This is a genomic window from Streptomyces sp. NPDC048606 (assembly GCF_040650855.1).
Lineage (GTDB): Bacteria > Actinomycetota > Actinomycetes > Streptomycetales > Streptomycetaceae > Streptomyces.
In genome coordinates this window covers 113,831-171,501 of the sequence record NZ_JBEZIB010000003.1, presented here as the reverse complement: position 1 = coordinate 171,501, position 57,671 = coordinate 113,831, and the positions used below count along the sequence as shown (strand labels likewise).

The following is a 57,671-nucleotide window of genomic DNA, read 5'->3' as shown; positions in this document are numbered from 1 at the left end:
GCCCGCTCGGTCTCGTCCTGGGCCAGGTCGGGGTGGGCCCGACGGACCAGCTCCCGGTACAGCCGGCGGACCTCCTCCGTGGGCCGCACGCGCTCCGGCGGGCGCACGGACCGCTCGGTGAGCATCGCGGCCGCGTCGTCGGAGATCCCGTCCGAGTCCAGCCAGTCGTGGAACAACTCGTCCACCCCGGGCATCGGCATGACCAACGAACGCGCCTCGCGCGCCCGCCACAGATCCTCCGGATCCCCGCTGCGGGCCGCCCGCGCCTCCGCGATCAGCGCGTCCAGCTCGTCGAGCCGCGAGTACATCGGGCCCAGCTTCTGGTGATGCAGCCGGGAGAAGTTCTCGACCTCCACCCGGAAGGTCTCCACCGCGATCTCGAACTCGATCAGCGCCTGTTCGGCGGCCCGCACGGCACGGTCGAGCCGTGCCTCGGGACGCTCGTCACCGGACGCGGCGGGCTCTTCGGGGACGGTCTGTTCGCTCTGCTCGCTCACCCGGCCAGCCTACGGCCCGCCCGGTGCACCGTGTTTCACGTGAAACATCGGGCACCTCCGCACAGACCCCCACGACCCGCCACGCCCCTCACGACCCCCCACGAGCACGGCGGCCGCGAACCGGCCGCCGTGCCCCCGCCGCGGCGGCTCAGACGCCCTCCTCCGCCGCGATCCGGCCGCTGCGGATCGCCGCCACCAGGTCCGCGTGGTCGGCCTCGCTCCGGTCGGCGTAGGCCACGGCGAACGTCGCGACGGCCTCGTCCAGCTCCTCGTTCTTCCCGCAGTACCCGGCCAGCAGCCGCGGGTCGGCGCTGTGCGCGTGCGCCCGCGCCAGCAGGGCGCCCGTCATGCGGCCGTAGTCGTCGATCTGCTCGACGGCGAGCGCCGCCGGATCGACGCTGCCCTTGCGGTTGCGGAACTGGCGCACCTGGAAGGGCCTGCCCTCGACCGTGGTCCAGCCCAGCAGGATGTCGGAGACCACCTGCATCCGCTTCTGCCCGGCCACCACCCGACGGCCCTCGTGCTCCTCGACGGGCGCGTGGAAGCCCAGACCGGGCAGGTGGGGCAGCAGGACGGAAGGCCGTGCCTCCTTCACCTGGAGGACCAGCGGCTCGCCCCGGTGGTCCAGCAGCAGCACCACGTACGAGCGGGTGCCGACGCTTCCGGTGCCGACCACCCGGAAGGCCACGTCGTGGATGGCGTACCGGGCCAGCAGCGGCAGCCGGTCCCCCGGCAGGGTCTTCAGGTACGGGCCCAGCGAGGCCGCCACGGCCGCCGCCTCCCCGTCCCCGACCCGGCGCAACACCGGCAGGGCGTCCACGAAGCGGCGCCCGCCGTCCTCGCCCGCCTCCGTCGACTTCGCCGCGAACCGGGCGGAGGTGTTGTTGCGGGCCTTCGCGGACACCCGTTCCAGGGTGCCCAGCAGGTCCCGGGCGTCGGTGTGGGAGACCAGCTCCTCGTCGGCGATGGCGTTCCACGCGTCCAGCGCGGGCAGCCTGGCCAGCAGTCGCATCGTCCGCCGGTAGGCGCCGGCGGCGTCCCGGGCGGCGGCCCGACAGGTGTCCTCGTCGGCGCCCGCCACCCGGCCGGCCAGCACCAGCGAGGTCGCCAGCCGCTTCAGGTCCCACTCCCACGGACCGAACACGGTCTCGTCGAAGTCGTTGAGGTCGATGACGAGACGGCCGCGCGCGTCCCCGTACAGGCCGAAGTTGGCGGCGTGGGCGTCGCCGCAGATCTGGGCGCCCACCCCGGTCACCGGGCCACCCGACAGGTCGTGCGCCATCAGGCCGGCCGCCCCGCGCAGGAACGCGAAGGGGTTCGCCGCCATCCGGCCGACCCGGATCGGGGTCAGCCCGTCGACCCGGCCGACGTTGGAGTCCTCCACCGCGCGCACCGCGTCGGGGCGTCCGGCGGGGGCCTCGAACCAGGCGTGCGCGGCGCGCGGCACGCGCATCCGCAGGGCCTTGCCGGCCTCCTTGGCCGAGCCGGGCACCGCCCGGGGCGCGAAGCCCTCGACGCCCGGTATCCGCACCCCGTCGAGGTCCGCGAGGATCCCCGCGACGTCCGCGGCCGTGTCGCGGCCCCGCGCGTCCGGGGACCCGTCGGAGCCCTCGCCCGTCGAGGAGGCCCGCTCCACGGCCGCCGCCACCACACCCGCGACCGCGTCCGCGAGGACCCGCCGGGCCGTGCCCGCCGGCCGGTCGGCCGTCTCGTCCGCGCCCTGCCTCGGTACCGTCACCATCTGCGCCGCCCCCGCACGTGTCGTGCCCCGACCGGCCGCCGCGGCCGGTCAACTCCGGCCGACCGTACCTAGAGCCCGGCGTCCCTGGCCAGCAGGGCCGCCTGGACCCGGTTCTCGCACTCCAGCTTCGCGAGGATCCGGCTGACGTACGTCTTCACCGTCGCCTCGCTCATGTGCAGCCGGCGGCCCGCGTCCGCGTTGGACAGGCCCTCGCCGAGCAGGGCCAGCACGCCCCGCTCCCGCTCGCTCAGGGCCGCCACCCGGCGCCGGGCCTGCTCGCCGCGCCCGACGGCCCGACCGGTCGCCAGCTGGTCCACCACGTGCCGGGTCGCCGCGGGCGACAGGTAGGCGTCGCCGGCCGCGGCCGCCCGGACCGCGCCGATCAACTCGCCGGGCGCCGAGTCCTTCAGCAGGAAGCCCGCGCCGCCCTCGCTCAGCGCCCGCAGCACGTTCTCCCGCTCCCCGAAGGTGGTCAGGATCAGCGCCCGCGCCCCCGGCGCCACGCGACCCAGCTCGCCCAGGGCCGTCAGCCCGTCCATGACCGGCATCTGGATGTCCAGCAGGACCACGTCCGGGGCGTGCGAGCGCACCAGCTCCACCGCCTCCCGGCCGTCGGCCCCCTCCGCGACGACCTCGATGTCCGGAGCCGAGGTCAGGATCATCCTGATCCCGGCCCGGATCAGCGGCTCGTCGTCAGCGATCACGACTCTGATCACCTTGGCTGTCACCCGCGCTCCTACTGCTTGACCTCGTATGCCTGCTTCTCGACGAGCTTGCCGTCCTTGAAGCAGAACCGGAAAACGGCGTCGGTGGTCAACTCGTCGGTGCTCTCGGTCGACAGCAGCGCCAGACAGTCCGCCCCCTCGGGACGCGGCGGACCCTTGCGGTCCAGACCCGTGGTCAGCATGCTCTCGCCGTCCGGCAGCCGCTCGCGGACCGCTCGTTCCGACTGGCCCACGTGGACCTCGTCGAACGTCTCCCGACTGATCATGGAGTCGCTCGCCGAGCCGACGATCAAGGCGATCCCGGCCCCCATCACGATGATCAGCAGCACCAGCGCGGCGACGGCGATCCCGCACCCCATCGCCACGCCCCCGGGGCGGCTGCGCAGGGGGGCGGACAGCTCGCGGTCGACCGCCGCCCAGTCCGTGGGCACCGTCGCGCGGGCCTGGGGCCGCTGCCCGAAGTCGTCGACCGGCTGCTCGGCCGCGCCGGCCGGCTCCGTCCCGTACGGCAGGACGCCGGCCACCCGGAAGCCACCGCCCTCGACGGCCCCCGCGTGCACCATGCCGCCGACCAGCCGGGCCCGCTCCCGCAGCCCCGTCAGTCCCTGCCCGCCCGAGACCACCTCGCCCGCTCCGGGGCCGGCCGCCGGGCCGTTGGCGATCTCGACGACCAGCGCGTCGTCCTCGTAGCGCAGTTCCACGGTGATCGCCGAGCCCGGCGCGTGCTTGTAGGCGTTCGTCAGCCCCTCCTGCGCGATCCGGAACGCCGCGTGGTCGCAGGCGGCGACCAGCGGCCGGGGCCGGCCCGTCGTGGTGAGCCGTACGTCGGTCCCCGCCGTCCGCGACGCCTCCACGATGCCCGCGATCCCGGCCACGCCCCGCGCGGCCTGGTGCGCCTCCTCCACGGGCACCGGCGGCGCCTCCACGCCGTCGCGCAGGATCCCGACGACCTCGCGCAGTTCGTGCATGGCCTCCACCGAGGCCTGCCGCAGCACCCCGACCACCTCCCGCTGCCGCTCGGTCAGCTGCGGGTCCACCTCCAGCGCCCCGGTGTGCACCGAGATCAGCGCGAGGCGGTGGCCGAGGCTGTCGTGCATGTCCTGCGCGATCCGTTGCCGCTCCCGCAGTCGGGCCTGACCCGCCACCATGTTCCGCTCGCGCAGCAGTTGCTCGTTGCGCTCGGTCATCGCGCTCAGCAGGGTCCGGCGCTGCGACCAGTAGCGGGCCGCCAGGCCGGGCATGGCGGTGGCCGCGAGGAACATCAGCGTGGAGAAGACGACGACCAGCAGGGGCCGCATCTGCGACCACTGGTCGAACAGCATCAGGCCGACCTCGGCGACGAAGGCCAGCACGAAGGCGCCCAGCGCCCGGCCGACCCCGACGATCCGGCGGCCCGCCGACCAGCCGAGGACGATCGTCACGAGGAACACACCGGGCAGGAAGGCGCTCGCCGCCCCGCCCAGCACCAACGTGGCCGCCGGCAGCCGGCGCCGCAGCAGGACGAGCGTCACCACGGACACGGCCCCGAGGGCCATCTTCACGCCGGAGGAGTCGCTCAGTTCGTCGACGCCCAGCCCCAGCAGGGCCAGTACGGCCGCGATCGTCAGGTCCCCGACCAGGGCGCCCCGGGACCATTCCTCGGGCCCCTTCAGCCACTCCCAGCCCGCGCGCAACCTCGACTTGGCATCCACCCGACCGACCCTAGACATCCCCGGGCGCACCCGTCCGCTCTCTTTCGTCGCGTCCCTCGCGACGAAAGTCGCCCGGGAGGGAGACCGGACGGGACACCGCACGGGACACCGGACCGGACACCGCACGCGATGCCGGACGGGACCCGCCCGGGGCCCGTCGCCGATCCCGAACGCCCCCGGAAAACCAGGAAGCCCCGATCCGTTCCCGGATCGGGGCTTCCTCGATGTGGGCGAGGGGGGATTTGAACCCCCACGTCCCGAAGGACACTGGCACCTGAAGCCAGCGCGTCTGCCGTTCCGCCACTCGCCCGAGCAGCTCTCCAGTGGATCTTCCCTTTCGGGCCGTTCCCCTGGCGACGTCGAAACAGTAGCACGTCAGACGGGGTGGATTGAAATCCCTTTCGGGCCCCTCGCGGACCGGGTCCCGACTGTCCCTCCCGCGCTCCGCTCCGCGTGCGGGACACTGTGTCCGGAGCACCCCTACGATCCCTTGTGAGCACCAACACTCCTGTGCACGGGACCGAAGGGGAACCAGCCGAATCCGCCACGCGTGGATACGATCAGTAAGCAGTACAGGGCGACAACGACGGAGGAGGTGCCCCATGGGAGTTCTGAAGCGGTTCGAGCAGCGACTCGAAGGTCTGGTGAACGGCACCTTCGCCAAGGTGTTCAAGTCCGAGGTCCAGCCGGTGGAGATCGCCGGAGCCCTCCAGCGGGAGTGCGACAACAACGCCACCATCTGGAACCGCGAGCGGACGGTCGTCCCCAACGACTTCATCGTGGAGCTCAGCACCGGCGACTACGAGCGGCTGAGTCCCTACTCCGGCCAGCTCGGCGACGAGCTCGCGGGCCTCGTCCGCGACTACGCCAAGCAGCAGCGCTACAGCTTCATGGGCCCCATCAAGGTCCACCTGGAGAAGGCCGACGACCTCGACACCGGTCTCTACCGGGTCCGCAGTCGCACCCTGGCCTCCAGCACCTCCCAGGAGCAGCCGGCGTCCTCCCAGGGCCGGCAGCAACAGCAGGGGGGCTACGGGTACCCGCCCGTCGGCGCCCCGCCCATGCCGCAGGGCCCGCCCCCGGGTGCGCCCGGCGCCGGCGCGCCCGCGGCCCCCGGCGGCTCGGGCACCACGCGCCGCTGGATCGAGATCAACGGCACCCGCCACCAGATCTCGCGCCCCACCCTCGTACTCGGCCGGAGCACCGAGGCCGACGTGCGGATCGACGACCCCGGCGTCTCGCGCCGGCACTGTGAGATCCGGACCGGAACACCCCCGACGATCCAGGATCTCGGGTCCACCAACGGCATCGTGGTGGACGGACAACACACCACGCGCGCTACGCTCCGCGACGGCTCGCGGATCGTCGTGGGCAGCACCACCATCATTTACCGGCAAGCCGAAGGGTGAAGCGGGGGCAATGTCAGAGCTGACCCTGACGGTCATGCGGTTGGGTTTCCTGGCCGTTCTGTGGCTGTTCGTCATCGTGGCCGTTCAGGTCATCCGCAGCGACCTCTTCGGTACGCGCGTCACACAACGCGGCTCGCGCCGCGGCGGCGCGACCGGAGCTCCGCAGCAGAGCGGCCGCCAGGCCGCTCCGCCCCAGCAGCGCCAGCGCCGCGGTGCGCCGACCAAGCTCGTCGTGTCCGAGGGCACCCTCACCGGCACGACCGTGGCCCTCGCCGGCCAGACGATCACGCTGGGCCGGGCCCACGACTCCACGATCGTGCTGGACGACGACTACGCCTCCAGCCGGCATGCCAGGATCTACCCCGACCGTGACGGCCAGTGGATCGTCGAGGATCTCGGGTCCACCAACGGCACGTATCTCGACCGGACCCGGCTGACCACTCCGACGCCCATTCCGCCGGGCGCCCCGATCCGCATCGGCAAGACCGTCATCGAGCTGCGGAAGTAGTACGAGAATGAGCGAGCGGAGCGAGCGCGCGGCGGCGATCCGTCCCACCGAGGACACGGACACCCGCGCGCTCCCGACCGGAGGGTGGGCAGTGTGGCTCGAGACCGGTTGTACCCGGAGCCGACCGGCGAGGTGCGCATGAGTCTGTCCCTGCGATTCGCCGCCGGATCTCACAAGGGCATGATCCGCGAGGGGAACGAGGACTCCGGCTACGCCGGCCCGCGCCTCCTCGCCATCGCCGACGGCATGGGCGGCCAGGCCGCGGGCGAGGTCGCCAGCTCCGAGGTGATCTCCACCCTGGTGCAGCTCGACGACGACGTCCCGGGCTCCGACATCCTCACCTCGCTCGCCACGGCCGTGCAGCGCGCCAACGACCAGCTGCGCGTCATGGTCGAGGAGGACCCCCAGCTCGAAGGCATGGGCACGACCCTGACCGCCCTGCTGTGGACCGGTCAGCGCCTCGGCCTCGTGCACGTCGGCGACTCGCGCGCCTACCTCCTGCGCGACGGCGTCCTCACGCAGATCACCCAGGACCACACCTGGGTACAGCGCCTCGTCGACGAGGGCCGCATCACCGAAGAGGAAGCCACCACCCACCCGCAGCGCTCCCTGCTGATGCGCGCGCTGGGCAGCGGGGACATCGTCGAGCCCGACCTGTCCATCCGCGAGGTCCGTGCCGGCGACCGCTACCTGATCTGCTCCGACGGACTGTCCGGCGTCGTCTCCCACCAGACCCTGGAGGAGACCCTCGCCGACTACCACGGCCCCAGCGCCACGGTGCAGTCGCTCATCCAGCTCGCGCTGCGCGGGGGCGGTCCCGACAACATCACCTGCATCGTCGCGGACGTCCTCGACACCGACAGCGGCGACACCCTCGCCGCGCAGGTCAGCGACACCCCGGTGGTCGTCGGCGCGGTCGCCGAGAACCAGCACCAGCTGTTCGACGGCGGCAACGCCATGCAGACCCCGGCCGGCCGCGCCTCCGGGCTCGGCCGCCAGGCCCCGCCGCCCGCGGGCTCCTTCGGGCCCCCCGGAAGCGGCGAGAACCCCGGCTACGGCTACCCCGACCAGCCCGGGACCCCCGGCACGTACGGCTCCTTCGGCGAGGCCGAGAGCGGCTACGAGCCCGACGCGGAGTACGACGACACGTACGACCACCCGCGCAAGCGCCGCGGCAAAGGGCGCAAGTGGACCACGCGCACCCTGATCCTGCTGCTCGTCGCCGGTGTCGTCGGCGGCGGGCTCTACGCGGCGCACCGCTGGACGCAGACCCAGTACTACCTCGGGGTCAAGGGTGACCACGTCGCGCTGTACCGCGGCATCAGTCAGAACCTGGCCTGGATCCATCTGTCCGAGGTCGAGGCGGATCACCCCGAAATCGAACTGAAGTACCTGCCGTCCTTCAAGCGGAAGCAGGTCGAGGCCAACATCAGCGAAAGCAGCCTCGACGGCGCCCTCAAGAAGCTCGAGGAGCTCGGCACCCAGGTCTCCGCCTGTCGGCAGGACGAGGCCCGCCGCGCCGCCGAAGCGCAGAACAACCAGACGCCCGGCCCCGTCCTGACTCCGGCGGAACAAGCCGTCGTCGGCCAGTGCGAAAAGCAGTAGAGAGAAGCGGGCGCAGGGGGCCCGCCACATCATGAGCGTAGTCACCAACACGACCACCATCGGCGCCATCGAGGCGCCGAGCCGGCGGAACACCGAGCTCCTGCTGCTCGCCTTCGCCGTGGTCATCCCGATCTTCGCCTACGCCAACGTGGGCCTGTCGATCCACGGCGAGCTGCCCCCCGGCATGCTCACCTACGGACTCGGCCTCGGCGTGCTCGCCGGCATCGCCCACTTCGTCGTGCGCCGCTACGCCAAGTACGCCGACCCGCTGCTGCTGCCGATCGCCACCCTGCTCAACGGCCTGGGCCTGGTCCTGATCTGGCGCCTGGACCAGTCCGAGCGGTTGCAGAAGCTCGCCAAGCGCAGCTTCGGCGCCTTCTCGGAGTCCGCGCCGCGCCAGATGCTGTACACGGCGCTGGCCATCGCGCTGTTCGCCGTGGTGCTGCTGGTCCTCAAGGACCACCGCGTGCTCCAGCGGTTCACGTACATCTCCATGGCCGGGGCCCTGGTCCTGCTGATCCTCCCCGTGATCCCGGGTCTGGGCGCGGACGTGTTCGGCGCGAAGATCTGGATCAGCGTCGGCGGGTTCTCCATCCAGCCCGGCGAGTTCGCCAAGATCGTCATCGCGGTCTTCTTCGCGGGCTACCTCATGGTCAAGCGCGATGCCCTGGCCCTGGCCAGCCGCCGCTTCATGGGCCTCTACCTGCCGCGCGGCCGCGACCTCGGCCCGATCCTGATGATCTGGGCGATGAGCCTGCTCGTCCTCGTCTTCGAGAACGACCTCGGCACCTCGCTGCTGTTCTTCGGCATGTTCGTGATCATGCTGTACGTGGCCACCGAGCGGACCAGCTGGATCGTCATCGGCCTGCTCATGTCGGTCGGCGGCGCCGTGGTCGTCGCCTCCTTCGCCAGCCACGTCCAGGCCCGCGTGAACGCCTGGCTCGACCCCTTCGGCTGCTACACGAAGTCCGGCGCCTGCGAGCAGGTCGGCCAGTCGATCATGAGCTTCGGCTCCGGCGGCGTCCTCGGCACCGGTTGGGGCCAGGGCAACTCCGACCTCATCGGCTTCGCCGCCAACTCCGACTTCATCTTCTCCACCGTCGGCGAGGAACTCGGCCTCACCGGCGTCATGGCCTTCCTGCTCCTCTACGGCCTGATCATCGAGCGCGGCGTCCGCACCGCCCTCGCCGCGCGCGACCCCTTCGGCAAGCTGTTCGCCATCGGGCTCTCCGGCGCCTTCGCCCTGCAGATCTTCGTGGTCGCCGGCGGAGTCATGGGCCTCATCCCCCTCACCGGCATGACCATGCCCTTCCTCGCCTCCGGCGGTTCCTCCGTCCTCGCGAACTGGGTCCTCATCGCCATCCTCATCCGGATCAGCGACACCGCACGCCGACCTGCCCCGGCCCCCGCCCCGTCCCCCGACTCCGAGATGACCCAGGTGGTCCGCCCGTCATGAACAAGCCCCTGCGCCGCATCTCGCTGTTCTGCGGGCTGCTCGTCCTCGCCCTGCTGGTCCGCACGAACTGGCTCCAGTACGTCCAGGCCGAGGAACTGAGCACCCGCAAGGAGAACCGCCGGGTCCTGATCGCCCAGTACGCCACCGAGCGCGGCAACATCATCGTCGAGGGCCAGCCCATCACCGGCTCCGCCGAGACCGACGGCAGCGACTTCAAGTTCAAGCGGACCTACACCGACGGGCCCCTGTGGGCGCCCGTCACCGGCTACGCCTCGCAGGTCTTCGGCTCCACCCAGCTGGAGAACATCGACGACGGCATCCTCACCGGCAACGACGACCGGCTGTTCTTCGACCGCACCATCGGCATGTTCACCGGGGAGAAGAAGCAGGGCGGCAACGTCATCACCACCCTGAACGCCGCCGCCCAGAAGGCGGCCTTCACCGGTCTCGGCAACCGCAAGGGCGCCGTCGCCGCCATCGACCCGCGCACCGGCGCGATCCTGGCCCTGGCGAGCACCCCGTCCTACGACCCCTCCAGCTTCGCCGGCTTCTCCGACGCCGACGGCAAGGCCTGGGCCGACCTGAACGCCAGCCCGGACAAGAACCTGGTCAACCGCGCCCTGCGCGAGACCTACCCGCCCGGCTCCACCTTCAAGGTGGTCACCGCCGCCGCGGCGCTGGAGAACGGCGTCGTCAGCGACATCAACGCGCCGACCGACACCCCCGAGCCGTACATCCTGCCGGGCACCCGCACGCCGATGGTCAACCACGCGAGCGGCTGCGAGAAGGCCACCCTCAACTTCGCCCTCCAGGTCTCCTGCAACTCCGTCTTCGCGAGCCTCGGCGACAAGGTCACCCGCGACAAGATGGTGCAGACCGCCGAGAAGTTCGGCTTCAACAACACCGTCGACACCCCGGTGCGCGCCTTCGCCAGCGTCTACGACAAGACGATGAGCCGGGACGGCAACGCGCAGAGCTCCATCGGCCAGTTCAACACCGCCGCCACCCCGCTCCAGATGGCCATGGTCTCCGCGGCCATCGCCAACGACGGCAAGCTGATGAAGCCGTACATGGTCGACGAGCTGACCGCGCCGAACCTCGACGTGATCGAGAAGCACGAGCCGCAGGAGATGAGCCGCCCGCTCTCCGCCGCGAACGCCCAGAAGCTCCAGCAGATGATGGTCAACGTCGTCGAGAAGGGCACCGGCGGCAACGCCAAGATCAAGGACTTCGTCGTCGGCGGCAAGACGGGCACCGCCCAGCACGGCGAGAAGAACGCCAAGCGCCCCTACGCCTGGTTCATCTCCTACGCGGAGACCCCGGACGGAACCAGCCCGGTCGCCGTGGCCGTCGTCATCGAGGACAGCGGCGCGGACCGTGAGGACATCAGCGGCGGCGGCCTCGCGGCGCCCGTCGCGAAGTCCGTCATGGAAGCCGTTCTGAAGAGCAAGAAGTGAGAAGCCGAGGCGGGAACCGAGCGCTCGGTACCGGTCCGATATCAGCCTGTGGTCACGAACCGATCACCGTCGATCGGCCGGTAGCCTTTGCGCGAACAGCACACCGCCGGACCACACACGGGTGCGGTCGGGACTGACGGAGAGGGCTGCAACGTTATGGAAGAGCCGCGTCGCCTCGGCGGCCGGTACGAGCTGAGCCACGTGCTCGGCCGTGGTGGCATGGCCGAGGTGTACCTCGGTCACGACACCCGGCTCGGCCGTACCGTAGCCGTCAAGACCCTGCGGGCCGACCTCGCCCGCGACCCGTCCTTCCAGGCCCGGTTCCGCCGCGAGGCCCAGTCGGCCGCGTCGCTCAACCACCCGGCGATCGTCGCGGTGTACGACACCGGCGAGGACTACGTCGACAACATCTCCATCCCGTACATCGTGATGGAGTACGTCGACGGCTCGACCCTGCGTGAGCTGCTGCACTCGGGCCGCAAGCTGCTGCCCGAGCGCACCCTGGAGATGTGCATCGGCATCCTCCAGGCCCTGGAGTACTCGCACCGCGCCGGCATCGTCCACCGTGACATCAAGCCCGCCAACGTGATGCTCACCCGGACCGGCCAGGTCAAGGTCATGGACTTCGGCATCGCCCGCGCCATGGGCGACTCCGGCATGACGATGACCCAGACGGCGGCCGTCATCGGCACCGCCCAGTACCTCTCCCCGGAGCAGGCCAAGGGCGAGCAGGTCGACGCGCGCTCCGACCTCTACTCCGCGGGCTGCCTGCTGTACGAGCTGCTCTGCGTGCGCCCGCCGTTCGTCGGGGACTCCCCGGTGGCCGTCGCGTACCAGCACGTCCGCGAGGAGCCCCAGCCGCCGTCGAACTTCGACCCCGAGATCACGCCGACGATGGACGCCATCGTCCTCAAGGCGCTGGTCAAGGACCCCGACTACCGCTACCAGTCCGCGGACGAGATGCGGGCCGACATCGAGGCCTGCCTGGAGGGCCAGCCGGTCGCGGCCGCCGCCTCCATGGGCGCCGCCGGCTACGGCTACCCCGACCAGGGCGGCTACGGACACCAGGGCTACGACCAGCCCACCACCGCCCTGCGGTCCCCCGACGCCGGCCAGACCTCGATGCTCCCGCCGATGCCGCCCGGCGGCGACGGCGGTTACGGCTACGGGGACCAGGGCCACGGCGGGGGCTACGACCAGGGCCACGGGCGGGGCCGGCAGAAGAAGAGCCGCGCCTCGACGGTGCTGCTGGTCCTCGCCGGCGTCCTCGTACTGGTCGGCGCGATCCTGATCGGTCGCACCCTCTTCGACAAGACCCCCGACAACCGGCCGAACGCGCCCAGACTCGTCGGACAGACGCTGGAGGCGGCGCAGGAGACCGGCAAGAGGGTCAACCTGAAGGTGACGAAGGTCGCGGACGAGCCCTGCGCGGACCAGCCCAAGGGGCGGATCTGCTCGCAGACCCCCGAACCGGACACCAAGGTCGACGAGAACTCCACGATCGAGGTCAAGGTCTCCACGGGCGCTCCCAAGGCGGCGGTGCCCGACGTGATGCGGCTGAAGTTCGACTCCGCCGAGGCCGAGCTCAAGAACAAGAAGTTCCAGGTCGAGAAGAAGCTCGTCGAGTCCGCCGACGCGACCCCGGGCACGGTCATCGACCAGAACCCGCGCAGCGGCACCGAGGCCGAGCAGGGCTCGACCGTCGTCGTCAGCGTGGCCAAGGAGCCCGCCAAGGGCGTCGTGCCGGAGCTCAGCGGCAAGACCAAGGAACAGGCCGTCAAGCTCCTCCAGGAAGCCAAGCTGAAGCTGGGCAGCACCACCGAGGTGGACCAGCCCGGGGCGGCGCCGAAGACGATCGTGTCCCAGCAGTACCCGGCGGGCACGGAGCTCGCCAAGGACACGGCGGTCAACGTCAACATCGCCAAGGCCTCGGCCGCGCCGACGGCGGTTCCGCTGCTGGCCGGCCGGACCGTCGCCCAGGCCAAGGACGACCTCAAGCGGGTCAACCTGAACTTCGGCGCGGTCCTGTCGGGCCCGACCGACGACAGCGCCGTCGTCGTCGCCTCCGACCCCGGGGTCGGCACCCCGCTGGCGGCGGGCACGGTCGTCAACGTCACCACGCAGCCGGGCTCCGGTGGCCAGCAGGGTGGTCAGCAGGGCGGCCAGCAGGGTGGCGGCAACGACGGGGGCGGCTGGTTCGGCGGCCTCACCGGCGGTCGCCGCTGATCCGGCGGCCCGCCCGCCCCACGGCGTCGTCACGTTTCACGTGAAACAGGCCCGGTCCCCGAGAGGGGGCCGGGCCTGTTCCGTGGGGCCTGAGGGGCCGCGGGGAGCCGCTGGGGGCTCGGGGGGATCCGCGGGGGCTTCCGGTGCTCCGCGGGGGCTCCGAGGATCCCCGGGAGGCTCCGGGGTCCGCCTCAGCGCAGCTCCGCCGGCGGGGTGCGCTTGTCGTCCACCTTCTCCGTGCGCACCAGCTCGCCCCACACGATGTAGCGGAACTTCGAGGTGTAGACCGGCGTGCAGGTCGTCAGGGTGATGTAGCGCCCCGGAGCGGTCTTGCCCGACTCCTTCGGGACGGGGTTGATGACGTCCACGTTGTACTTCGAGGTCTGGCGCAGCTCCGCGAAGACCTTGTAGACGTACCAGGTGTCGCGGGTCTCGAAGACGATCGCGTCGCCGTTCTTCACCTTGTCGATGTTGTGGAACTTCGCGCCGTGCCCGTCGCGGTGCGCGGCCAGGGCGAAGTTGCCCTGGGCGTCCGAGGGGAGGGCCGACTTCACCGGCTCCGTGTAGTACCCGGCCACGCCGTCGTTGAGGACGTCCGGCGCGGTGCCCCGCTTGACCAGCACCTCGCCGTTCTTCATCGCCGGTACGTGGAGGAACCCGATGCCGTCCTTGGTGTCGAGCGCGCCGGGCTGGGCGGGGGCGCTCGCGGCGGGGGAGGGGCTCAGCCATCGCTGGCGGACCTCGTCGCCCCGCGCGGAGGCCTGCCGGTCGGCGAGGACGTTCGTCCACCACAGGGAGTAGGCCACGAACAGGCCGAGGACCAGGCCCACCGTGATCAGCAGCTCCCCCAGCAGGCTCAGGAAGCCGGCGATCACGCTGCGATCGGCGGGCGGCGGTGCGGAGCGGCGGCGGGCACGGGACACTGCGGATTCGTCCTTACGGGCTGTTCAACGCGGGCGGAGCGCCCTGACTGCGGGGGCGTTCCTCGATCATCCTGCCCCATACGATCATCCGGTAGGTGCTCGTGAACTCGGGAGTGCAGGTCGTGAGCGTGATGTAGCGGCCGGGCCCGGTGAATCCGGAACCCTCCGGCACCGGCTTGATCACCGCGACGTTCGCCGGGGAGGTCTGCGGCAGCACCGAGGTCATCTCGTACGTGTAGAAGGCGTCCCGGGTCTCGACGACGATCGGGTCTCCGGGCACCAGCCGGTTGATGTACCGGAACGGCTCCCCGTGGGTGTTGCGGTGTCCGGCCACCGCGAAGTTGCCCTGCTTGTCGGCCGGCATGGCGGTCTTGAGCGCGCCCTCGCCGTAGTGGCCGACCATCCCCCGGTCGAGCACCTTGGGCTTGCTGATGCCCTCGGCGACGGGCACCTTCACGTCCAGCTTGGGGATGTGGAGGATCGCGAAGCCCTGTCCCGGCTCGAAGGCGGCGACCGGCGGTGCGGCGGCCGCGTCCGGGCTCCGTTCCCAGGTCTGCCTGAGGGAGCCCGCCGCCCCGTCCGCGGTCCGCTCGGCGAGCAGGTTGGTGTACCAGAGCTGGTAGGTGACGAACAGCAGCATCACCAGGCCGACGGTGATGAACAGCTCCCCGAGCGCCCGGCTCAGCACCACCACCGGGCCGCCGGAGCGCGGACGGCCGCGCCGACGGCCCCGGCCGCCGCGCCTGCGCGTCCGCGCGTGGGAGCGCTTCGCGGCGGCCTGCGCCGCCTTGCGCCGCGCGGCCCGCCCCTCGGTGGGCGCGGACGGCGCGACCGTCGTCACGCGACGGCCTTGCCCACCACCGGGGCCAGTCCCACCGACCGCTCGACGGCCCCCGCGTCACCGCAGCGCACGAGCCAGTTCGCGAGCATCCGGTGGCCCCATTCGGTGAGCACCGACTCGGGGTGGAACTGCACGCCCTCGACGTCGTGCTCCCGGTGGCGCAGGCCCATGATGATCCCGTCCTCGGTCCGCGCGGTGACCTCCAGCGCGTCCGGCAGGCTCCCGGGTTCGGCCGCGAGGGAGTGGTAGCGGGTGGCGGTGAAGGGCGAGGGCAGGCCGGCGAAGACCCCGAGGCCCTCGTGGACCACCGGCGAGGTCTTGCCGTGGAGCAGCTCGGGGGCCCGGTCCACGACGCCGCCGTAGGCCACCGCCATCGACTGCATGCCGAGGCAGACCCCGAAGACGGGGACTCCCGTCTTCGCGCAGTGGCGGACCATGTCGACGCAGACGCCCGCCTCCTCCGGCGTGCCGGGTCCCGGCGAGAGCAGGACGCCGTCGAAGCCGTCCTGGGCGTGGGCGAGTTCGACCTCGTCGTTGCGCAGCACCTCGCATTCGGCGCCGAGCTGGTAGAGGTACTGGACCAGATTGAAGACAAAGCTGTCGTAGTTGTCGACAACCAGAATGCGCGCGCTCACGGAGTGGCTCCCGATCCCTCGTCCACCGTCACGTCGTTGAAGGGGAGGAGCGGCTCGGCCCACGGGAAGACGTACTGGAACAGCACGAACACCACCGCCAGGACCAGTACGAGAGAGATCAGCGCGCGTACCCACGCGTTTCCCGGCAGGTGCCGCCAGATCCAGCCGTACATTGCGTCCGTTTCCCTCTTCGTCCACGATCGTTCCTCGCACCGCGGGGGGCGGTACCGCAACAGCCTAAAGGCAGCGGCCTCGCGGGGTGGGTCACCTGGGCAATCCCTCCGTCCGGCCCGGTTCGGCGGGTCGGGTTCCGGTCAGTTCGGCCCAGACGACCAGGCGGTGGCTGTGGCCCCATTCGGGATCGCAGGTGGTCAGCGTCAGGTACTTGCCGGGGGTGGTGAAGGGGGACCGGCGGGGTACCGGGTCGACCACCCCGACCTCGGTGGGCAGGGTGCGCAGCGGCTCGGCCCGGACGGTGTACGTGTACCAGTCGGTGGCGTCGCGGACGATCACGGTGTCCCCGGGACGCAGCCGGGGGATGTCCTTGAAGGGGTCCCCGTACGTGCGCCGGTGGCCGGCGACGGCGAAGTTCCCGTTGCCCCCGGGGCCGGCGGTGCCCGGGTAGTGGCCGAGGCCCTTCTTCAGGAGTTCGGGGTCGGTGCCCTCCAGGACGGGTTTGCTCCAGTCCGCCCCGAAGCGCGGGACGTACATCTCGGCGAAGGGCCGGCCGGCGGGCGGGGGCGCGGGGGCCGGGGCGGTCGCGGTGTCGGGGGCCGCGGTGGGGGCCGCCGCGGGGGCCCCCGCGGCCCAGCGGTCGCGCAGCCGGTCCCGCTCGTCCTCCATGGCCCGGTCGGCCTTCACGCCGGTCCACAGCAGCACGTAGGCCACGAACAGCACGATGAGCGTCCCCGCCGTCAGGCAGACCTCGCTGAGCGTGCGCACCACCAGGCGCAGTACGACGTCAGGACGCGGCGGGCTCCAGCGGCTTCGCATAGTGGAGGTCCACTGTGCCGGAGTAGCCGGGGAGTGTCAGCCTCTTGTGCTCGTCGACTTTCCAGCCGAGTCCGTAGGCGTTGACGTACAGCTGGTAGTTCTGGAGGGCGGGCGAGGCGTCGAGGGCCTTGCGCAGCGCGCCCGGGTCGCCGACCGCCGAGACCGTGTAGGGGGGCGAGTAGACGCGGCCCTGGAGGATCAGGGTGTTGCCCACGCAGCGCACGGCGCTGGTGGAGATCAGCCGCTGGCCCATGACCTCGATGCCCTGGGCTCCGCCCTGCCACAGGGCGTTCACGACGGCCTGGAGGTCCTGCTGGTGGATCACCAGGTCGTTGGGCTGCGGTTCGGGCACGCCGGGGACGCGGGCCGTGGCGTTCGGCGGGGCGTCGTTGAGGGTGACGGTCAGGCCCTTGCCGGAGAGTTCCTCGGTGCCGGAGGCTGTACGCAGGGCGGCCAGACGGGCGTCCTCGGCCTTGGTGCTGCGGTCGTCGCGGTCGGCGAGGGCGTCCACCTGCCGGCGCAGGACCGCGGCGCTCTTCTCCAGCTCGGCGTTGTCGGCGCTGCGCTCGTGGATGAGGTCGGACAGCTTCAGGAGCGAGGCGTCCGTCCGGATGTTCGTACCCTTGGAGGTGTTGAAGCTGGTGACGAAGATGAGGCCCGCGAGGGCGAACACGGCGGCCGTCAGCAACCGGACCGGCCTGGCCCGGCGACGGGGACCCGCGGAGGAGTCGTCGGAATTGCTCAACGTACCCTTCTCCTTCAACGCCACAGGTCCACTACGCTAACGGACGCCCGGGGCAGGCAAGGTCCCCCAGCGCATCGACAGGAGAGCCCCTCGTGCCGAAGTCACGTATCCGCAAGAAGGACGACTACACGCCGCCGCCGGCGAAGCAGCCTCAGTCGATCAGGCTGACGAGCCGCAGCTGGGTCGCCCCGGTCATGCTCGCCTTCTTCCTCATCGGTCTGGCGTGGATCGTCGTCTTCTACGTGACCGACACCCAGCTGCCCGTCGAGGCGCTGGGCAACTGGAACATCGTCGTCGGTTTCGGGTTCATCGCGGCCGGCTTCGGCGTCTCCACACAGTGGAAGTAGTGCCTCCACAGCAGCGGCGCAAGCTCTCCCCAGGAGTTATCCACAGCGTCATCCACACCTGAGGAAAAGACAGAAGATCTGTGGATAACTCTGTGGAGAGTTGACGCCGGTGTGATCAGGTGAGTTCGGCCGTCCGCACCAGGATCACCGCCGCCGCCAGCAGGAACACCACCACACAGGTACCCACCTGGACCAGTGTGCGCTTCCTGCCGGCGGTCTGCGCGAAGAAGCCCAGTGCGATGAGGGCGCCCGTCACCAGACCACCGATGTGGGCCTGCCAGGACACCGACCAGCTGCCGCCGAAGGGCACGAAGGTCACCAGCAGCATCAGCCCCAGCGTGACCAGGACGGGCCGCATCTCCCAGCGCATCCGGCGGGCCAGGACCACGGTGGCGCCCAGCAGCCCGCAGATGGCGCCCGAGGCGCCGAGCGTCGGGGTGTTCGGCGCGGTCAGCAGGTAGACGAGGGCGCTGCCGCCCAGGCCCGACAGCAGGTAGAGGGCCAGGTAGCGGGCGCGGCCGAGGGCCGCCTCCAGCGGGCCGCCGATCACCCACAGGGCCAGCATGTTGCCGAAGATGTGCCACCACTCGACGTGCAGGAACACCGAGGTCAGCAGCCGGTGGTACTGGCCGGTGGACACGCCCTCGACGGGCGCCCCGTAGTACTGGACGTAGCGGCCGAGCAGCTCCAGCTGCACCGCCAGCCCCGGCATCGCGTACGCCGCGAGGAACACGGCGACGTTCAGCCCGATCAGGATCTTGGTGACGAGCTGAGGGTCGGCCGAGACGAGGCCGCCCGCGAGCGTGCGCGGGGCGTTGGCGCTCGCGGCGTGCCCGGTTCCCGAGCCCTCCCGGACGCACTCGGGGCACTGGAAGCCCACCGAGGCGCTGATCATGCACTCCGGGCAGATCGGCCGCTCACAGCGCGTACAGCGGATTCCCGTGTCGCGGTCCGGGTGGCGGTAGCAGCCCGGCAGACGGTCGGTGTCCATCGGTCCCCTCGTTCGACGGCGCGGTGCGGGGCGCACGCCCCGCCGGTCCGGTGCGTAACCAGGACGGATACGTAACCAGGACGGACGGGCGGGGCACAAAGGTTCCCCGCGTCAGCGCCGCTCGACGGAGACCGACTGGATGATCACGTCCTCCAGGGGCCGCTCGGTGCGCGGGTTGGTCGAGGCGGAGGCGATCTCGTTGACGACGGTCCGGCTCGCGAGCGAGGTGACCTCGCCGAAGATCGTGTGCTTGCGGGTCAGCCAGGCGGTGGGGGCGACGGTGATGAAGAACTGGGAGCCGTTGGTGCCCGGGCCGGCGTTGGCCATGGCGAGCAGGTAGGGCTTGGTGAAGGCCAGGTCGGGGTGGAACTCGTCGGCGAAGGCGTAGCCGGGGCCGCCGGTGCCGTTGCCGAGGGGGTCGCCGCCCTGGATCATGAAGCCGCTGATGACGCGGTGGAAGACGGTGCCGTCGTAGAGCGGGGCCGTGGTCTTCTGGCCGTCCGTGGGACGCGTCCACTCGCGGGCGCCGGTGGCCAGCTCCACGAAGTTGCGGACGGTCTTCGGGGCGAAGTTCTCCAGCAGCTCGATCTCGATGTCGCCGTGGTTGGTCTTCAGGGTGGCGTAGAGCTTCTCGGCCACGGGTCTGCCTTCCATAGTCATCACTGTCGGTCCAGATCCTCCCACGCAGGGCGGTACCGCACGGAAATCGTCCACTCTTCTGCCCTGTCACGCATGCCGGGCGGCGCTATGGCAGGCATGATCCGACAAAGGGTGGAAAGGTGAACTGTGTCCGCCACCGAGGAGGAGGATCCTGTGACCCGCAAGGACAGCGTGCGCCTGGCCGCCGAGAGCGCCCGGGACACCGTGAGGCACGCGGCGGAAGTGGTGGCGCCCTACGCGGAGACCGCCAAGGACGCCGCGACGCACTACGCGCACGAGGCGAACGAGCTGCTGGCGCCCAAGATCTCGCACATGGCCGAGGAGGCGTCCCGGCAGGCCCGCACGGCCTACGACGCCCACCTCCATCCCCGGATGAGGGCGGCCCGTACGCACGTCCCGCCGAACGTGGACCGCGCCGCGACCCAGGCCTACCGCAAGACCTGCGCCGCCGCGCGGCACGCCGCCGACTACACGCAGCCGCGCATCGAGAGCGCCATCGCCGCGGCGACCCCGGTCGCCGAGGAGGCCGCGTCCCGGTCGACGGCGGCCCTGGCGGCGCTGCGCGGCCAGGTGTCGGCGAAGGAGGTGCACCGACTGGTGCGCCGCCACGAGCGGCGGGCCCGCGCGGGCCGCGTGCTCAAGGGCGCGGCCCTGGTCGGACTCCTGGCGGGGGCCGCCTTCGCGGCGTGGAAGTGGTGGGACCAGCAGTCGAACCCGGACTGGCTGGTCGAGCCCCCGGCCGCGACCGAGCCGTCGTCGCGCGAGTCGCAGCCGGCGAGCTTCGACGACGAACTGGCGGAGAAGGAGCGCGAGCAGTCCGCCGAGGACAAGAAGCTCTGACGTCCGTCCGACGGTAGAAGCCCTTCGAGGTGAGCGGCGCGAAACGGTGAGGGCCCGGATCCACGGCATCGTGTGGATCCGGGCCCTCACCGTCTCTACCGGGGCACCGCCTCTGCTCGGGGCCCCTACTGGGGCAGGGTCAGCACCATGCCCGGACGGATCAGGTCGGGGTTGGATCCGACGACGCCCCGGTTCATGGCGTACAGCTCCCGCCAGCGGCCCTCGTTGCCCAGCTCGCGGCGGGCGATCGCCGACAGCGAGTCCCCGGACCTGACCGTGTACGTACGCTTCTTGGCGGCCGCGGCCGGCTTCGGCGTCGGCGTCGGCCTCGGGGTCGGCGGCACCGGGACGGCCTTGTGCGCGGCCGACGAGGGCGTCGGCGTCGCGGCCCCCGGCGCCCGCCCCGCCACGGGCCTGTCCTGGGGCTTCGGGGGGACCGGCGCCGCCTTCGGGGGGACCGGCGCCGGCTTCGGCGGGGCGGTCGCCGCCATCCGCTCCGCGGCGGCCTTCGTGGCCGCGGCGGCGTCGACGTACTTTCCGCCGATGTCCACGGGCGCGTTCGGCGCGGCGGGCGCCGCCCGGCCCTGCTGCTCGACCTGCTCAGCAGCCTTCTCGGCGGCCTCGTGTTCCTTCTTCTTCTCGGACTTCAGGAAATCGAAGAGTCCCATGTCAGTACGCCTCCGGCGTGATGTCGCCCCCGCACTGGTGTGCCTCCTCCACTGTCGTCCACCCACCCCCACCCGTCCCCACGACACGGCCGAACGGGGGACGTTCCGAGGGGTAAACCCCGACTCCGGGTGACCCTCACCACACGGCCGGCGGACGGATTTCAGCCACCGAAGAGTACAATCTCCAGCGATCCTCGGAGGGGGGCAGTTCCTCGTGAATTGCCTCGACGATGTGACGGGTCTGCCGCAACGCTTCGTCCAGGTCCGGCGAATTGAAGAAGAGCACGACGTCGAACCCGCCGACCACGGGGGAGGCGGTGGTGTGCTGCAAATTCTCTCCGACGTCGACCCTCGATGTCATTTCCCGGATGCGCCGGACCGCGTCGTGCAGGTTCCGCACGTCACCCTCCAGTTTCAGCAGGGTTGCATACACGGCGATATCCCTCGTGATTCTCGCGGGCGGGTCAAGGACGGGGCGATATGACTGGATCTCTGGGCGCCAAGGGGACTTCGGACTCCTCGCTCGCCTGCCTCGGCATCGGCGAACGGGCCGAGGCGGTGTACCGGGCCATGATCAGGAACCACCAGTCGGGTGTCGCCGACCTGGCCGGAGAACTCGGCATGACCGAAATGGAGGTCCGGGAGGGCCTCGACGAGCTCGCCGGATCCGCTCTGGTCCGCCCCTCCTGGGAGGAGCCGGGAACGATCGTCCCGGTCAAGCCCAGCGTCGCCCTCGCCGGTCTGATCTCCACCCAGCAGAAGGAAATCCTGGAACGCCAGCAGCGGCTCGAAGAAGGCCGCGCCGCCATGGCCGACCTCGTCGCGGAATTCGCCGAATTCGACCGGACCCAGGGCGGGAACGGCGGCAGCATCGAGTACCTGCACGGCATGGATTCGGTGCGGAACTATCTGGAGGAGATTTCCGAAGAGGCCTCTTCGGAAGTCCTCGCGCTGATCCCCAAGGCCTCGCTCACGGCCGACAGCATGACCGCCAGCAAAGCCCTCGACGAGAAACTCGCGAAGCGCGGAGTCGACATCCGCACCGTTTATCTCGACAGCGTCCGGAACCATCCCGCGACCCGCCGCTACGCGGCCTGGCTCAATTCGTGTGGCGGCGAGGTGCGCACCCATCCGGTCCTGCCGATGCGCACCATCCTGGTCGACCGGCGCACCGCCGTCCTCCCCCTCGACCCCGACAACTCGGGCAAGGGCGCGCTGGTGGTCCGCGAGCCGAGCGTGGTGGTGGCCCTGCTCGCCCTCTTCGCGAAGATCTGGGACGCGGCCCGCCCGCTCGGCACCGCCGAGGTCCCCGACGACCTCGGCCTCAGCCCCCAGGAACGGGAACTGCTGCGCCTGCTGGCCTCCGGCATGACCGACGAGGCCGCGGGCAAGCAACTGGCCATCTCCGTGCGCAGCGTCCGGCGGCTGATGTCCGACATCATGACCCGCCTGGACGCCCGCAGCCGGTTCGAGGCGGGCGTCCGGGCCACCGAGCGGGGCTGGCTGTGACGGCGGCTCACCGCGCGATCCGGGCCACCGCCGGGCGGGCCAGCTCCAGGTAGTCGGCCACCGCCAGCTCCACCGACATGTCGAGCCGTCCGGTGTTGAAGTACACCGTCGGCCGCCCGGTCAGCTCCTCGTCCACGAGGACCTCCAGCCCGGCGGCCTCCGGGCCCAGCGCGAAGGGGACGATGGAGCCGCTGACGCAGCCTGTCAACCGCTCCGCCACCTCCCGCACCGCGAACGAGGCCTCGGTGCCGCCCATCAGCTCGGCGACGGCGGCCAGGTCCACCCTGCGGTCGCCCGGCACGACGGCGAGCACGTAGCGCCGGCTCCGCTTGCCGAGGGCCACCCGCAGCACGATCGACTTGGCGGCCCGGTCCAGGGGGTGGCCGCGCAGCGCGCTCGCCACGTCCGTCCGCCCCTCCGGCGGGTGCGCGATGAACCGGTGCCGCGCGCCGGCGGCGCGGAACAGCGCCGCCAGCGTCCGGTGCACGTCCACGGAACCCACCGGGGCGCTCGTACGCTCCACCGCCGCGGGGACCGGCCGGGTCAGGGTCGCCGGCCCGGCCGGGGCCGTCACCGCGCGCTCCGGCTCAGGACACCGGCCGCGCTCGCCCGCGCCAGCGACAGGGCGTCGCCCAGCTTCTCGACGTGCCGGCCGCCCGCGCTGGCCAGGGCCCCCTTGCCGCCCGCGCCGCCGCCGATCGCGGCGGCCGCCTCGGCCAGCACCTCGCGGGCCTCGATGCCCTGCTCGCGCAGCCGGCTGCCCACCGCGGACGCCAGCAGGGCCTTGCCCTCGTGCGGGGTGCCCAGCACGACCACCCCGACGCCCGAGGCCAGCCGCTGGGCCACGGTGGAGGCCAGTCGGCGCAGCTCCTGCGCGTCCACCCCGTCGACCCGGGTGGCCACCAGCATGCCGCCCGGCATCGCCTCGGCCTTCTCCGCGAGCGTGCCGGCCAGCGCCGCCAGCTCGGCGCTGCGCATCCGTTCCACGTCGGCCTGGGCGTTCGCCAGCAGGTCCAGCCGCTTGCGCAGGGCCTCGGCGGCGTCCTCGGGACGGGCCCCGAGCAGCCCCGACAGCTCCCGCAGCAGGGTGCGCTCGCGGTCGGCGGACAGCAGCGCCTCGTGCCCCGTCCAGGCCTCGATGCGGCGCAGGTTGGAGCCCACGGAGGACTCGCCCGCGATGCGCAGCCCGCCGACCTGCGAGCCGTGCGTCACGTGGGTGCCGCCGCACAGCTCGCGCGAGAAGTCGCCGATGTCGACGATGCGGACCGTTTCCTCGTACTTCTCCCCGAACAGGGCCAGCGCGCCCGCCTGTTCGGCCTCCGCCCGGTCGGCGTACCAGACCCGCACCTCGGGGTCGGCCAGCAGCCGCTCGTTGACGCGGGCCTCCAGCTCGCCCAACTGCCCGGCCGACAGGGCGGAGAAGTGCACGAAGTCGAAGCGCAGCCGGCCGTCGTCGACCAGCGAACCGTGCTGCGCGGCGTGGTTGCCGAGGAGTTCGCGGACGACGGCGTGCAGCACGTGCGTGGCGGAGTGCGAGCGGGCCACCGCGGCCCGGCGGCGGGCGTCGACGACCGCCTCGGCCGCCTCCCCGGCGCGGATCTCCCCCTCGGTCACCCGGGCGGTGTGGACGTGGAAGCCGGGCAGCCCCCGCCGGGTGTCGGTGATCTCCAGGACCGCGCCGCCCGCCGTGCGCAGCACGCCGGTGTCGCCGACCTGGCCGCCGCCCTCGGCGTAGAACGGGGTGGCCGCCAGGACCAGTTCGACCTGCCGGCCCGCGCCCGCGGCGGCCACCGGCTCGCCCTCGTCGAGGAGGGCCAGGACGGTGGACTCGGCGCTGAGCCGCTCGTAGCCGAGGAAGTCGGTGCGCCCGTGCCGGGCCACCAGGTCGCGGTACGCCTCCTGGCGGCGCAGGGCGGCGGCCGTCTTGGCCTTGCCGCCGCTCTTGGCGCGCTGCTGCTGGGCGGTGAGGAGGGCGGCGAAGCGGTCCTCGTCGACGTCCAGGCCGGCGTCGTGCGCGGCCTCCAGCGTCAGCTCGACGGGGAAGCCGAAGGTGTCGTGGAGCTCGAAGGCGGTCTCGCCCGAGAGGGTTCCCGCGTCCTGCTCCTTGGCACGGCGCACGGCGGCGTCCAGCAGCTTGGCGCCCTGGCGCAGGGTGCGGCCGAAGGACTCCTCCTCGGCGTGGGTGACCTGCTCGATCAGGTGGGCGTGCTCGACCAGTTCGGGCCAGGCGGTGCCGAGGTTCGCGATCACGCTGCCGGTGACGGCCGGCAGCAGCGGGCCCTCGACGCCCAGCAGGCGTCCGTGGCGCACGGCACGGCGCATCAGGCGGCGCAGGATGTAGCCGCGGCCCTCGTTGGAGGGCATGACGCCGTCGGCGATGAGGAAGGCCATCGCCCGGGCGTGCTCGGTGACCACCTGGAAGGAGACCTTCTCGGCGCCGCTGCCCGGGTAGCCGCGGCCCGCGAGTTCCTGCACGGTGTGCAGGGTGGGGGCCAGCAGGTCGGTCTGGCAGACGTTCTCGACGTCCTGGAGGATCACCGCGAGGCGTTCCAGGCCCATGCCGGTGTCGATGCCCTTCATCGGCAGTTCGCCGAGGATGGGGTAGTCGGTCTTGCCCTCGCCCTCGCCGCGCCCGAACTGCATGAAGACCAGGTTCCAGATCTCCATGTACCGCTCGTCGTTGACGGCCGGGCCGCCCTCGGGGCCGAAGGCCGGGCCGCGGTCGTAGTACAGCTCGGAGTTGGGGCCGCAGGGACCGGGCACGCCCATGGACCAGAAGTTGTCCTCCTTGCCCAGCCGCTGGACGCGCTCCGCGGGGATGCCCACCCGCTCCCACATGCGGATCGACTCGTCGTCGTCGAGGTAGACCGTCGCCCACAGCCGCTCGGGGTCGAGGCCGTAGCCCTTGGTCACCAGCTCGTAGGCGTAGGCGATGGTCTCGGACTTGAAGTAGTCGCCGAAGGAGAAGTTGCCGAGCATCTCGAAGAAGGTGCCGTGGCGGGCGGTGCGGCCCACGTTCTCGATGTCGGAGGTGCGGGCGCACTTCTGCACCGAGACGGCGCGCGGGAAGGGCGGCGGGGTCTCGCCCAGGTAGTAGGGCTTGAACTGGTTCATGCCCGCGTTGGCGAGCAGGAGCGTCGGGTCGTCGGGGACCAGCGGGCTGGAGCGGACGTGCTCGTGGCCGCGGTCGGTGAAGAAGTCGATGAAGGTGGAACGGATCTGCTGGGACTGCACGGGATCACCTCGGTACGGAACTGCGGAAGCGTGGGGGCGGGGCGGGGCGGAGCGGGGCGGCAGGCGCGGCGGGCCGTGGCTCCGGGGGTCTCGGGGGCGCCCCCGTCAGACCAGGCAGGGGATCGACGACACGGACGTGACCCCGAAGGCCGGTTCGCGCACCAGGGCCGGGGTGCCGGCCCGCAGCCCCGGGTGGCGTGCGTCCAGGGCCCGGAACAGGGCCTCGACCTCCATCCGGGCCAGGGCCGCGCCGAGGCAGAAGTGGCCGCCCCGGCCGAAGGCCACGTGCCGGCCCCCGGTCCGCCGCACGTCGAAGCGGTCGGGGTCCTCGAAGACCTCCGGGTCCCGGTCGGCCGCCGCCAGGACCAGCACGACCCGCTGCCCCTTCGCGATGCGGTGACCGGCGTACGCGAAGTCCCGCAGGGCGGTGCGGGGCGCGAAGTGGAACGGCGAGGAGTGGCGCAGGGCCTCCTCCACGGCCGCCGCGTACGGGACCTCGCCCGTGCGCAGCGCCCGGTGCTGTTCCGGGTCGGCCAGCAGCTCGGCCATCCCGACGGCGGCGGCGGTGGCCACCGGTTCGGCGCCGCCCGTCAGCAGCTGCGCGAAGAGGGCCGTGACCTCGCGGTCGTCCAGGGAGCCGTCCGCGTACAGGCCGCCGAGCAGGGCGGCCATCGGGCCGGAGCCGCGGGGCAGCACCGTGCCGGTCACGTAGGCGGTCAGCTCGCGGACGGCCCGGCCGGCGGCCAGCGCGGTCCCCTTGTCCAGCACCGGCATGCTCAGGTAGCCGATCAGGGCGTCCGACCAGCGCAGGACGTCCTCGCGTTCGGCGTCCTCGATGCCGAGGAAGGCGCAGATGGCGGTGAGCGCGTACGGGCGCGCCACCTGCCGGAAGAGGTCGCCCTCGCCGGGTTCCAGGCGGGCGGCGGCCTCCTCGGCCGCCACCCGGACGGTGTCGGTGAACGGGGCGAGGCTGCGCGGGGTGAACGCCCGCTGGAGCGCCTTGCGGGCCTTCAGCTGGTAGGGCGGGTCGGCGAAGACCAGCCACTTGCCGAGGAACTCCTCGACGGGCGCGAACGCCGCCCGCATGTCCCCGGTCATCGCGGCGAGCATCTCGGTCTTGTCGCGGGCCCCCAGGGCGCTCTCCATCAGCAGCGCCTCGACGTCCGCGTGCCGGGTGACGTACCAGCTGCGGGTCGGCTCGTTCCAGTGGACGGGCTCGTGGGCGCGCAGCCGGGCGAAGAAGGCGGCCGGGTCGAGGGCCACCTCGGCGGAGAGGATCTCCCGGGGGTCGAAGGCCGGCGCGACGGGGAGGGCCGGCGCGGTCGTGGTCGTGGTCGTGGTCGTGGTCATCTAGGGCACCTCCTGGGTGGTGTCGGGCCCGGCGATCTCGTCGGCGGTCCGGGTGATCGCGTCGCCCAGCGCGCGCAGGGCGCCCTCGTCGAGGACGGCCGGGTCGGCGGTCAGGTCGAGGTACAGGCGCCCGTCGGGGTGGGCGGGGTCGACGGTCTCGGCGGTGAGGTCGAAGGGGCTGGAGCGCGGGATGAGTCGGGCGGGGGCGAAGGCGGTGCCGTCCAGGAGCAGGGAGCGCGAGGCGCAGCGCGGCCAGTCCGAGAAGAGGGTCCGCACCAGGGGGCCGGGGGCGGCCGTGGCGCAGGCCTCGCGGATCTCCGCGTAGCCGAGCCGCTGGTGGCGCAGGGCGAAGGCGGCGGAGCCGAGGACGCGGCGGAAGTCGGCCACCGCCCCGGCCGGGCCCGCGTCCGCGCCGGTCCGGATCCGTACGGGGACCAACCCCGCCCGGGGTCCGATCGGCGGGGCGGCCCCGTCGCCGGGCCGGGCGGGCACGGGCAGGCCCACGCAGAAGTCCCGCCGGCCGGTGAAGCGGGCCAGGGCGAGCCCGTACACCGCGAGCAGGGCGAGCGCGGGCGTGGCGGTGGGGTCCCCGGAGCGGGCCAGGAGCCGGTCGAGCACCGGCCGGGCCAGGGGCAGCCGCCGCTGTACGGGGCCGACCCCCGGCGGGGCCACGGGCCAGGTCAGCGCCCCGACGCCGGCCAGGTGCGCGGCCCACGCGGCGCGCAGGGCCGCGTCCCCGTCGGGGTCGGGCGCGCCTGCCGCGGCCGTCCCCGACGGGGCCGGGCCGGCGGCGCCGGGATCGGCCTCGGCGTCGTAGAGGCGTTCCAGTTCGGCCTCCAGCGCGGGCACCGAGGGGCCGTCGACGGCCGAGCGGTGCACCTGGACGACGAGCAGCGCGCCCCGCGTCCAGCGGTACAGCTCGGCCCGCAGCAGCGGTCCGCCGTCGAGGTCGAAGGGGCGCCCGGAGCGGGACTCGGCGGCGCTCAGCGCGTGGTCGACGGCGTCCCAGCCCTCGCCGGGGGTGGCGTGCACGGCGACGCCCTCCGGTTCCCGTCCGCCCCGCAGCGCGGGGTGCCGCTCGGCGAGTCCGGCCAGGGCGGCGGCGAGCCGGTCCGGGTCGACGCGGTCGGCGCCGGTGGCGAGGTAGCCGAGGGTGACGACGTCATCGGGCTCGGTGCCCGTGAACCACCGCAGCTCTGCGGGGAGTTGGCTGGAGGACAGCATGGCGACTCCTCTGGTCGACTCGTGGATGCGCAGCTCAGACACGTCCGGCTCCCGCCGCTTGCGGCGCGGCGTCCGCGTCCGCGCCGGGCACGTCCGCCCCGGCGGATCCCGCCGCGGCACGAGCCGACGCGCGGGCACCGGCATCGGACCCGTCGCGGGACGGTTCCGCGGCCGGCGCGGGAACCTGACCGGCACCGGAAACCGACGCGGAGACGGGCCCGGAGACCGGCTCCGCGACCCGCTCCGCGACCGGCTCGGCGACCTCCGCGCGGCGCAGGAGGGGGGTCGCGGCCAGCAGGATCGGCGGGATCAGGGCGCACACCACCGCCAGACCCACGACGAAGGCCGGACCCGAGCCGCCCGCCACGAGCACGCCCGCGGCCAGCGGACCCGTCACGAAGCCCACCGAAGTGGCCGACCCGTAGGCGGCGTTGAAGCGTCCGCGCAGTTCCGGCGCGGCCAGGGAGTTCACCAGCGACGGCATGCCGGCCGCGTACAGGGTCTCGGCGACGGCGAACAGCGCCATCGCGGCGATCAGCACGCCGAGCTGCGCGCCCCGGCCGTCCACGGCCACCGCGCACAGCACCAGCGCCCAGTTCAGGGCCCACGCGAGCGCCGCCACGGCCACGGTCCGGGTGTGCCGCCAGCGCTTGATCAGCTCGTGCAGCGCCAGCTGCGCCCCGATGACGCCCGCCGTGTTCACCGCGAACAGCACGGCGAGTCCGCCGGAGTCCACGTCGGTGCTGGTCAGCACCACGGCGGGCAGGCCCGCCTCCAGCTGGCCGTAGGAGGCGAAGTAGAGCGCGGTGCCCAGCCCCATCACCAGCAGGAACGGCCCGTTCGACAGCACCCTGCGGTATCCGGCCGCGCCTCCGGCCCCGCGCCCGCCGCCGGAGGCGGTCGGTTCGGCCGCGTCCAGGCCGCGCAGCAGGAACATCGCGACGGCGATCCCCAGGTAGCTGAGCGCGTCCGCCCCGTAGAGCAGGCGGAAGGACAGCGGGTGCGAGACGGTCGCCAGCGTGCCGCCCAGCAGGCCGCCGATGCCCATGGCCGCGTTGGCCAGGGTGAAGCTGGACCCGAAGACCACCGGGTGGGACTCCGCCGGGACCGAGCCGGCCAGCAGCGTGTTCCACGCGGACGAGCCTCCCAGGCCCAGGCCCCACACCGCCGCGGCGAGCAGGAAGTGCCAGGCCTCGGAGGCGAAGGCGTAACCGGCGACGCCGACCGCGCTCAGCAGCATGTGCGCGGCGGCGGCCCGCCGGGCGCCGATCCGGTCGGCGAGCCGGCCGGCGTGGAGCCCGCCCAGGATGACGGCGACGGAGGTCACCGACACGGCGTGCATGGCGGTGGTCAGCCCGAGCCCGTTGATCTGGTGGATGTAGACGACGAGGAACGGCAGGACCAGGCCCGAGCCGACGTTGTTGGCCGCGCCGAGCGCGAGCAGCGTCTTGGCCGGGCGCGGCAGGGCGCGCAGATCCTTCAGCAGGGACACGACGGACCCTCCTTCCGCGGGGTGGTGGCGGCGACGGGTCCGACCGCGGCGGTGAGCGTCCGCACGACGGGCCGGCCCTCGTGGGCCTCCACGCGCGCGCTCGCGCCCAGCGGGACGGTGAGCATCGGGTCGGTGTGCCCGAAGGGCAGGTCCAGCACGATCGGCACGTCCGACGGGAAGGCGTCGAGCAGGATCCGGTGCAGCGCCTCGGTGTGCTCGGCGCCGTACGGGCCCCCCGGGGTCCGGCCGACGAGCACGGCGGCGGCCCGCCCCGCGATGCCGAGGTGGCGCAACTGCGTCAGGCTGCGCTGGAACGCCGGTACGGCCGCGCCGTCCGCGGTGCCCTCCAGGCACAGCACGAGCGGCCCGTCCGGGGGGCGCAGCCAACGGGTCCCGGCGAGGAAGCCGAGGGTGGGGACGTTGCCGCCGAACAGGACGCCTTCGGCGGTGCCGGGGCGCAGGACGTACGGGGCTCCCGGGAAGCGGGGCCGCTCCTGCTCGTCCGCGCCCGCCCAGTCCCCGCCGGGCTGGGTCCACCAGTCGGGCAGCGGCCAGGCCGCGCCCGGGGCGGACGCGCCGGACAGGGTGCTCCGCAGGTGGCCGGTGGTCTCGGCGTGGGGGCGCGGCCATTCGCCGAACTGCGGCAGCAGCGCGGGCCCGTAGAAGACGGTGGTGCCGGTGAGGGCCTGGCAGCCGAGCAGCAGCGCGGTGTTGTCGCTGTAGCCGACGAGGATCTTCGGCGGCAGCGTGGCGAGCGGGTCGAGGTGTTCGAGGAGGTCGTTGGAGTTGTTGCCGCCGATGGTGGTGAACACGGCGCCGACCTCGGGGTCCGCGTAGAGCTCCAGGAGCGCGCGGGCCCGCTCGCGGCCGGTTCCGGCGATGGAGCCGGCGTAGCGGCCCTCGGGGGCGAAGCGGACGGTGCAGTCCAGTTCGGCCTCCAGCGCGGCGACGGCCCGGCGGGTGCGCTCCGGGAAGCGGCCGGCGGCGTAGGCGCTGGTGGCGACGACCCCGACGACGGAGCCGGGTGCCAGGCGGGGCGGGAGCGCGCCGGCGGGCGATCCCGGGGCGGTGCTCACGCCGCCCCGAACAGGTAGCGCAGGGCGTTGCCCGCGAGCAGGGCCCGCGCGTCGGCGCCGCTCAGTCCGAGCGAGCCGAGGATGCGGCGCACGGCCTCGGAGGTGCCGGCGCCCAGCACCCGGCCGTCGTCCCAGGGCTGGAGGTGCCAGGGCGTGTCCAGGGAGAACATCAGGCGGGGGCCGCACTCGGCGATCAGGGCGGCGAGGCGCATGTCGGAGTCGATCGGTCCGGGGTCGCCGACGGTCCGCTCGCAGACGGCCTCCCAGGGCCCGAGATCGGCGTGGACCCCGGGCTGTTCCAGTACGTCGACCAGGCCCGGGTTGTTGAAGCCGAGGTGCGCGAGGCTGATCCGGGCGCCCGCCCGCACGGCGGCGGGCACGGCGTGTTCGCGGATCTCGGCGAGGTCGCCGAGGCGGCCCTCGGGCGAGCAGTGCAGGACGGTCGGCACGTCCCAGCGGGCGGCCAGGTCCAGGTAGCCGCGCGCGACGTACTCGGAGATCGGGGTCTCGGCGGCCGGCGGGTGCCACTTGAGGGCGAACACCTCGTCGAGGCGGCCCTCGTAGTCCGCGGCGAAGTCGTCGGCGTCCCGGAAGGGGTCGGCCATCAGGGCGGTCATGGGCAGGCCGGCGGCCGGCGGGTTGTCCTTGCGGAAACGGGCGCAGTCGTCGAGGAGTTCGAGGTTGCGGTGGCGGATGACGCGGCCGCACGTGTCGGGGTCGACGGGCGTCCCCTCCGGCTTGAAGCGCCGGTAGTACGGCATGGGCAGCACCAGGGCGCCGACGACCGACGGCGGCTCGGGCAGCAGGTCCCGGCCGAGGGAGGTCAGCAGTTCCATCAGCTCCTCGACCGACTGGCGGTAGGTGTGCTGGGACTCCTCGCTGTGGAAGATCAGTTCGGCGCCGGTGTGCTCGTGGGCGCTGATCAGCGCGGTCCGGGCGCCCTCGGGGGCCGTGGCCGCCGCGGTGAGCAGGGCGCGCACCCGGTCGCGTACGCCCTCGCCCACCACCGGTACCTCGGCGGCGGGCGGCTCGTCGGCGGCCGGCGCCGGCAGGTCGCCGGGGATCAGGCCGAAGACGACGTGGTCGACGCGCCCGTCGTGGGTGGTGCCCGCGCCGCGCAGCACGCCCTCCCGGGTGAAGCCGGACTTCAGGGCCACCCGCTGGGAGGCGGTGTTCCCGGTGGCGGCCAGCAGGGTGATCCGGCGCACCGGGGTCTCGGTCAGGGCCCACCGCGCGACGGCGCGGACGGCCTCGGGGGCGAAGCCGCGACCGCGCGCCCCGGGGACGGTCCAGTAGCCGATCTCGGTGGTCAGTTCGGTCCAGTTCGTGGACTTCAGGCCGAAGCAGCCGACCAGTTCGCCGGTCCGCGCGTCCTCGGCGGCGAACTGGATGCCGTCGCCGCCGGTCAGGGACGCCGGGGCGCCCTCGGTGCACCACCAGCGGGCGTGCGCCTCGGTGTAGGGGCGCGGCAGCGGCAGCCAGCGCTGGGTGGTGGCGTCGTCGCAGGCCGCCCGGACGGCGGGGACGTCGCGCTCGGCGAAGGGACGCAGCACGAGGCGCTCGGTGGTGAGGACCTGTTCGGTGAAACGATTCATCTCTCTGTCTCCTGGCGTCACTTCTCGCCGCGGAACTTGCGTCCCAGCAGCACCGACGAGCCGGTCGGGCGGGCGCAGTGCGCGCAGGGGCGGGCGGGAGCGGCGGCCGCGTCGCACACGGCACCGTTCTCACCGGTGGGCCGGCCGATCACGTCGAGGGCCTGGTGTCCGAGCGCCGCGCGGACGCAGTCGTCCGCCGCGCACAGCGGGACCCGGGCCGCGCCCGGCAGCGCCGCCGCCGCCCGCGACGACGGGAACCCGTCGAGGTCGGCGATCCGGGCCCGGTGCTCCGCGGCCCGGTCCCACACCAGGCGCTCCCCGAGCTCGCGCAGCCGTACGTCGACCAGCGCGGCCACCCCGTCGGGCCGGACGGACTCGCCCTGCCCGGCGTCGCGGCCCAGCAGCAGCTCCCCGCCCCGCTCGGGCCCCTCCACCGTGAGCAGGAGCGGCGCCCCGTGGCTGCGCGCCCGCCCGACCCTGGCCCGGTAGCCCCGGTGGTCGTCGAAGACCCGCGCCCGGATCCCGGCCCCCTCCAGCAGGGCGGCCAGCTCGGCGGCCCGCCCGGCGCCCTCGGTGACGGCGGGTACGACGGCCACCTGCACGGGAGCGATCGAGGGGTGGTACACCGGCCGGTCCGGCTCGGAGTGCGCGTGCACCAGCAGCGCCAGCACGAGGCGGGCGGAGAAACCGAAGTTGAGCATCGACAGCGCGACCCCGTCGGCGTCGCGCACGCCGAAGGTCTCGCTGAAGCGGGTGCCGAGCTCGTAGACGGAGGTGAGCGTGGTCGAGGTGCCGTCGGGCAGCAGCGTGACCAGCTCGTGGCGGCGATCGGCGTAGGCACCGGCCGCGCCGGGCTCCTTGAGGCGTTCGACGGCGACCGTGGGCAGCCCGAACGAGGCCGCGACGGCGCCCGGCCCGTGCAGCATGAACGCCACCTCGGCGTCCCCGTCGCCGGTGAAGGCGGCCTGCGCCTCGAAGAACGGCCACACGAACCGCTCCATCCACAGCGGCCGCATTCCGTGGCCCTCGTGGCGGCCGACCGTGCGCACCGAGGTGACCCGGAAGGGGGCCCGGCGGCCCTCGCGCAGCCAGGCGGCCATCACGGTGGAGATCTGCGCCTCGATGGTGGAGGCGAGGGCGACGGGCTCGTCCCGCCCGTCGGGGTCGCGCAGCAGGTAGACGCGGTCCAGGAAGCTCTTGATCGAGCCGGCCTGGAGTTCCAGGGAGGCCAACGGCACCGCCGAGGGCAGCCCCAGTTCCCCGTACCCGCCGGAGGCGAAGTGGGCGCGGAAGGCGTCGAGGACGTTCGAGCAGAGCGCGTGGCCGTGCGGGAGCCAGCCGCTGGCCCCGGAGACCGGGTACTTGGCGTTGATGATGTGGGAACGCTGGAGTGCGGCGGCGTCCCCGGCCCAGGCGGTGCTCACCGGGCGTCCTCCGTCCCGCGCAGCAGCGCGAACTGGGCGATGTGGAAGAAGGAGACGGCCAGCGGCCGGAGCCGGTTGTCCGCGTCCATGTAGCAGGCGCCGTAGCGCTTGGCGGCCTCGGCGGGCAGCTCCTGGAGCGAGGCGGTGACCCGCCCCTCGTGCCGCCAGACCGACGCCCCGTCACCCTGGAGCGCCCAGGGTTCGGCGGCCGGCTCGGCGGGGACGTCCAGCTCCCGCAGCAGGTCGGTGATCAACGGGACGAGGTCCACGGGGCGTTCCTCGGGCTGCGCCAGCAGTCCGTCCGCGCACACGAGGTCCTCCGCGTCGGGGCCCGCGCCCGCCACGGGGGCGACGGCGGGGCCGCCCGTCCAGTAGCCCACCGGCAGTTCCCGCCAGCTGAAGCGCTGCTTGGCGATGAGCGGCAGCCCGCGCAGGCACAGACCCGCCGTCGGGTACCAGCCCTTGGGGCGTTCGGAGTCGTGGGTGGTCAGCGCGGTACGGCGCAGGTCGGGCCGCAGCAGGGCCTCCACGGGCGACACCAGCACCGGGGGCACCAGCACCGGCAGGTGGGTCCGCCGTACGGCCACCGCCTCCAGCCGGCGTTCGACGAGCCGCTGCGATTCCCGCAACCGCTCCAGCGCCGCGCCTTCGAGGATGTAGTGGCCCGCGGGGGCGTACTCACGCCGGACCAGCGCGGTCTCGGCCGTCGCCGTGGGGGCGCCGGTGTGCAAGGGCATGGTGTGTCCAGTGGGTCGGATGTGGCGAGGGTGGAAGCCGCAGAAGCCGCAGAAGCCGGAGGACCCGGAGAAGCCGGGCAGGCAGAGCGGGCAGCGCAGGCCGAACAGGCGGCGCGGGCAGCGCGGGCAGCGCGGGCGGCGCGGGCGGGGAAGGAGCCGGTGACGGCTCGCCGGGCCCCGGGGGACGGGACCCGGCGATGAGCGTCACGGGGTCACGGTGACCCCGTTCAGGCGCGGCGCCAGCTGGAGCTCGCGGATGTCCTTCTGCTGGAGCACCCACATCAGCCAGCGCTCGATGCCGAGACCGAAACCGGAGGTGTGCTGCGGGGTCGCGTCCTTCATGCGGACGTACCAGTCGTAGTCCTCCTCCGGCACCTGGTGGTGGGCCAGCGCCTTGCGGGCCTGCTCGCCGTCCACGTGGCGCTCGCCGCAGCCGACCGTCTCGCCGATGCCGAACAGCAGGTCGCCGTTGAGGGCGGTACGGCCCTCGGCGTCCCCGTAGGCCTGGTAGAAGGGCACCGACAGGTGGTCGTAGTGCGTGACCCACAGGATGGGGCTGATCTCCGCCATCAGGCGGCGCTCGCCGTGGCGGGTCAGGGTGCGCCAGCCGCCGTGGTCCTCGACCGCGTCCGCGTCGTCGCCCAGGTGCGCCACGGCCTCCTCGAAGGTGATGCGCGGGAAGGAGCCCAGCGCGGCCATCTGCTCCAGGTGCTCCGTCGTGCCCGCGATGGCGCGGACGTCGTCGGCGTAGCGGTCCAGGACGGCCTTGGCGAGGGCGCGCATGTAGTCGTCGACGGCCGCGATGCACGCGTCGAGCCCGCCCGGGAGCTCGGCCTCGCTGTGGAAGAACTGGTTCAGGTGGGTCTCGTCGCAGTCCTCGCCGCGGAAGCTCGGCATCAGGTACCAGCTGCCCGTCGGGCTCAGCCGGCAGCCGTACTCCAGCATGAACTGCATCGAGTCGGCGAGGAAGGTGCGCTGGCCGAAGAGGTCGATCTCGACGGGCAGCGAGTCACTGCCCAGGCCCATCGGGCTGGAGATGCTGTTGGTCGTGATCGGCAGGTGGACCGACTTGACCCCGCGCTCGCTCCAGAAGACGGCCGTCTGCACCGTCACGAGGTCCTGGAGGTCCACCAGCGTGCGGTACAGCGGCTGGTCGACGATCTCCAGGAAGCGGTCGGCGGACGGACGCCAGCCGCCGTGCGTGTACGTGGGCGTAGCCAATGTTTTCCCCTTTGGAAGTGGCGCGGTGCGCGCCCGAGGCAGAAGCAGGCCGGCGCCGGCGGGAGTCGAGACCTCACCGCGGCAATTCCCCCGGGCCTGCTGGGATTCGGTGGTTCCATCCTGTCCGGTACGGCCCGCGGATTCAGCACTTTCCGCCGGCACGAGGATGCCTGGCATTCTCCTGCCCGGCCCTTCCGAAAGCGGGCACGCGAAAAGGCCGTTGCCACCGGAGGAATCCGGTGACAACGGCCTTTCCACCGCATGTGGAAGCGGCTAGACGGAATGCATCCATCCGAAACGGTCGGGGCCGTGCCCGTACTGGATCGCGGCCAATTCGTCCCGCAGTCGGGTGGTGACGGAACCCGGCAGACCGTCGCCGATCACCTGCCGCCCCCCGGCGGCGGTGACCGCGCCGATCGGCACCACCGAGGCGGCGGTACCGCAGGCGAAGGCCTCCTCGAACGGTCCGTCCGGCGCGGTGAGTTCGGCGAGCTCCACCCTGCGCTGCACGGTACGGATGCCGAGGGAGGCGGCCAGCTCGATGAGGCTGCCCCGGGTGTTGCCCGCCAGGATCGTGCCGGACAGCTCCGGCGTGACCAGCAGCGGCGCCCCCGCCCCGTCGCGCGTGACGGCGAAGAAGTTCATCGCGCCGAGTTCCTCGACCCAGCGGTGCTCCTGCGCGTCCAGCCACAGCACCTCGTGGCAACCGTTCGCCAACGCCTGCGCCTTGGCCGACAGGCTCGCCGCGTAGTTGCCGGCGCACTTGGCGGCGCCCGTACCGCCCGGGGCGGCCCGGATCTGGTCCGGCGGACACCACACGTCGATGGCCTGGTAGCCGTCGGCGAAGAAGTAGTCCACGGGCGAGGCGATCACCGCGAAGAGGTACTCCGACGCGGGCCGCACCCCCAGGCTCGGCTCCACCGCGATCATGAAGGGCCGCAGGTACAGGCTCTGGCCCGGACCGGTCGGCACCTCCGCCGCGTCCGCCCGCACCAGCCGCTCACAGGCCTCGGTGAACAGCTCCACCGGCAGCTCCGGCATCGCCAGGCGCGCCGCGCTGCGGTTGAGGCGCTCGGCGTTGACCCCCGGCCGGAACAACGCCGGGGCGCCGCCCGGGCGCGGGTACGCCTTGAGCCCCTCGAAGATCGCCTGCCCGTAGTGCAGCGCCATCGCGGCCGGCGACAGCTCCAGCGCGCGGTGCTCCACCAGCTCCGACGGAGTCCAACCCGAGCCCTGCGACCAGCGGGAGAGGACCATGTGCGCGGTGAAACGCGCCCCGAAGCCCAGCTTCGCCACCGTCGCCGGCGCCTCCGCGACGGCCGTCACTCCCCGCCGCCCATCTCGTACAGCGGCAGCAGCGCGGCCTCCAGCTCGGCGGCCCGCTCCCGGAACTGCTCCTCGCTGTCGGCGCCGATCACCAGCAGCAGGCACCACACGGAGGGGTGCAGCTCACCGATGCCGAAGCCGACCGAGCGCGACCTGATCACGTCCAGGACGTACGGGAAGGCCTTGACCTCCTCGTCGGTGGGGTCGCGCAGGATCGTCCCCGCCTCGGCCGGGGCCAGGTTGATCCAACCCACGTACGGGTACGGCGGCTCCTGGAGCTTCAGCGGCTCGCGCCCGGCGCCCATGATGGCCTCGACCCACAGCCGGCGCAGGTCCGCGCCCAGCGGCCCGAAGCTCTCGGGGATGGCCCCGCCGGCGAACCGGGTGGCGATCTCGGAGAACCACAGCCGGCCGTCGGCGCGGCGGAAGAGCTCCAGGTGCGTGATGTCGTCGGTGATGTCGAACGCCGCGTTGATCCGCTCGTGCAGCTCCTCGACCTCCGCGTACAGCGCGGCCTCGCGCTCGCGCGGCAGCAGGATCGAGCCGTTGTCCCGACCCGGCGTCTCCACCAGCATGCGCGGCCTCAGGTAGCGGCTGACGCCCAGGATCTGCGCCTTGCCGTCCTCCCAGACGGCGTCGACGTGGTACTCGTCGCCGTCGATCGGCTCCTCCGCGAGCAGGAACTGCGCGACGGTCTCGCGACCCGCCCGGCGCAGGAGCGCGGCCAGCTCCTCGGCCCCCTCCACCTTGCCGGTGTCGACCGAGCCGAGGCCCGCGGCCGGCTTCACGATGACCGGGAAGCCCAGCTCCTCCTCCACCCGGCGCACCGAGCCCTCGACGTCCGCCGTGGACAGGGACACGTAGCGGGCGCAGGCGATCCCGGACAGCGCGGCGCGCTCCTTCATGGCCCGCTTGTCGCGCATCAGGACGGACTTCTCGATCGCCGGCTGCGGCAGACCGAGCAGGGTGGCCAGGTAGGCGGCGCTGAACTGGCTGAACTCGGAGAGGCTCAGCACCCGGTCGATCTTGACCCCGGTGGAGCGGATCTCCACGGCGAGCTGCGCCATCTCGTCGAGCGCGTCGAAGCTGCGGATCACGTAGTGACGGTCCACGCGGGCGATCAGCTCCGGGTCGATCGCCCGGTTGGCCGCCTCCCATTCGTCGAAGACCAGGGTCACGGACGCCCCCCGGTCGAGCAGCTCTTCGAGGGTCACCCGGTCCCACCGGCACACCAAGACGTTCATTTCACTCCAACCCGGCCGTTCTGTCTGTTATTTGCTCTCCAAGGAGATGCGTCAGTCCCAGTTGAGGCTTTCCGAGGCGTTGGCGACCGGCGCCGGAGCGGCCGCGGTTTCCCCTGCGGCGTTCGCGGCGGTGGTGCCCAGCGCCACGACGGCGACGGCAGCGGAAAGGGCGGCGGCAACGCGGATCAGAAACTTCATTTCGACTCCCCCGTGGAACTGGTTTCTCTGGCTGCGGGGTTCCGGTGTGAATTCGGCCCCGCCGCACTCGAAATACTGCGCGGTAGGCCCGCGCCGCTCCAAGGGATGTGCCTGGCAGGTTGCTGTCTGGCCGCGAGGTGCCTTGGTCACCGACCCCCGGCCCCGCGCCCCCGCCCCGGCCGACGGACCACGCAGGACGCGCACCGGACGCCGGCCACCGGACGCCCGGCGACCCGACCCACCCCGTACGCGCACCCCCGCGCCCACCCGCGCGACCGCGCTCCGCCCGACGCCCGCCCCACGCCCCGTACCGGCTCGGCGCGGAGCGCGAAAAAAGACCCTCCGGACCGCGTTTTCGCAGGTCAGGAGGGTCTTGAAAAGTGGAGCCTAGGAGATTCGAACTCCTGACATCTGCCTTGCAAAGGCAGCGCTCTACCAACTGAGCTAAGGCCCCGAGCAACCGGACAGGACCCCTCCCCACAGGGGAGTGACCGTTCCGCAGGACAGAGTACCCGGTGTACCCCCTCATCCCGCAAAATGATAGGGACTCCCCCTCCGCGACCACGCTCCGTAAGATGCTCGCGAGGTTCGCACCAGCGAAGGGGAGTAGCAAGAGTGGACGCAGTACAGCAGGAGGCCACGGCCAGAGCCCGTGAGCTTCAGCGCAGTTGGTACGGGGAGCCGCTGGGCGCGCTGTTCCGACGACTCATAGACGACCTCGGGCTGAACCAGGCCCGCCTCGCCGCCGTCCTCGGACTCTCGGCACCGATGCTGTCCCAGCTGATGAGCGGACAGCGGGCCAAGATCGGCAACCCGGCCGTGGTGCAGCGGGTCCAGGCGCTCCAGGACCTGGCCGGTCAGGTCGCGGCCGGCAGCGTCAGCGCCGCCGAGGCCGCCGACCGGATGGACGAGATCAAGAACACCCAGGGGGGCTCCGTCCTCAGCAACAACGGCCAGGGCGGAACCGGTTCCGGCGCGCCCACCGTCAAGCGGGTCGTCCGGGAGATCCAGTCGCTGCTGCGCTCGGTCGCCGCGGCCGGCGACATCATCGACGCGGCGGACACCCTCGCCGCCGGCCATCCGGAACTGGCCGAGTTCCTCCGGGTGTACGGCGCGGGTCGTACCGCCGAAGCGGTGGCCCACTACGAGGCCCACCAGAACTGACACGGGGGCGGGCACGGCGGGGGCCGAGGTCCTCGCCGGCCGGCGCGGGCGCCGTGCGAGGGGCCCGGCCCCGTCATCGGGGCGCCGGGCACTCCGTACCGGGCAACCGCGCCGCTCCGCACCGGACTTCGGCGTCGACCCGTACGCCGTCGGACCCGTCGCCCCGTACCCGCCGCAGGGGCGGACCCGCCGCCCCGGAAGACGCCCCCGCGCCCCCGCGCCCCCGCGGGACGCCGTGGCGCACCCGCTCCGGCCCCGGGACACCCAGACCCGCCCCAAGGCCGCCACAGGGGCGCGGGGAGCCCTTACCGGGGCGAACGGCGCCCACCGGACCGGTGCGACATCCCCGCGACCCGGTACGGCGACCGCCGCGCACGAGCCGCACGCGATGCCTTCGGCACCCGAATTCGCTGGTGCAACCCAACTCTTCGCATAACGGAACTTGTCGTCACGGGGCAGCACGAAGCCCCGGCCGCAGCGGCGACCGGGGCTCCATGAGATCAATCGTGGGTCTCACACACCGGAACCAGAGGGCACGGAGTCGGTTGCCTCCGTCCACAGGTCCTGCTCGGCGCGATCCGCCTGGATCTGGCGGTACACGAGGAGCCCGCCGATGGCGGCCAGTGCGACCAGGAGCAGCTTCTTCACCGCGCGACCTCGTCTTTCGTTGACGTTGGGGACTTCTGGCGGCCAACAATACACACCGACCGATACCGATCGGTTACCTGGGAACCCCCCGAGCGGCCCAACGCGAAGACCCCCAGGCCCGTGGGCCTGGGGGTCTTCGACACTGTGGGGCTAACAGGATTTGAACCTGTGGCCTCATCCTTATCAGGGATGCGCTCTAACCAACTGAGCTATAGCCCCATCCGCGCTGCGCGCTGACTCCTGAAGATTAGCGCACAGACGCGGTCGAGCCAAAATCGCTTCCCGCGGGGCGTCCCCGCAGGTCACTCGTCCTCGGCGAGCGTGAGCTCCACACCGCCCACGAATCCCGCCGACAGGTTGTAGATGAACGAGCCCAGCGTCGCGAGCGCGGTCATCAGGACGACGTCGATGACCGCGATCACCGACGTGAAGATCAGGACGCGCGGCAGCGACAGGAACGACTGGAGGTCGAACCCGTTGCTCTCGTTCGAACCGGTGGCCTCGCTGATCGTGCCGCCCACCGTCGAGAAGATGCCCATGGCGTCCATGACCATCCACAGCACCGCGGCGGCGACGATCGTGCACAGGCCCAGCGCGATCGACAGCAGGAAGCTGACCTTCATCACCGACCACGGGTCGGCCTTGGCCACCCGCAGCCGCGCCTTGCGCGTCCTGGGGGCCGTACGGACGCCCGTACGGGCCGTCCGCTGCGCACCCGGCCCCTTGGGGGCCGTGTAGGCCTGCGGGGGCTGGTAGGGCTGTGCGGCCCGCTCCTGACCACCACCGGCGGCGGCGGTCGTCGTGGTGCCCGCGGCAGCGGCGGCGGGCGCCGCGGCCTCCGGCTGCTTCGACTTGGACTTCGACTTGTCCGTCGCCGGCGCCTGCGCCTGGGACTTGGGCTTCGGTTCTCGGGTGTCCGTCACGGTTCCCCCCTGGGAGTCCGCGGCGGGGCCACGGGCACCGTTCGCTCCAGTCTTGGCCGGTCCGGCGCCCGTGGCTCCACTCACGCTTACTCCTCGTGCTCCCCTGCCGAGGACTCCGTGCCCTCGGCTGCCTCGGCGGCCTGTCCTTCGGCTGCCCCGGCCTCGATCCCTGACTCGATCTCGTCGGCCTCGTCAGCTTCCTGACCGGCCTCGGCGTTACGAGCGATGCCGACCACGGCATCGCGCTTGCCCAGGTTGATCAGCTGGACGCCCATGGTGTCACGGCCGGTCTCCCTGACTTCGTTGACGCGCGTACGGATCACACCACCGCTGAGCGTGATGGCGAGAATCTCGTCCGTCTCGTCGACCACCAGCGCGCCGACGAGCGACCCGCGGTCCTCCACGATCTTGGCGGCCTTGATGCCCAGACCACCACGTCCCTGGACGCGGTACTCGTCCACGGCCGTCCGCTTGGCGTAACCACCGTCCGTCGCGGTGAAGACGAAAGTACCCGGCCTCACCACGCTCATGGAAAGCAGCTCGTCCCCTTCGCGGAAACTCATGCCCTTCACGCCCGAGGTGGCGCGTCCCATCGGACGCAGCGCGTCGTCGGTCGCCGTGAAGCGGATCGACTGCGCCTTCTTGCTGATGAGCAGCAGGTCGTCCTCGGCCGACACCAACTCGGCGCCGATCAGCTCGTCGTCGCCGCCCGCCTCGGTCTCCCGGAGGTTGATGGCGATCACGCCACCCGATCGGGGCGAGTCGTAGTCCTTGAGCGCCGTCTTCTTCACCAGGCCGCCCTTGGTGGCCAGGATCAGGTAGGGCGCCGCCTCGTAGTCGCGGATGGCGAGGATCTGCGCGATCTTCTCGTCCGGCTGGAAGGCCAGCAGGTTCGCGACGTGCTGCCCGCGGGCGTCGCGACCGGCGTCCGGCAGCTCGTAGGCCTTGGAACGGTAGACGCGGCCCTTGTTCGTGAAGAACAGCAGCCAGTGGTGGGTCGTGGACACGAAGAAGTGGTCGACGAGGTCGTCCTGCTTCAGCTTCGTGCCGCGCACGCCCTTGCCGCCGCGCTTCTGCGAACGGTAGTCCTCGGTCTTGGTCCGCTTGACGTAGCCGCCGTGCGTGATCGTGACGACGATGTCCTCTTCGGCGATCAGGTCCTCCATGGACATGTCGCCGTCGAAGGGCACCAGCTTGGAACGCCGGTCGTCGCCGTACTTCTCGACGATCGCCGCCAGTTCCTCGCTGACGATCGAGCGCTGCTTCTCCGGCGAGGCCAGGATCGCGTTGTACTCGTTGATCTTCGCCTGGAGCTCGTCGTGCTCGGCGACGATCTTCTGCCGCTCCAGGGCCGCCAGGCGCCGCAGCTGCATCTCCAGGATCGCGTTGGCCTGGATCTCGTCGATCTCCAGGAGGCCCATGAGGCCCTCGCGCGCGATCTCGACGGTGTTGCTGCGCCGGATGAGGGCGATGACCTCGTCGATGGCGTCCAGGGCCTTCAGCAGGCCGCGCAGGATGTGCGCCCGCTCCTCGGCCTTGCGCAGACGGAACCTGGTCCGCCGGACGATGACCTCGATCTGGTGCTGCACCCAGTGGCGGATGAACGCGTCGATCGACAGGGTGCGCGGCACCCCGTCCACCAGCGCCAGCATGTTCGCGCCGAAGTTCGTCTGGAGGTCGGTGTGCTTGTAGAGGTTGTTCAGCACGACCTTGGCGACGGCGTCGCGCTTGAGCACGATCACCAGGCGCTGACCGGTGCGCGAGGAGGTCTCGTCACGGACGTCGGCGATGCCGCCGATCTTCCCGTCCTTCACCAGGTCGGCGATCTTCTGCGCCAGGTTGTCCGGGTTGGTCTGGTACGGGAGTTCCGTGACCACCAGGCACTGGCGGTTCTGGATCTCCTCGACCTCGACCACGGCGCGCATCGTGATGGAGCCGCGACCGGTGCGGTACGCCTCCTCGATGCCCTTGCGGCCCACGACCAGGGCGCCGGTCGGGAAGTCCGGGCCCTTGATGCGCTCCAGGAGCGCGTCCAGCAGCTCCTCGTGCGAGGCCTCCGGGTGCTCCAGCGCCCACTGGGCGCCGGCCGCGACCTCGCGCAGGTTGTGCGGCGGGATGTTGGTCGCCATGCCGACCGCGATGCCGGCGGAGCCGTTGATCAGCAGGTTCGGGAAGCGCGCCGGCAGGACCGTCGGCTCCTGGTTGCGGCCGTCGTAGTTGTCCGTGAAGTCGACGGTCTCCTCGTCGATGTCCCGGAGCATCTCCATGGCCAGCGGCATGAGCTTGCACTCGGTGTAGCGCATCGCGGCCGCCGGGTCGTTGCCCGGGGAGCCGAAGTTGCCGTTGGAGTCCACCAGCGGCATGCGCATCGACCACGGCTGGGCCAGACGGACCAGCGCGTCGTAGATGGAGCTGTCGCCGTGCGGGTGGTACGTGCCCATGACGTCACCGACGACGCGGGCGCACTTGTAGAAGCCCTTCTCGGGCCGGTAGCCGCCGTCGTACATCGCGTACAGCACACGACGGTGGACGGGCTTGAGGCCGTCCCGTACGTCGGGCAGCGCGCGCGAGACGATGACGGACATCGCGTAGTCGAGGTAGGAGCGCTGCATCTCCGTCTCGAGCCCGACGGGCTCGATGCGCAGCACGGGCTGCTCCTCCGCGGGATTCTCTGCGGTGGGGGTGGTTTCGTCGGCCATTGCCGGTCAGAAGTCCTTTCGGGCGGTCAGCGTCGGGCCGACTCAGATGTCGAGGAAGCGGACGTCCTTGGCGTTGCGCTGGATGAAGGAGCGTCGGGCCTCGACGTCCTCACCCATCAGCACCGAGAACAGGTCGTCGGCCTGCGCCGCGTCGTCGAGGGTGACCTGGCCGAGCACGCGGTGGTCGACGTCCATGGTGGTGACGCGCAGTTCCTCGGCGTTCATCTCGCCCAGACCCTTGAAGCGCTGGATCGAGTCTTCCTTGATGCGCTTGCCGTTCTGCTTGCCGAGCTCCACCAGGGCGTCGCGCTCGCGGTCCGAGTACGCGTACTCGAAGTCGTCGCGACCCCACTTGATCTTGTAGAGCGGGGGGCGGGACAGGTACACGTGGCCGGCCTCGACCAGCGGACGCATGAAGCGGAACAGGAAGGTCAGCAGCAGGGTGTTGATGTGCTGGCCGTCGACGTCGGCGTCCGCCATCAGGATGATCTTGTGATAGCGGAGCTTCTCGATGTCGAAGTCCTCGTGCACGCCCGTGCCGAAGGCGCTGATGAGCGCCTGAACCTCGGTGTTCTGGAGGATCTTGTCGATGCGCGCCTTCTCGACGTTCAGGATCTTGCCGCGGATGGGCAGGATGGCCTGGTACATCGGGTTGCGGCCGGACTTGGCCGAACCGCCGGCGGAGTCGCCCTCGACGATGAAGATCTCGCACTTGGTCGGGTCGTTCGACTGGCAGTCGGACAGCTTGCCGGGGAGCGAGGCGCTCTCCAGCAGACCCTTGCGGCGGGTGAGGTCGCGGGCCTTGCGGGCCGCGACGCGCGCGGTGGCGGCCTGGATCGACTTGCGGACGATGTCCGCGGCCTCGACCGGATTGCGGTCGAACCAGTCGTTGAGGTGCTCGTGGACGACCTTCTGCACGAAGGTCTTGGCCTCCGTGTTGCCCAGCTTGGTCTTCGTCTGGCCCTCGAACTGGGGCTCGCCCAGCTTGACCGAGATGATCGCCGTCAGACCCTCGCGGATGTCCTCGCCGGCGAGGTTGTCGTCCTTCTCCCGCAGCAGCTTCTTGTCGCGCGCGTAGCGGTTGACCAGACCCGTCAGCGCGGCGCGGAAGCCCTCTTCGTGGGTGCCGCCCTCGTGCGTGTGGATCGTGTTCGCGAAGGAGTACACGCCCTCGGTGTACTGCGAGTTCCACTGCATCGCGATCTCGACCGAGAGCATGCGCTCCTTGTCCTCGGCCTCGACGTCGATGACGGTCGGGTGGATCAGCTCGCCCTTGCGCGAGTTGAGGTACTTCACGAAGTCGACGATGCCGCCCTCGTAGTAGTACTTCACGGTGCGCGCCTGGGGCTCGGCCGTGTCCGCGTCCGGGTCGTCGGCGCCGGCCGTCGCCTTCGCCGACTCGCGCTCGTCGGTCAGCGTCAGGGTCAGGCCCTTGTTGAGGAAGGCCATCTCCTGGAAGCGCCGCGAGAGCGTCTCGAAGGAGTACTCGGTGGTCTCGAAGATGTCGCCGTCGGCCCAGAACGTCACCGACGTGCCGTGCTCGTCGGTCTCCTCGTTCTTGGCCAGCGGGGCCGTGGGGACGCCCAGCTTGTAGTCCTGGGTCCAGCGGTGGCCGTCCGTCTTGACCTCGACCGCGACCTTGGTCGACAGGGCGTTCACGACGGAGACGCCGACGCCGTGCAGACCACCGGAGACGGCGTAGCCGCCGCCGCCGAACTTGCCGCCCGCGTGCAGGACCGTCAGGACGACCTCGACGGCCGGCTTGCCCTCGGACGGGACGATGCCGACCGGGATGCCGCGGCCGTTGTCGACCACGCGCACCCCGCCGTCGGCGAGGATCGTCACGTCGATGGTGTCCGCGTGTCCGGCCAGCGCCTCGTCGACCGAGTTGTCGACGACCTCGTAGACGAGGTGGTGCAGACCACGCTCGCCCGTGGAGCCGATGTACATACCCGGCCGCTTGCGGACCGCGTCCAGGCCCTCGAGGACCTGGATCGCACTGGCGTCGTAATTCTTCTCGTTGGAGTCGCCGGAATCGGCCACGAAGCGCCCTTTCTGGCACAGCGCAGCCCGTACTCCGGACCAGCGAGTGCGCCGGCGGGAGCGGCCGCGTCGATCTGCGTTGTCTGCGTTGTCGAGTGTCCCCCCGCTAATCGGGCGGGATTGTCTCCAGTCTACCGGTACCACTGACATGAATGGGGGTTTGCCGGCCCCTGAGTCCGCATGTGCCGTCCTGAACCTCCTCTCTCCGACTCCCCATATCCGGGGAGGGGCTCAAAGTGGCTCACGCGGGCGTCCAGCGCTTCGGGCTGTCAACCCGTCGCTACCGTGAGGGACACCACCCGCGAACACCGCGGTCCGGAATGCGGCGACCCTCCCGCCGACCGGCCGCGAAGGCTCCGGGCACCCCGCGCCGACCCGCTCCGACACTGAGTCCCACGCTCATTCGGAGGGGCTGGTTCCACCCGGAACGCGGACAAGCGGAACCCGCCCGTCGCAAGCCCGTACGAACGGGTGGGACGGAGGGGACCCACGGGACCCGGCACCCGCCCGGCCCGGAGCACCGACCGCGGCCGGCGCACGGCCGAAGACCACCGGCCGCCCCGATCGGCGCCGGCCGGGCGACGCGGTCGGGGCCGGGGCCGGGCGACGGGTGGATCGGCGTACGGTCCGGGCACGCACCGACCCGGAGGGGCGACGCGACGTACGGGTCACGGCGTACGGGGGCACCGCCCCACGGAGTCCGGCCCACGCCCACCCCACGGGGTCCGGCCCACCGCGCACGGCCCACGGCCCGGCGCCCGGACGCGGTGACGGGATCCGCCACCGCCCCGCACCCGCCGGGACCCCGACGTACGGGTCAGCCGTACGTGTCCCCCGGGCCCGTGCTGCCCGGCGCGCGCCACGGCCCGTACCGCTTCGGGCGACCGCCCGGACCCTGCACCTTGATCAGCCGGACCGTGCCCTGCCCCAGGTCCGCGTTCAGGCGGGCCACCAGCTGCGGCGCCAACAGCTTCAGCTGCGCCGCCCACGCCGAGGAGTCGCACCGCACCAGGAGCTCCCGCTCCTCGTACTTCTCCGGCACGCAGTGCGCGGCGATCTCCGGGCCGACGATCTCCGCCCACCGCTCCATCACCCCGGCCACCGCGATCGGCATCTCCCAGCCCCGCTCGGTGCGCAGCCGGTCCAGCGCCGCCATCAACGGCATCGGATCGCGCCCGTCCGCGCGGGCACCCGAGCGCAGCCCCTGCTGCTGCCGCTTGCGTCCGCCCACCGCGTTGCCCCGCGCCCGGGCCTGCTCCCGCGCGGCGGCCAGCGCCTGCCGCGCCAGGTCCACCCCGGAGGGCTCCGGGGCCCTGCGTCCGTCCCGTCCCGCTTCGCCGTCGTTCACAGCCGGGTCACCTCACCGCCGGACACCCCGAACCGCGTCCCCGCCAGCACGCCCGGAACGTCATCGTCCACAGCCGCCGTCACCAACACCTGCTCGCCCCCCGCCACCAGTTCCGCGAGCCGCTCCCGGCGGCGCGCGTCCAGCTCGGCGAAGACGTCGTCGAGGATCAGCACCGGCTCCGCGCCCTCCGAGCGCAGCAGCTCGTACGAGGCCAGCCGCAGCGCCAGCGCGTACGACCAGGACTCGCCGTGGCTCGCGTACCCCTTGGCGGGCAGCTCGCCCAGGCGCAGCAGCACGTCGTCCCGGTGCGGGCCCACGAGCGTCACCCCGCGTTCGATCTCCTGCTTGCGCACCTCGGCGAGCGCCGCCAGCAGCACCTCGTAGAGCTCCTCGCGGGAGCGCGCCGCGCCACTGTCCACGGGTTCGCCGGCGGAGGAGCGGTACGCCAGGCCGAGCGGCCCGCCGCCGGGCGCGAGCTGCTCGTAGGCCTTGTCCGCGAGCGGGAGCAGGGTGGCGAGCAGGTCGAGCCGCTGCGCGAGGAGCTCGGCGCCGGCCCGCGCGAGGTGCTGGTCCCACACGTCGAGGGTGGACAGGTCCATGGACCGCCCGCCGTGCCGGCGGGCCATCGCCGCGGACTTCAGCAGGGTGTTGCGCTGTTTGAGGACCCGCTCGTAGTCGGAGCGGACGGCCGCCATCCGTGGGGAGCGGGCCGTCACCAGCTCGTCCAGGAACCGCCGGCGTTCGCCCGGATCGCCCTTGACGAGGGCCAGGTCCTCGGGCGCGAACAGCACGGTCCGTACGATCCCCAGCACGTCCCGCGGCCTGACCTGCGAGGACCGGTTGATCCGGGCCCGGTTCGCCCGCCCCGGGTTCAGCTCCAGCTCCACGAGCTGCTGACGCTCGCCCTGGGTGACGGCCGCGCGGATGACCGCCCGGTCCGCGCCCATCCGCACGAGCGGGGCGTCCGAGGAGACCCGGTGGCTGCCGAGGCTCGCCAGGTAGCCGATGGCCTCGACGAGGTTCGTCTTGCCCTGACCGTTGGGGCCCACGAAGGCCGTGACGCCCGGGGTGAGGGGAACCTCGGCCCGGGCGTACGAGCGGAAGTCGGCCAAAGAGAGATGCGAAACGTGCATGCGGCGCCGACCTCCCCCGGCTTCCTGCTGCTCTGCTCCTGTGCGGCGGCGCTTGCGTACCGCCGCGGTGTTGCTCGTCCTACGGCGCCCCGAGCGCCCTTCGGCTCCCCGGGCGCCCCGCGCGGCGGCGGGCCGCACCCGCCGCCGCCGGGCGGGCTACTTCTTCTCGACCGCGTGGCCGCCGAACTGGTTGCGCAGCGCGGCGATCATCTTCATCTGCGGGGAGTCGTCCTGGCGGGACGCGAAGCGCGCGAAGAGCGAGGCCGTGATCGCCGGCAGCGGCACGGCGTTGTCGATCGCGGCCTCGACCGTCCAGCGGCCCTCGCCGGAGTCCTGCGCGTAGCCGCGCAGCTGCTCCAGGTGCTCGTCCTCGTCCAGCGCGTTCACGGCGAGGTCGAGCAGCCAGGAACGGATGACCGTCCCTTCCTGCCAGGACCGGAAGACCTCGCGGACGTCGGTGACCGAGTCCACCTTCTCCAGCAGCTCCCAGCCCTCGGCGTAGGCCTGCATCATGGCGTACTCGATGCCGTTGTGGACCATCTTCGCGAAGTGGCCCGCGCCGACCTTGCCGGCGTGCACCGCGCCGAACTCGCCCTCGGGCTTGAGGGCGTCGAAGATCGGCTGGACGGCCGCGACGTGCTCCTTGTCGCCGCCGTACATGAGGGCGTAGCCGTTCTCCAGGCCCCAGACGCCACCGGAGACACCGCAGTCGACGAAGCCGACGCCCTTGGCCTTCAGCTCCTCGGCGTGCTTCTCGTCGTCGGTCCAGCGGGAGTTGCCGCCGTCGACGACGATGTCGCCGGGGGACAGCAGCTCCGCCAGCTCGTCGACGGTGGACTGCGTCGCCGCGCCTGCCGGGACCATCACCCACACCACGCGGGGGGCCTGCAGGCTGTCCACAAGTTCCCGGAGGCTGTGGACATCGGCGAGGTCCGGGTTGCGGTCGTATCCGATGACGGTGTGGCCTGCGCGGCGGATGCGCTCGCGCATGTTGCCGCCCATCTTGCCGAGACCGACGAGACCAAGCTCCATCAGGTGGTTCCTTAAGCGTTGTGGCCGTCTTTGCCGGGGCGGCCCGGTTCTCGTGGTCCCCGGGGTCGCCCACCGGATCCGAGCCTACGCCGGGCCGTGGCGCGGGGCCCCACGGGCGCCGCCGCGTCGCGGCGGGAGCCTGCGGAGGGGCCGGGCGAACAAACCGGGCACGCGGGCCGGGGCAAACGGGTCGGGCCCGGTCTCACCGTCGGCGAGACCGGGCCCGTACGCCGGCGTACCGGGAGAGCGCGAGACCTGTGGACGGCGTCAGCCGGACAGGCGCACCGGCATGATCAGGTACTTGTAGGCCTCGTCGGCCTCCGCGTCGACGGCCGGGCGACCGCTGAGCAGTGCGGGCTTCGTGGACGTGGTGAAGGACAGCTGCGCGGCCGGGGAGTCGATCGCGCTCAGGCCGTCCAGCAGGAAGGTGGGGTTGAAGGCGATCGAGATGTCGTCGCCCTCCAGCTTGGCGTCCACACGTTCCACAGCCTGTGCGTCGTCGGAGGAACCGGCCTCCAGGATCAGCACGCCCTGCTCGAAGCTCAGCCGCACCGGGGTGTTGCGCTCGGCGACGAGGGCCACGCGCTTGACGGCCTCGACGAACGGGGCGGTCTCGATCACGGCGATGGAGTTGAACTCCGTCGGGAACAGCGTGCGGTACTTCGGCAGGTCGCCTTCGAGCAGGCGGGTGGTGGTGCGCCGGCCGGCGCCCTCGAAACCGATCAGGCCCTCGCCCTGGCCGGAGCCGGAGAGCGCCAGGGTGACGGTGTCACCGCTGGTCAGGGACTTGGCGGTGTCCAGGAGGGTCTTGGCGGGCACCAGGGCCACGGCCGAGGCCTCGGGGTTCTCCGGCTTCCACAGGAACTCGCGGACCGCGAAGCGGTAGCGGTCGGTGGAGGCGAGGGTGACGCGGTCGCCCTCGATCTCGATGCGGACACCGGTCAGCACGGGCAGCGTGTCGTCGCGGCCGGCGGCGATGGCGACCTGGGCGGCGGCGGAGGCGAAGACCTCGCCGGGCACGGTGCCGGTCGCGGTCGGCATCTGCGGGAGCGCCGGGTACTCCTCCACGGGCAGGGTGTGGAGCGTGAACCGCGAGGATCCACAGACCACGGTCGCCCGTACACCGTCTGTGGAAATCTCCACCGGGCGGTTGGGGAGGGCGCGGCAGATGTCGGCGAGGAGCCGGCCGGAGACGAGGACGGTGCCGTCCTCCTCGACGTCCGCCTCGACGGAGACGCGGGCCGAGACCTCGTAGTCGAAGCCGGAGAGGGACAGCGTGCCCTCCTCGGCCTTCAGCAGCAGGCCCGCGAGCACGGGCACCGGCGGCCGGGCCGGGAGGCTGCGTGCGGCCCAGGCCACCGCCTCCGCGAGTACGTCGCGCTCCACCCGGATCTTCACCGGAACCGCCTCCTGCTGTTGCTCGCTCGTCTGCCGGCCTTCGTCGTCGGCTCGTCGATGCCTCGACCGATGCCGGGGACCAGTCTGACGTACGGCGCCGACACTCGTCGCGGCCGGCGGTCAAGTCGGGAGCGAGGTGTCGGGACGGCCGCTCGACGAGTTGTGCACAGGACCCGCTTGAAAACCGAAACCGGCCTAACTCTCCATGGGGGTAGTAGTAGGGCCTGTGGAAACGGTGGATAAGCCCGTTCTCGCAGGTCAGCCCTCGTTTTTTATCCCCACACCCTGTGTACGGCACCGGTGGACAACAGGGGGTGTCTGTGGAGAACAGAAAGTTCTGCACAGTCCGTCCCCAGGTGACCCGGAGTACTCCACAGCTGCGTCCCCAGCTTTTCCCCAGCGGTCCACAGAGCAAACGTCGACATCCGTGTGACGCCTTTCACTCGGGGCGGTGACAGGAGGGGCCAGGTTGCCGAACAGTGGACAACGGTGTGGAGAACCCCTCGGTTCCTGTGCACAGGATGCGGGAACCTGTGGGTCGGCGGTGGACAGAGGAGTGGATGAGCCTGTGGACGAAACTTCTGTCCACAGCCTGTGGACAGCGCTTGTTCACAAATCCCCAGGCTCGTGACCAGGCCTGATGGTGGCTCAACCTGCACTCCTGTGGACAGATTGTGGGTGAGGAGAACTGTCCTCAGGCTGTGGACGGAAGAAAGTCGAGCAATCTGTGGATGACCGTCCCTCCAGGGGGCGTATTCGAACAGAGCGGGGGCGCGCGGACGAAGAAGGGCGCCCCCGGTTCGATCCGGAAGCGCCCTGGCGGTGGGGTTTGCGGTGGGGGTGCGAGGCCCCGGCACGGCCGCCCGGGGCCGCCCTCAGCCGTTCTTGATGCGGTTCGTGAGTTCCGTTACCTGGTTGTAGATGGAGCGTCGTTCCGCCATCAGCGCGCGGATCTTGCGGTCGGCGTGCATGACGGTCGTGTGGTCGCGCCCGCCGAACTGGGCCCCGATCTTCGGCAGGGACAGGTCCGTGAGTTCACGGCACAGGTACATGGCGATCTGGCGGGCGGTCACCAGCACCCGGCTGCGCGAGGACCCGCACAGGTCCTCCACGGTCAGCCCGAAGTAGTCCGCGGTGGCCGCCATGATGTCGGAGGCCGTGATCTCGGGCGCGGTGTCCTCCCCGCCCGGGATGAGGTTCTTGAGGACGTCCTCGGTCAGACCGAGGTCCACAGGCTGCCGGTTGAGGCTCGCGAAGGCCGTGACCCGGATCAGCGCGCCCTCCAGCTCGCGGATGTTGCGCGAGATGCGGGAGGCGATGAACTCCAGTACCTCCGGCGGGGCGTTGAGCTGCTCCTGCACGGCCTTCTTGCGCAGGATCGCGATGCGCGTCTCCAGCTCGGGCGGCTGGACGTCGGTGATCAGGCCCCACTCGAAGCGGTTGCGCAGCCGGTCCTCCAGGGTGACGAGCTGCTTGGGCGGCCGGTCGGAGGACAGCACGATCTGCTTGTTGGCGTTGTGGAGCGTGTTGAAGGTGTGGAAGAACTCCTCCTGCGTCGACTCCTTGCTCGCCAGGAACTGGATGTCGTCGACCAGCAGGATGTCCATCTCGCGGTACCGCTTGCGGAAGGCGTCGCCCTTGCCGTCGCGGATGGAGTTGATGAACTCGTTGGTGAACTCCTCTGAGCTCACGTACCGCACGCGGGTGCCCGGGTAGAGGCTCCGCGCGTAGTGCCCGATCGCGTGCAGCAGGTGCGTCTTGCCGAGTCCCGACTCCCCGTAGACGAAGAGGGGGTTGTACGCCTTCGCCGGCGCCTCGGCGACGGCCACCGCGGCGGCGTGCGCGAAGCGGTTGGAGGCACCGATGACGAAGGTGTCGAAGAGGTACTTCGGGTTCAGTCGGGCCGTCGGCTCCAACGGGCCCGACGTCGAACCGCCGGACGGGGCCGGCGGCGGCGCGGGCCGGCCGGGCGCCGGGCGCGCGGCCGGCTGCTCGTACGACTGCTGCTCGTAGGGCCGCTCCTCGTACGACTGCGGTTCGTACTTCTGCTGCTCGTACGGGGACTGCTCGTACTTCCCCGGCTCGTACGGCTGCTGCTCGTAGGAACCCTGGTCGTAGCCGCCCGGGTCGGGCTGCTGGAGGTAGCCGGGCTGCGGGGAGGCGTACGGGTCGCGCTCCGGGAAGCCGCCGAGGCGCGGCTGCTGCCAGCCGTAGTCGTCCTGCCCGCCGCGGGGCCAGGCGCCGGGCTCGGGGCGCGGCTGCTGGTAGTCCGGGTAGGCGGGCCGGGCGGTGGGGAGCTGGTCGTCGCCGGGGCCGGTGTGACCGCCGGGCCGCTGGCCGCCGTAGGGCTCGTAGCCCTCGCGGCCCGGGGAGGGCGGCGAGGCGGGCGCGGGCTCGCCGGCGGAGTCGTCGACGGTGATGGCGATCCGGATGGGCCGGCCGCACTCCCGGCTGAGGGCGTCGCTGATGAGCGGCGCCAGGCGGCCTTCGAGGACCCGCTTGCCCCATTCATTGGGGACGGCGAGCAGAGCGGTGTCGGCGACCAGGGCCAGGGGCTGGCATCGTTCGACCCACTGCTTGTCCTTGGACTCGATACCTTGCTGACCCTCGCCGAGCAGCTTCTCGAGCACGCGTGGCCACACTGCGGCAAGATCGGCGGGTACGTCAGCCACAGGGCACGCTCTCTCACAGGTCCCGTCCCACGAATGTGTGGTTCTTTGGGACGGTCGGGACAAAAAACAGGGATCAGGCAACGGTAGTCAGGCCGGTGGGTAGGGTTCAAGTCGTTGTCCACAGCCTGTGCACAGTGTGGGGCCAGGCGGGCTCGGTTTGACCGGATGGCGTAGCCGCGCGTACCGTAACGAGGTCGAGTTGTCGATGGCTGCTGCCGCCTGCCTACCGATGGGCGAAGATCACTGATTGTGATCATTTAGCGGTGTCCACTCGGGCGAACACGCGAGTTCCTCGTGGGCGCACGGTGACAGCCAGGCGATGTACCGCCACAACGATTCATTCTCTGGAGCCCCCGAGTGAGCAAGCGCACCTTCCAGCCGAACAACCGCCGTCGTGCCAAGACCCACGGCTTCCGCCTGCGGATGCGTACCCGTGCCGGTCGCGCCATCCTGGCGAACCGCCGCAGCAAGGGCCGCGCCGCCCTCTCCGCGTAACCAACGCGCAGGTCGTGACGTCGTGCTGTCTCCCGAAAATCGGCTGAGGCGGCGTGAGGACTTCGCGAGCGCGGTGCGCCGAGGCAGGCGGGCCGGACGCCCGCTCCTCGTCGTCCACCTACGTACAAGCGGTGCAACGGACCCGCACGAGCCGGGGGAGACAGTTCCCTCGCCGCGTGCGGGTTTCGTCGTCAGCAAGGCCGTCGGCATAGCCGTCGTCCGTAACCGGGTCAAGCGCCGGCTGCGCCATCTCGTGCGCGATCGGCTGGCTCTGCTGCCCGCCGGTAGCCTGGTGGTGGTGCGGGCTCTGCCCGGAGCGGGTGACGCCGGCGTCGACGAGTTGGCCCGTGACCTGGATGCCGCCCTGGCGCGGCTGCTGGGAGGCGTGGCTCGATGAAGTACCCGCTGCTCGCTTTGATCAAGCTGTACCAGTGGACCATCAGTCCGCTGCTCGGGCCGGTGTGCCGCTATTACCCGTCGTGTTCGCACTACGGGTTCACGGCCATCGACCGGCATGGTGCGGTGAAGGGGACGGTTCTGACCGCCTGGCGGATCCTGCGGTGCAATCCGTGGTCCCCGGGCGGTGTGGATCATGTCCCACCCCGGAAACGCCCGCGTTGGCACGAGCAGCTGCGCAGTGCGTTGCGTAGATCTCGCAATGCTCAAGGAGCCTGATTAGTGGACACGATTGCCAGTCTGTTCAGCTTTATCACCACACCCGTGTCGTGGATCATCGTCCAGTTCCACAAGCTGTACGGGGCGATCTTCGGTGCGGACAGTGGATGGGCCTGGGGCCTGTCCATCGTGTCCCTGGTGATCCTGATCCGTATCTGCCTGATCCCGCTCTTCGTGAAGCAGATCAAGGCGACGCGCGGCATGCAGGCGCTCCAGCCGAAGATGAAGGCGATCCAGGAGCGCTACAAGAACGACAAGCAGCGTCAGTCCGAAGAGATGATGAAGCTGTACAAGGAGACGGGTACCAACCCGCTCTCCTCGTGCCTTCCCATCCTGGCGCAGTCCCCGTTCTTCTTCGCGCTCTACCACGTGCTCGCGAGCATCGCCAACGGGCAGACGATCGGTGTCATCAACCAGTCGCTGCTGGAGAGCGCCCGTCAGGCCCACATCTTCGGTGCCCCTCTCGCCGCCAAGTTCACGGACAGCGCCGAGAAGGTCGCGAGCCTGAACGCCTCGATCACCGACGTCCGCATCGTGACCGCGGTCATGATCGTCCTGATGTCGCTGTCGCAGTTCTACACGCAGCGCCAGCTGATGCAGAAGAACGTCGACCTCTCGGTGAAGACGCCGTTCATGCAGCAGCAGAAGATGCTGATGTACATCTTCCCGGTGATCTTCGCCGTCATGGGCATCAACTTCCCCGTGGGTGTCCTCGTCTACTGGCTGACCACCAACGTGTGGACCATGGGCCAGCAGATGTACGTGATCAACCAGAACCCGACTCCGGGCAGCAAGGCGCAGGACCAGTACCTGACCCGCCTGCTGAAGCAGGTCACCGCCCACGGTGTCGTCAAGGGCCGGAGCAAGAAGAAGATCGTCGCGGCCATCGTCGCCAAGGGCCCGGACCGCAACGACAACGAGCGCAAGTTCATCACCGCTCTGACCAAGCAGGGCATGGCCGCCCAGGCGGACGGCACGGTGATCAAGAGTTCCGAAGCCACCGCCGACGCGGACGCGGCGAGCGGTGGTGTCGCCACGAAGCGACAGCAGCCCAAGCGGCAGACGAAGTCGAAGCGCCAGACGCCCCCCAGCAAGCCCTCCAAGAAGTAAGAAGGAGTCCCTCCCGTGACGGAAGGCACCACCACCGCCGCCGCTGAGAGTGGCGACACCCTGACCCGCCTCGAGCAGGAGGGTGAGATCGCGGCCGACTACCTTGAGGGTCTGCTGGACATCGCCGACCTGGACGGCGACATCGACATGGACGTCGAGGCCGACCGTGCCGCGGTGTCGATCGTCAGCGACTCCGCCGGCCGCGACCTGCAGAAGCTCGTGGGCCGCGACGGCGAGGTCCTGGAGGCCCTCCAGGAGCTGACCCGCCTCGCGGTGCACCGCGAGACCGGGGACCGCAGCCGGCTGATGCTCGACATCGCCGGGTTCCGCGCCAAGAAGCGCGAGGAGCTGGCGGCCCTGGGCGCGCAGGCCGCCGCGGACGTGAAGGCCTCGGGAGAGCCCCTGAAGCTCGCCCCGATGACGCCGTTCGAGCGCAAGGTCGTCCACGACGCCGTGGCGGCCGCCGGTCTGAAGAGCGAGTCCGAGGGCGAGGAGCCGCAGCGCTTCGTCGTTGTGCTCCCGGCCTGACCGGAACGTTGATTGGTCGGCCCCGTCTGTGTCGCAGGCGGGGCCGATGTTTGTAAGCCTGACAGTGGAACGACACGGTTTTAGCGGTTCTGTACGGAAGGACGGTCCCCGTGACGGAGGCAGCGGAGCTCCCCCCGGCGCCTGAAGAGGCGCGCGCGGTGTTCGGTGAGTTTTTCCCGGAAGCTGTGCGGTACGCGGAGCTGCTTGCGGACGCGGGGGTCAAGCGTGGTCTGATCGGCCCGCGCGAGGTGCCCCGCCTCTGGGAGCGGCACCTGCTGAACTGCGCGGTGCTCTCGGAGGTGGTGCCCGAGGGCGTCACCGTGTGCGACGTGGGCTCGGGCGCCGGTCTGCCCGGCATCCCGTTGGCGCTGGTCCGGCGTGATCTGAAGATCACGCTGTTGGAGCCGCTGCTGCGCCGGACGAACTTCCTCCAGGAGGCCGTGGAGCTGCTGGGGCTCGATCACGTCACGGTGGTGCGCGGGCGCGCCGAGGAGATGCTCGGCAAGCTCCAGCCGGTGCACGTGGTGACGGCCCGGGCGGTGGCCCCGCTGGACCGGCTGGCCGGCTGGGGTGTGCCGCTGCTGCGTCCCTACGGCGAGATGCTGGCGCTGAAGGGCGACACCGCGGAGGAGGAGCTGGTGGCGGCGAAGGTCGCGCTCACCAAGCTCGGTGTGGTGAAGACCTCGGTGCTCCAGGTGGGCGAGGGCGTCGTCGACCCCCTGTCGACGGTGGTCCGGGTGGAGTGCGGCGAGAGCCCCGGTGGGGTGAGGTTCGCGGCCAAGCGGGCGAAGGCGGCGCGCGTCAGCCGGGTGCGTCGGCGTCGTTGATCTTCCCGTTCTCGCGGGTGTTGCGCCCTATAGGTACGGATTTCGGAGTGTCGTAGAGGCCTGAAGAGTCCGTCCGGGCATCGTGTTTCACGTGAAACGTCGCTCTCTGCTGCACGGAATCATCAGCCGCGGCCGTGCTGCTGCGGCCCCCCGTCACCGCGATGACGCGGGGGGTACGGAGTTGTCCACAACGGTGGATTCATCCACAGGAGTACGGGGCCCGCTGGTTCACGAGCCAGGTGGCATGGCAGGCTCTGTTCATCGCGAGCCCGCTGCCGAGGAGAGTGACACCGTGCGGTCCGACGCCAACCTCGCGGGGCCGATGACCGATCCGGTCCCCGGTCCCCGCTCTGAATCGCCGGGCGAGGATGTTTCACGTGAAACATCG

At 71.6% G+C, this 57,671-nt stretch carries 51 protein-coding genes, 3 tRNA genes and 2 pseudogenes (2 of these 56 running past the window's edge); 17 read left to right on the top strand and 39 right to left on the bottom strand.

The annotated features are described in order from the left end of the window. The 5 genes from AB0D01_RS04890 to AB0D01_RS04870 all read right to left on the bottom strand — a co-directional run. On the bottom strand, window positions 1-497 hold the 5' portion of the coding sequence (locus AB0D01_RS04890) for a hypothetical protein (RefSeq protein ID WP_363053583.1). The gene continues 337 nt to the left of window position 1, outside the view; 497 of the gene's 834 nt are visible here — the first part of the coding sequence; it begins with the start codon at window positions 495-497; its stop codon lies off the left edge, out of view. 148 nt (window positions 498-645) lie between these two features. Continuing rightward, window positions 646-2,238 carry a DUF2252 domain-containing protein gene (locus tag AB0D01_RS04885; RefSeq protein ID WP_363053582.1) on the bottom strand — a complete coding sequence of 531 codons (1,593 nt, stop codon included), beginning with the start codon at window positions 2,236-2,238 and terminating at the stop codon, window positions 646-648. A gap of 68 nt (window positions 2,239-2,306) precedes the next feature. Beyond that, on the bottom strand, window positions 2,307-2,954 hold the full coding sequence (locus AB0D01_RS04880) for a response regulator transcription factor (RefSeq protein ID WP_363053737.1): 648 nt from the start codon (window positions 2,952-2,954) through the stop codon (window positions 2,307-2,309). Window positions 2,955-2,974: 20 nt separating this feature from the next. Further along, complete coding sequence (locus tag AB0D01_RS04875; RefSeq protein ID WP_363053581.1) at window positions 2,975-4,654, bottom strand: sensor histidine kinase; 1,680 nt, start codon at window positions 4,652-4,654, stop codon at window positions 2,975-2,977. Window positions 4,655-4,881: 227 nt separating this feature from the next. Further along, window positions 4,882-4,964: transfer RNA gene (locus AB0D01_RS04870), tRNA-Leu, on the bottom strand. Between the two features lie 292 nt (window positions 4,965-5,256). Between AB0D01_RS04870 and AB0D01_RS04865 the strand changes: the two genes are divergently transcribed. The 6 genes from AB0D01_RS04865 (at window position 5,257) to pknB (ending at window position 13,315) form a co-directional block, all read left to right on the top strand. Further along, entirely contained in the window at window positions 5,257-6,063 is an 807-nt protein-coding gene (locus AB0D01_RS04865) for a DUF3662 and FHA domain-containing protein (protein ID WP_363053580.1), read from the top strand. A gap of 10 nt (window positions 6,064-6,073) precedes the next feature. Next, window positions 6,074-6,571 (top strand): FHA domain-containing protein, encoded by a 498-nt coding sequence (locus AB0D01_RS04860; protein ID WP_249766829.1) that lies wholly within the window; start codon window positions 6,074-6,076, stop codon window positions 6,569-6,571. A 93-nt stretch (window positions 6,572-6,664) separates the two neighbouring features. After that, window positions 6,665-8,176, top strand: a complete 1,512-nt coding sequence (locus tag AB0D01_RS04855; protein ID WP_363053579.1) for a PP2C family serine/threonine-protein phosphatase — start codon at window positions 6,665-6,667, stop codon at window positions 8,174-8,176. Between the two features lie 31 nt (window positions 8,177-8,207). Then, a complete protein-coding gene (locus AB0D01_RS04850; protein WP_363053578.1) occupies window positions 8,208-9,632 on the top strand; it encodes an FtsW/RodA/SpoVE family cell cycle protein in 1,425 nt (474 codons plus the stop codon). Beyond that, on the top strand, window positions 9,629-11,089 hold the full coding sequence (locus tag AB0D01_RS04845; RefSeq protein ID WP_363053577.1) for a penicillin-binding protein 2: 1,461 nt from the start codon (window positions 9,629-9,631) through the stop codon (window positions 11,087-11,089). Before AB0D01_RS04850 ends, AB0D01_RS04845 begins: the two co-directional genes overlap by 4 nt. Before the next feature lie 156 nt (window positions 11,090-11,245). Next, entirely contained in the window at window positions 11,246-13,315 is a 2,070-nt protein-coding gene (gene pknB / locus AB0D01_RS04840; protein WP_363053576.1) for a Stk1 family PASTA domain-containing Ser/Thr kinase, read from the top strand. Between the two features lie 191 nt (window positions 13,316-13,506). Here pknB and AB0D01_RS04835 read toward each other — a convergent pair whose 3' ends face one another. The 6 genes and pseudogenes from AB0D01_RS04835 to AB0D01_RS04810 form a co-directional block, all read right to left on the bottom strand. Further along, the gene (locus AB0D01_RS04835; protein WP_363053575.1) at window positions 13,507-14,238 is read right to left on the bottom strand and encodes a class E sortase; all 732 of its coding nucleotides are present in this window, start codon (window positions 14,236-14,238) and stop codon (window positions 13,507-13,509) included. Window positions 14,239-14,251: 13 nt separating this feature from the next. Continuing rightward, window positions 14,252-14,935: pseudogene (locus AB0D01_RS04830) on the bottom strand (class E sortase); the annotation flags it as partial. 140 nt (window positions 14,936-15,075) lie between these two features. Then, window positions 15,076-15,714 (bottom strand): aminodeoxychorismate/anthranilate synthase component II, encoded by a 639-nt coding sequence (locus AB0D01_RS04825; protein WP_363053574.1) that lies wholly within the window; start codon window positions 15,712-15,714, stop codon window positions 15,076-15,078. Further along, window positions 15,711-15,887 (bottom strand): hypothetical protein, encoded by a 177-nt coding sequence (locus tag AB0D01_RS04820; protein ID WP_030011120.1) that lies wholly within the window; start codon window positions 15,885-15,887, stop codon window positions 15,711-15,713. Before AB0D01_RS04820 ends, AB0D01_RS04825 begins: the two co-directional genes overlap by 4 nt. Before the next feature lie 91 nt (window positions 15,888-15,978). Next, on the bottom strand, window positions 15,979-16,707 hold the full coding sequence (locus AB0D01_RS04815; protein WP_363053573.1) for a class E sortase: 729 nt from the start codon (window positions 16,705-16,707) through the stop codon (window positions 15,979-15,981). Next, the gene (locus tag AB0D01_RS04810) at window positions 16,676-17,452 is read right to left on the bottom strand and encodes a DUF881 domain-containing protein (protein WP_363053572.1); all 777 of its coding nucleotides are present in this window, start codon (window positions 17,450-17,452) and stop codon (window positions 16,676-16,678) included. Before AB0D01_RS04810 ends, AB0D01_RS04815 begins: the two co-directional genes overlap by 32 nt. Window positions 17,453-17,544: 92 nt before the next feature. On the opposite strand from AB0D01_RS04810, the gene crgA reads away from it, so the two are divergent. Further along, window positions 17,545-17,799 (top strand): cell division protein CrgA, encoded by a 255-nt coding sequence (gene crgA / locus AB0D01_RS04805; RefSeq protein ID WP_363053571.1) that lies wholly within the window; start codon window positions 17,545-17,547, stop codon window positions 17,797-17,799. Window positions 17,800-17,914: 115 nt separating this feature from the next. Here crgA and AB0D01_RS04800 read toward each other — a convergent pair whose 3' ends face one another. Next, the gene (locus AB0D01_RS04800; protein WP_363053570.1) at window positions 17,915-18,790 is read right to left on the bottom strand and encodes a rhomboid family intramembrane serine protease; all 876 of its coding nucleotides are present in this window, start codon (window positions 18,788-18,790) and stop codon (window positions 17,915-17,917) included. Window positions 18,791-18,901: 111 nt separating this feature from the next. Then, window positions 18,902-19,429 carry a peptidylprolyl isomerase gene (locus tag AB0D01_RS04795; protein ID WP_363053736.1) on the bottom strand — a complete coding sequence of 176 codons (528 nt, stop codon included), beginning with the start codon at window positions 19,427-19,429 and terminating at the stop codon, window positions 18,902-18,904. Between the two features lie 147 nt (window positions 19,430-19,576). Between AB0D01_RS04795 and AB0D01_RS04790 the strand changes: the two genes are divergently transcribed. Continuing rightward, entirely contained in the window at window positions 19,577-20,290 is a 714-nt protein-coding gene (locus AB0D01_RS04790) for a DUF5324 family protein (protein ID WP_363053569.1), read from the top strand. A gap of 125 nt (window positions 20,291-20,415) precedes the next feature. On the opposite strand, the gene AB0D01_RS04785 is transcribed toward AB0D01_RS04790, so the two are convergent. Both AB0D01_RS04785 and AB0D01_RS04780 read right to left on the bottom strand, forming a co-directional pair. Then, window positions 20,416-20,958 carry a LysM domain-containing protein gene (locus AB0D01_RS04785; protein ID WP_363053568.1) on the bottom strand — a complete coding sequence of 181 codons (543 nt, stop codon included), beginning with the start codon at window positions 20,956-20,958 and terminating at the stop codon, window positions 20,416-20,418. 136 nt (window positions 20,959-21,094) lie between these two features. Beyond that, entirely contained in the window at window positions 21,095-21,391 is a 297-nt protein-coding gene (locus AB0D01_RS04780) for a hypothetical protein (protein ID WP_363053567.1), read from the bottom strand. A gap of 47 nt (window positions 21,392-21,438) precedes the next feature. Here AB0D01_RS04780 and AB0D01_RS04775 point away from each other — a divergent pair, with 47 nt between their 5' ends. Further along, a complete protein-coding gene (locus AB0D01_RS04775; protein ID WP_363053566.1) occupies window positions 21,439-22,467 on the top strand; it encodes a LuxR C-terminal-related transcriptional regulator in 1,029 nt (342 codons plus the stop codon). Between the two features lie 7 nt (window positions 22,468-22,474). On the opposite strand, the gene AB0D01_RS04770 is transcribed toward AB0D01_RS04775, so the two are convergent. From AB0D01_RS04770 to AB0D01_RS04705, 14 genes are all read right to left on the bottom strand, one after another. After that, window positions 22,475-22,969 carry a YbaK/EbsC family protein gene (locus AB0D01_RS04770; RefSeq protein WP_363053565.1) on the bottom strand — a complete coding sequence of 165 codons (495 nt, stop codon included), beginning with the start codon at window positions 22,967-22,969 and terminating at the stop codon, window positions 22,475-22,477. Window positions 22,970-23,037: 68 nt separating this feature from the next. After that, the gene (alaS, locus tag AB0D01_RS04765) at window positions 23,038-25,701 is read right to left on the bottom strand and encodes an alanine--tRNA ligase (protein ID WP_363053564.1); all 2,664 of its coding nucleotides are present in this window, start codon (window positions 25,699-25,701) and stop codon (window positions 23,038-23,040) included. A gap of 105 nt (window positions 25,702-25,806) precedes the next feature. Beyond that, window positions 25,807-27,051 (bottom strand): cytochrome P450, encoded by a 1,245-nt coding sequence (locus AB0D01_RS04760; RefSeq protein ID WP_363053563.1) that lies wholly within the window; start codon window positions 27,049-27,051, stop codon window positions 25,807-25,809. After that, the gene (locus AB0D01_RS04755) at window positions 27,052-28,317 is read right to left on the bottom strand and encodes a hypothetical protein (RefSeq protein WP_363053562.1); all 1,266 of its coding nucleotides are present in this window, start codon (window positions 28,315-28,317) and stop codon (window positions 27,052-27,054) included. It abuts the gene before it with no gap. Continuing rightward, the gene (locus AB0D01_RS04750; protein ID WP_363053561.1) at window positions 28,310-29,767 is read right to left on the bottom strand and encodes an MFS transporter; all 1,458 of its coding nucleotides are present in this window, start codon (window positions 29,765-29,767) and stop codon (window positions 28,310-28,312) included. Before AB0D01_RS04750 ends, AB0D01_RS04755 begins: the two co-directional genes overlap by 8 nt. After that, window positions 29,755-30,843 (bottom strand): S66 peptidase family protein, encoded by a 1,089-nt coding sequence (locus AB0D01_RS04745; RefSeq protein ID WP_363053560.1) that lies wholly within the window; start codon window positions 30,841-30,843, stop codon window positions 29,755-29,757. The genes AB0D01_RS04750 and AB0D01_RS04745 overlap by 13 nt, the downstream gene beginning before the upstream one ends. Continuing rightward, the gene (locus AB0D01_RS04740; protein ID WP_363053559.1) at window positions 30,840-32,438 is read right to left on the bottom strand and encodes a GNAT family N-acetyltransferase; all 1,599 of its coding nucleotides are present in this window, start codon (window positions 32,436-32,438) and stop codon (window positions 30,840-30,842) included. The genes AB0D01_RS04745 and AB0D01_RS04740 overlap by 4 nt, the downstream gene beginning before the upstream one ends. Window positions 32,439-32,455: 17 nt before the next feature. Next, window positions 32,456-33,862 (bottom strand): hypothetical protein, encoded by a 1,407-nt coding sequence (locus AB0D01_RS04735; RefSeq protein ID WP_363053558.1) that lies wholly within the window; start codon window positions 33,860-33,862, stop codon window positions 32,456-32,458. Continuing rightward, complete coding sequence (locus tag AB0D01_RS04730) at window positions 33,859-34,599, bottom strand: hypothetical protein (RefSeq protein WP_363053557.1); 741 nt, start codon at window positions 34,597-34,599, stop codon at window positions 33,859-33,861. The genes AB0D01_RS04735 and AB0D01_RS04730 overlap by 4 nt, the downstream gene beginning before the upstream one ends. A 204-nt stretch (window positions 34,600-34,803) precedes the next feature. Next, window positions 34,804-35,820 (bottom strand): amino acid--tRNA ligase-related protein, encoded by a 1,017-nt coding sequence (locus tag AB0D01_RS04725; protein ID WP_363053556.1) that lies wholly within the window; start codon window positions 35,818-35,820, stop codon window positions 34,804-34,806. Window positions 35,821-36,093: 273 nt separating this feature from the next. After that, window positions 36,094-37,146 (bottom strand): branched-chain amino acid aminotransferase, encoded by a 1,053-nt coding sequence (locus AB0D01_RS04720; RefSeq protein ID WP_363053555.1) that lies wholly within the window; start codon window positions 37,144-37,146, stop codon window positions 36,094-36,096. Next, on the bottom strand, window positions 37,143-38,390 hold the full coding sequence (locus AB0D01_RS04715) for an ATP-grasp domain-containing protein (RefSeq protein WP_363053554.1): 1,248 nt from the start codon (window positions 38,388-38,390) through the stop codon (window positions 37,143-37,145). Before AB0D01_RS04715 ends, AB0D01_RS04720 begins: the two co-directional genes overlap by 4 nt. 51 nt (window positions 38,391-38,441) lie before the next feature. Beyond that, complete coding sequence (locus AB0D01_RS04710; protein WP_363053553.1) at window positions 38,442-38,588, bottom strand: hypothetical protein; 147 nt, start codon at window positions 38,586-38,588, stop codon at window positions 38,442-38,444. A 381-nt stretch (window positions 38,589-38,969) separates the two neighbouring features. Next, window positions 38,970-39,042 (bottom strand) — tRNA-Ala (locus AB0D01_RS04705). A gap of 161 nt (window positions 39,043-39,203) precedes the next feature. On the opposite strand from AB0D01_RS04705, the gene AB0D01_RS04700 reads away from it, so the two are divergent. After that, on the top strand, window positions 39,204-39,752 hold the full coding sequence (locus tag AB0D01_RS04700) for a DNA-binding protein (protein ID WP_363053552.1): 549 nt from the start codon (window positions 39,204-39,206) through the stop codon (window positions 39,750-39,752). 513 nt (window positions 39,753-40,265) lie between these two features. Here AB0D01_RS04700 and AB0D01_RS04695 read toward each other — a convergent pair. From AB0D01_RS04695 to dnaA, 10 genes are all read right to left on the bottom strand, one after another. Further along, a complete protein-coding gene (locus AB0D01_RS04695; protein ID WP_208809277.1) occupies window positions 40,266-40,400 on the bottom strand; it encodes a DLW-39 family protein in 135 nt (44 codons plus the stop codon). A 145-nt stretch (window positions 40,401-40,545) separates the two neighbouring features. Then, window positions 40,546-40,619: transfer RNA gene (locus AB0D01_RS04690), tRNA-Ile, on the bottom strand. Between the two features lie 83 nt (window positions 40,620-40,702). Then, window positions 40,703-41,407 (bottom strand): DUF3566 domain-containing protein, encoded by a 705-nt coding sequence (locus AB0D01_RS04685; protein WP_363053551.1) that lies wholly within the window; start codon window positions 41,405-41,407, stop codon window positions 40,703-40,705. Window positions 41,408-41,409: 2 nt separating this feature from the next. Continuing rightward, the gene (gene gyrA / locus AB0D01_RS04680; RefSeq protein WP_363053550.1) at window positions 41,410-44,022 is read right to left on the bottom strand and encodes a DNA gyrase subunit A; all 2,613 of its coding nucleotides are present in this window, start codon (window positions 44,020-44,022) and stop codon (window positions 41,410-41,412) included. 42 nt (window positions 44,023-44,064) lie between these two features. Continuing rightward, on the bottom strand, window positions 44,065-46,086 hold the full coding sequence (gene gyrB, locus AB0D01_RS04675) for a DNA topoisomerase (ATP-hydrolyzing) subunit B (protein WP_363053735.1): 2,022 nt from the start codon (window positions 46,084-46,086) through the stop codon (window positions 44,065-44,067). Between the two features lie 796 nt (window positions 46,087-46,882). Further along, the gene (locus AB0D01_RS04670; RefSeq protein WP_363053549.1) at window positions 46,883-47,413 is read right to left on the bottom strand and encodes a DciA family protein; all 531 of its coding nucleotides are present in this window, start codon (window positions 47,411-47,413) and stop codon (window positions 46,883-46,885) included. Continuing rightward, window positions 47,410-48,546 (bottom strand): DNA replication/repair protein RecF, encoded by a 1,137-nt coding sequence (gene recF / locus AB0D01_RS04665; RefSeq protein WP_363053548.1) that lies wholly within the window; start codon window positions 48,544-48,546, stop codon window positions 47,410-47,412. The genes AB0D01_RS04670 and recF overlap by 4 nt, the downstream gene beginning before the upstream one ends. Window positions 48,547-48,702: 156 nt before the next feature. Beyond that, window positions 48,703-49,578, bottom strand: a complete 876-nt coding sequence (gnd, locus tag AB0D01_RS04660) for a phosphogluconate dehydrogenase (NAD(+)-dependent, decarboxylating) (protein WP_363053547.1) — start codon at window positions 49,576-49,578, stop codon at window positions 48,703-48,705. Window positions 49,579-49,845: 267 nt separating this feature from the next. After that, entirely contained in the window at window positions 49,846-50,976 is a 1,131-nt protein-coding gene (gene dnaN, locus AB0D01_RS04655; protein ID WP_363053546.1) for a DNA polymerase III subunit beta, read from the bottom strand. Window positions 50,977-51,851: 875 nt separating this feature from the next. Next, window positions 51,852-53,648: a chromosomal replication initiator protein DnaA gene (dnaA, locus tag AB0D01_RS04650; RefSeq protein ID WP_363053545.1), complete on the bottom strand. Its 1,797-nt coding sequence runs from the start codon at window positions 53,646-53,648 to the stop codon at window positions 51,852-51,854. A 357-nt stretch (window positions 53,649-54,005) separates the two neighbouring features. Here dnaA and rpmH point away from each other — a divergent pair, with 357 nt between their 5' ends. The 7 genes and pseudogenes from rpmH to AB0D01_RS04615 all read left to right on the top strand — a co-directional run. After that, entirely contained in the window at window positions 54,006-54,143 is a 138-nt protein-coding gene (gene rpmH, locus AB0D01_RS04645) for a 50S ribosomal protein L34 (protein ID WP_018547628.1), read from the top strand. A 22-nt stretch (window positions 54,144-54,165) separates the two neighbouring features. Continuing rightward, on the top strand, window positions 54,166-54,540 hold the full coding sequence (gene rnpA / locus AB0D01_RS04640; protein ID WP_363053543.1) for a ribonuclease P protein component: 375 nt from the start codon (window positions 54,166-54,168) through the stop codon (window positions 54,538-54,540). Next, a pseudogene (gene yidD, locus AB0D01_RS04635) lies at window positions 54,537-54,791 on the top strand (membrane protein insertion efficiency factor YidD); the annotation flags it as partial. The gene rnpA and the pseudogene yidD, both read left to right, overlap by 4 nt. Before the next feature lie 30 nt (window positions 54,792-54,821). Then, window positions 54,822-55,928: a membrane protein insertase YidC gene (gene yidC, locus AB0D01_RS04630; RefSeq protein ID WP_363053542.1), complete on the top strand. Its 1,107-nt coding sequence runs from the start codon at window positions 54,822-54,824 to the stop codon at window positions 55,926-55,928. A 15-nt stretch (window positions 55,929-55,943) separates the two neighbouring features. Next, complete coding sequence (locus AB0D01_RS04625) at window positions 55,944-56,456, top strand: R3H domain-containing nucleic acid-binding protein (protein WP_266786761.1); 513 nt, start codon at window positions 55,944-55,946, stop codon at window positions 56,454-56,456. A gap of 110 nt (window positions 56,457-56,566) precedes the next feature. After that, window positions 56,567-57,283, top strand: coding sequence for a 16S rRNA (guanine(527)-N(7))-methyltransferase RsmG (rsmG, locus tag AB0D01_RS04620; RefSeq protein ID WP_363053541.1), 717 nt, complete (start codon window positions 56,567-56,569; stop codon window positions 57,281-57,283). Window positions 57,284-57,527: 244 nt separating this feature from the next. Beyond that, on the top strand, window positions 57,528-57,671 hold the 5' end (the start) of the coding sequence (locus AB0D01_RS04615; protein WP_363053540.1) for a ParA family protein. It continues 957 nt past the right edge of the window; the window shows 144 of its 1,101 coding nt (coding positions 1-144); the start codon lies at window positions 57,528-57,530; its stop codon lies beyond the right edge, outside the window.

Bases quoted from the DNA above. Each gene is read 5' to 3' on its own strand.
- AB0D01_RS04820 (WP_030011120.1), bottom strand. From the start codon at position 15,887: ATGTACGGCTGGATCTGGCGGCACCTGCCGGGAAACGCGTGGGTACGC.
- AB0D01_RS04760 (WP_363053563.1), bottom strand. From the start codon at position 27,051: ATGACCACGACCACGACCACGACCACGACCGCGCCGGCCCTCCCCGTC.
- AB0D01_RS04775 (WP_363053566.1), top strand. From the start codon at position 21,439: ATGACTGGATCTCTGGGCGCCAAGGGGACTTCGGACTCCTCGCTCGCC.
- AB0D01_RS04710 (WP_363053553.1), bottom strand. From the start codon at position 38,588: ATGAAGTTTCTGATCCGCGTTGCCGCCGCCCTTTCCGCTGCCGTCGCC.
- AB0D01_RS04815 (WP_363053573.1), bottom strand. From the start codon at position 16,707: ATGCGAAGCCGCTGGAGCCCGCCGCGTCCTGACGTCGTACTGCGCCTG.
- recF (WP_363053548.1), bottom strand. From the start codon at position 48,546: ATGCACGTTTCGCATCTCTCTTTGGCCGACTTCCGCTCGTACGCCCGG.
- gnd (WP_363053547.1), bottom strand. From the start codon at position 49,578: ATGGAGCTTGGTCTCGTCGGTCTCGGCAAGATGGGCGGCAACATGCGC.
- pknB (WP_363053576.1), top strand. From the start codon at position 11,246: ATGGAAGAGCCGCGTCGCCTCGGCGGCCGGTACGAGCTGAGCCACGTG.
- AB0D01_RS04885 (WP_363053582.1), bottom strand. From the start codon at position 2,238: ATGGTGACGGTACCGAGGCAGGGCGCGGACGAGACGGCCGACCGGCCG.
- AB0D01_RS04845 (WP_363053577.1), top strand. From the start codon at position 9,629: ATGAACAAGCCCCTGCGCCGCATCTCGCTGTTCTGCGGGCTGCTCGTC.
- AB0D01_RS04865 (WP_363053580.1), top strand. From the start codon at position 5,257: ATGGGAGTTCTGAAGCGGTTCGAGCAGCGACTCGAAGGTCTGGTGAAC.
- gyrA (WP_363053550.1), bottom strand. From the start codon at position 44,022: ATGGCCGACGAAACCACCCCCACCGCAGAGAATCCCGCGGAGGAGCAG.
- AB0D01_RS04740 (WP_363053559.1), bottom strand. From the start codon at position 32,438: ATGAATCGTTTCACCGAACAGGTCCTCACCACCGAGCGCCTCGTGCTG.
- AB0D01_RS04785 (WP_363053568.1), bottom strand. From the start codon at position 20,958: ATGGGACTCTTCGATTTCCTGAAGTCCGAGAAGAAGAAGGAACACGAG.
- AB0D01_RS04860 (WP_249766829.1), top strand. From the start codon at position 6,074: ATGTCAGAGCTGACCCTGACGGTCATGCGGTTGGGTTTCCTGGCCGTT.
- AB0D01_RS04730 (WP_363053557.1), bottom strand. From the start codon at position 34,599: ATGCCCTTGCACACCGGCGCCCCCACGGCGACGGCCGAGACCGCGCTG.
- AB0D01_RS04800 (WP_363053570.1), bottom strand. From the start codon at position 18,790: ATGGACACCGACCGTCTGCCGGGCTGCTACCGCCACCCGGACCGCGAC.
- AB0D01_RS04715 (WP_363053554.1), bottom strand. From the start codon at position 38,390: ATGAACGTCTTGGTGTGCCGGTGGGACCGGGTGACCCTCGAAGAGCTG.
- AB0D01_RS04850 (WP_363053578.1), top strand. From the start codon at position 8,208: ATGAGCGTAGTCACCAACACGACCACCATCGGCGCCATCGAGGCGCCG.